The organism is Streptomyces sp. NRRL WC-3626 (assembly GCF_000718785.1).
GTDB lineage: Bacteria > Actinomycetota > Actinomycetes > Streptomycetales > Streptomycetaceae > Streptomyces > Streptomyces edwardsiae.
Map to the genome: position 1 here is coordinate 57,672 of NZ_JOCA01000028.1, position 44,074 is coordinate 101,745.

General features: G+C 71.0%; 34 protein-coding genes (1 of these 34 running past the window's edge). 22 read left to right on the forward strand and 12 right to left on the reverse strand.

The genetic code is table 11. The features are described 5' to 3' along the window. Window positions 1-459: the start of a trypsin-like serine peptidase gene (locus IF28_RS0131875; protein ID WP_030227711.1), read on the reverse strand. Its footprint begins 759 nt before the window's first position; the window shows 459 of its 1,218 coding nt (coding positions 1-459); the start codon lies at window positions 457-459; the stop codon falls past the left edge of the window. A gap of 466 nt (window positions 460-925) precedes the next feature. Between IF28_RS0131875 and IF28_RS0131880 the strand changes: the two genes are divergently transcribed. The 3 genes from IF28_RS0131880 to IF28_RS0131890 all read left to right on the forward strand — a co-directional run bounded on the left by IF28_RS0131880 (window position 926) and on the right by IF28_RS0131890 (window position 5,668). After that, the gene (locus tag IF28_RS0131880) at window positions 926-2,893 is read left to right on the forward strand and encodes an IucA/IucC family siderophore biosynthesis protein (protein WP_037894443.1); all 1,968 of its coding nucleotides are present in this window, start codon (window positions 926-928) and stop codon (window positions 2,891-2,893) included. After that, window positions 2,788-3,459 (forward strand): GNAT family N-acetyltransferase, encoded by a 672-nt coding sequence (locus tag IF28_RS0131885; protein ID WP_037894455.1) that lies wholly within the window; start codon window positions 2,788-2,790, stop codon window positions 3,457-3,459. The genes IF28_RS0131880 and IF28_RS0131885 overlap by 106 nt, the downstream gene beginning before the upstream one ends. Window positions 3,460-3,688: 229 nt before the next feature. After that, window positions 3,689-5,668 (forward strand): ATP-dependent DNA helicase, encoded by a 1,980-nt coding sequence (locus IF28_RS0131890; RefSeq protein WP_030227717.1) that lies wholly within the window; start codon window positions 3,689-3,691, stop codon window positions 5,666-5,668. 507 nt (window positions 5,669-6,175) lie between these two features. Here IF28_RS0131890 and lexA read toward each other — a convergent pair. After that, entirely contained in the window at window positions 6,176-6,955 is a 780-nt protein-coding gene (gene lexA, locus IF28_RS0131895) for a transcriptional repressor LexA (protein WP_030227721.1), read from the reverse strand. 528 nt (window positions 6,956-7,483) lie between these two features. On the opposite strand from lexA, the gene nrdR reads away from it, so the two are divergent. After that, on the forward strand, window positions 7,484-8,032 hold the full coding sequence (gene nrdR / locus IF28_RS0131900; protein ID WP_030227724.1) for a transcriptional regulator NrdR: 549 nt from the start codon (window positions 7,484-7,486) through the stop codon (window positions 8,030-8,032). 171 nt (window positions 8,033-8,203) lie between these two features. After that, window positions 8,204-11,098 (forward strand): vitamin B12-dependent ribonucleotide reductase, encoded by a 2,895-nt coding sequence (locus tag IF28_RS0131905; RefSeq protein ID WP_030227726.1) that lies wholly within the window; start codon window positions 8,204-8,206, stop codon window positions 11,096-11,098. 97 nt (window positions 11,099-11,195) lie between these two features. Here IF28_RS0131905 and IF28_RS0131910 read toward each other — a convergent pair whose 3' ends face one another. Continuing rightward, window positions 11,196-11,729 carry a TerD family protein gene (locus IF28_RS0131910; RefSeq protein WP_030227730.1) on the reverse strand — a complete coding sequence of 178 codons (534 nt, stop codon included), beginning with the start codon at window positions 11,727-11,729 and terminating at the stop codon, window positions 11,196-11,198. 157 nt (window positions 11,730-11,886) lie between these two features. On the opposite strand from IF28_RS0131910, the gene IF28_RS0131915 reads away from it, so the two are divergent. From IF28_RS0131915 to IF28_RS0131925, 3 genes are all read left to right on the forward strand, one after another. Continuing rightward, on the forward strand, window positions 11,887-12,492 hold the full coding sequence (locus IF28_RS0131915; protein ID WP_078621574.1) for a YdbC family protein: 606 nt from the start codon (window positions 11,887-11,889) through the stop codon (window positions 12,490-12,492). Window positions 12,493-12,609: 117 nt separating this feature from the next. Then, window positions 12,610-13,269 carry a histidine phosphatase family protein gene (locus IF28_RS0131920; RefSeq protein ID WP_030227735.1) on the forward strand — a complete coding sequence of 220 codons (660 nt, stop codon included), beginning with the start codon at window positions 12,610-12,612 and terminating at the stop codon, window positions 13,267-13,269. Window positions 13,270-13,299: 30 nt separating this feature from the next. Beyond that, window positions 13,300-14,208: an ADP-ribosylglycohydrolase family protein gene (locus tag IF28_RS0131925; RefSeq protein WP_030227738.1), complete on the forward strand. Its 909-nt coding sequence runs from the start codon at window positions 13,300-13,302 to the stop codon at window positions 14,206-14,208. A 286-nt stretch (window positions 14,209-14,494) separates the two neighbouring features. On the opposite strand, the gene IF28_RS0131930 is transcribed toward IF28_RS0131925, so the two are convergent. Continuing rightward, window positions 14,495-16,042 (reverse strand): MFS transporter, encoded by a 1,548-nt coding sequence (locus tag IF28_RS0131930; protein ID WP_030227741.1) that lies wholly within the window; start codon window positions 16,040-16,042, stop codon window positions 14,495-14,497. A 184-nt stretch (window positions 16,043-16,226) separates the two neighbouring features. Here IF28_RS0131930 and IF28_RS0131935 point away from each other — a divergent pair, with 184 nt between their 5' ends. The 3 genes from IF28_RS0131935 to IF28_RS0131945 all read left to right on the forward strand — a co-directional run bounded on the left by IF28_RS0131935 (window position 16,227) and on the right by IF28_RS0131945 (window position 18,300). Continuing rightward, window positions 16,227-16,850 carry a TetR/AcrR family transcriptional regulator gene (locus tag IF28_RS0131935; RefSeq protein WP_030227744.1) on the forward strand — a complete coding sequence of 208 codons (624 nt, stop codon included), beginning with the start codon at window positions 16,227-16,229 and terminating at the stop codon, window positions 16,848-16,850. An 81-nt stretch (window positions 16,851-16,931) separates the two neighbouring features. Next, window positions 16,932-17,633 carry a ribonuclease HII gene (locus IF28_RS0131940; RefSeq protein WP_030227747.1) on the forward strand — a complete coding sequence of 234 codons (702 nt, stop codon included), beginning with the start codon at window positions 16,932-16,934 and terminating at the stop codon, window positions 17,631-17,633. A gap of 67 nt (window positions 17,634-17,700) precedes the next feature. Next, on the forward strand, window positions 17,701-18,300 hold the full coding sequence (locus IF28_RS0131945; protein WP_030227749.1) for a hypothetical protein: 600 nt from the start codon (window positions 17,701-17,703) through the stop codon (window positions 18,298-18,300). A 196-nt stretch (window positions 18,301-18,496) separates the two neighbouring features. Here IF28_RS0131945 and IF28_RS0131950 read toward each other — a convergent pair whose 3' ends face one another. Both IF28_RS0131950 and IF28_RS0131955 read right to left on the reverse strand, forming a co-directional pair. Continuing rightward, complete coding sequence (locus IF28_RS0131950; RefSeq protein ID WP_030227750.1) at window positions 18,497-19,111, reverse strand: hypothetical protein; 615 nt, start codon at window positions 19,109-19,111, stop codon at window positions 18,497-18,499. Between the two features lie 212 nt (window positions 19,112-19,323). Continuing rightward, complete coding sequence (locus tag IF28_RS0131955) at window positions 19,324-21,489, reverse strand: RecQ family ATP-dependent DNA helicase (protein ID WP_030227751.1); 2,166 nt, start codon at window positions 21,487-21,489, stop codon at window positions 19,324-19,326. 138 nt (window positions 21,490-21,627) lie between these two features. Between IF28_RS0131955 and IF28_RS0131960 the strand changes: the two genes are divergently transcribed. The 6 genes from IF28_RS0131960 to IF28_RS0131985 all read left to right on the forward strand — a co-directional run bounded on the left by IF28_RS0131960 (window position 21,628) and on the right by IF28_RS0131985 (window position 30,430). Continuing rightward, window positions 21,628-23,250: a DUF4192 domain-containing protein gene (locus IF28_RS0131960; RefSeq protein ID WP_051713948.1), complete on the forward strand. Its 1,623-nt coding sequence runs from the start codon at window positions 21,628-21,630 to the stop codon at window positions 23,248-23,250. Window positions 23,251-23,659: 409 nt separating this feature from the next. Next, a complete protein-coding gene (locus IF28_RS0131965) occupies window positions 23,660-24,418 on the forward strand; it encodes an NUDIX hydrolase (protein ID WP_030227753.1) in 759 nt (252 codons plus the stop codon). A 111-nt stretch (window positions 24,419-24,529) separates the two neighbouring features. Then, the gene (locus IF28_RS0131970) at window positions 24,530-26,443 is read left to right on the forward strand and encodes an ATP-binding cassette domain-containing protein (protein ID WP_030227756.1); all 1,914 of its coding nucleotides are present in this window, start codon (window positions 24,530-24,532) and stop codon (window positions 26,441-26,443) included. Window positions 26,444-26,606: 163 nt separating this feature from the next. After that, window positions 26,607-27,494: a FadR/GntR family transcriptional regulator gene (locus IF28_RS0131975; protein WP_030227758.1), complete on the forward strand. Its 888-nt coding sequence runs from the start codon at window positions 26,607-26,609 to the stop codon at window positions 27,492-27,494. A 428-nt stretch (window positions 27,495-27,922) separates the two neighbouring features. Further along, window positions 27,923-29,452, forward strand: coding sequence for an RNA polymerase sigma factor (locus IF28_RS0131980; protein WP_030227761.1), 1,530 nt, complete (start codon window positions 27,923-27,925; stop codon window positions 29,450-29,452). A 144-nt stretch (window positions 29,453-29,596) separates the two neighbouring features. Further along, window positions 29,597-30,430, forward strand: coding sequence for a S1 family peptidase (locus IF28_RS0131985; RefSeq protein WP_030227764.1), 834 nt, complete (start codon window positions 29,597-29,599; stop codon window positions 30,428-30,430). Between the two features lie 165 nt (window positions 30,431-30,595). Here the strand turns inward: IF28_RS0131985 and IF28_RS0131990 are convergent, their stop codons facing one another. Continuing rightward, complete coding sequence (locus tag IF28_RS0131990; RefSeq protein ID WP_030227767.1) at window positions 30,596-30,826, reverse strand: DUF7455 domain-containing protein; 231 nt, start codon at window positions 30,824-30,826, stop codon at window positions 30,596-30,598. A 441-nt stretch (window positions 30,827-31,267) separates the two neighbouring features. Here IF28_RS0131990 and IF28_RS0131995 point away from each other — a divergent pair, with 441 nt between their 5' ends. The 3 genes from IF28_RS0131995 (at window position 31,268) to IF28_RS0132005 (ending at window position 35,526) form a co-directional block, all read left to right on the forward strand. Continuing rightward, entirely contained in the window at window positions 31,268-33,391 is a 2,124-nt protein-coding gene (locus IF28_RS0131995; RefSeq protein ID WP_030227769.1) for a DNA gyrase/topoisomerase IV subunit B, read from the forward strand. 96 nt (window positions 33,392-33,487) lie between these two features. Then, window positions 33,488-33,937 carry a DUF485 domain-containing protein gene (locus tag IF28_RS0132000; RefSeq protein ID WP_030227773.1) on the forward strand — a complete coding sequence of 150 codons (450 nt, stop codon included), beginning with the start codon at window positions 33,488-33,490 and terminating at the stop codon, window positions 33,935-33,937. After that, window positions 33,934-35,526 (forward strand): cation acetate symporter, encoded by a 1,593-nt coding sequence (locus IF28_RS0132005; protein ID WP_030227775.1) that lies wholly within the window; start codon window positions 33,934-33,936, stop codon window positions 35,524-35,526. Before IF28_RS0132000 ends, IF28_RS0132005 begins: the two co-directional genes overlap by 4 nt. A 149-nt stretch (window positions 35,527-35,675) precedes the next feature. Here IF28_RS0132005 and IF28_RS0132010 read toward each other — a convergent pair whose 3' ends face one another. The 3 genes from IF28_RS0132010 to IF28_RS0132020 all read right to left on the reverse strand — a co-directional run bounded on the left by IF28_RS0132010 (window position 35,676) and on the right by IF28_RS0132020 (window position 39,033). Further along, window positions 35,676-36,356, reverse strand: coding sequence for a response regulator (locus tag IF28_RS0132010; protein ID WP_030227778.1), 681 nt, complete (start codon window positions 36,354-36,356; stop codon window positions 35,676-35,678). Continuing rightward, the gene (locus IF28_RS0132015) at window positions 36,353-38,014 is read right to left on the reverse strand and encodes an ATP-binding protein (protein ID WP_030227780.1); all 1,662 of its coding nucleotides are present in this window, start codon (window positions 38,012-38,014) and stop codon (window positions 36,353-36,355) included. The genes IF28_RS0132010 and IF28_RS0132015 overlap by 4 nt, the downstream gene beginning before the upstream one ends. A gap of 80 nt (window positions 38,015-38,094) precedes the next feature. Beyond that, window positions 38,095-39,033 (reverse strand): sucrase ferredoxin, encoded by a 939-nt coding sequence (locus IF28_RS0132020; protein WP_030227783.1) that lies wholly within the window; start codon window positions 39,031-39,033, stop codon window positions 38,095-38,097. Window positions 39,034-39,327: 294 nt separating this feature from the next. Here IF28_RS0132020 and IF28_RS0132025 point away from each other — a divergent pair, with 294 nt between their 5' ends. Further along, entirely contained in the window at window positions 39,328-39,567 is a 240-nt protein-coding gene (locus IF28_RS0132025; protein WP_030227786.1) for a hypothetical protein, read from the forward strand. 1 nt (window position 39,568) lies between these two features. Here the strand turns inward: IF28_RS0132025 and IF28_RS0132030 are convergent, their stop codons facing one another. Beyond that, window positions 39,569-40,126: a DUF6082 family protein gene (locus IF28_RS0132030; protein ID WP_030227789.1), complete on the reverse strand. Its 558-nt coding sequence runs from the start codon at window positions 40,124-40,126 to the stop codon at window positions 39,569-39,571. A gap of 319 nt (window positions 40,127-40,445) precedes the next feature. Here IF28_RS0132030 and IF28_RS0132035 point away from each other — a divergent pair, with 319 nt between their 5' ends. Then, the gene (locus IF28_RS0132035) at window positions 40,446-41,495 is read left to right on the forward strand and encodes a CobW family GTP-binding protein (RefSeq protein WP_106982184.1); all 1,050 of its coding nucleotides are present in this window, start codon (window positions 40,446-40,448) and stop codon (window positions 41,493-41,495) included. On the opposite strand, the gene IF28_RS0132040 is transcribed toward IF28_RS0132035, so the two are convergent. Then, entirely contained in the window at window positions 41,492-43,942 is a 2,451-nt protein-coding gene (locus IF28_RS0132040; protein ID WP_030227795.1) for a DNA gyrase/topoisomerase IV subunit A, read from the reverse strand. The two genes, IF28_RS0132035 and IF28_RS0132040, sit on opposite strands and share 4 nt — an antisense overlap. Window positions 43,943-44,074: the final 132 nt, after the last annotated feature.

The following is a 44,074-nucleotide window of genomic DNA, read 5'->3' on the forward strand; positions in this document are numbered from 1 at the left end:
GTACGAGGCCGGAATCGCCTCGGCCTGCACCGGCTCCGGGGTCGGGTCCGTCACGCCCTGGTCACCGGAGATGTCGCTCTCGTCGACCCCCTGGTCGGGCTCCTCGGCGTCCCGCATGCGGTCCGGGTCCCACAGGCCCTCGATGATCGGGTTGACGTAGTCCTGGGCCTCGCGCAGCCAGTCGTCCTTGCTCCAGTCCTTCCAGGCGCCGTCCTTCCACTTGTCGATGTCGATCCCGTGTTCCTTGAGCTGGTCCTTGATGTCGTCCGGGATCTTGAGCTTGCCGTCGTCGGCCGCGGCGGTCGCCGACCCCTCGCCCCCCGCGTCGGCGTCGCCCGAATCGCAGGCGGTGGCGGTGAGGGCGAGCGCAGAGGCGAGCGCGACAGCGGCCAGAACGGGGGAGGTCCGGCGAGCCCTCCCCCCTCGCCGAGCGGTGAACGACGGACGTATGGATCGCATGATCTGACTCCCCCTGGAATGAACGAACTTGGCGCTTCGGCCGTGTTCCCGCCCGATCCGCACCGGATCCGAGAGGCGCTCCCACGGCCTTCGGGAACGGCATCACACACTATGCGCTCGCCGTGGGGGACGTCCGACGGAACGGCAACGGTTCGGCTACAAGCCGTCTGACCTGGCCGATCGTCCGGAGATCGGCCGATTTGAGGCCGGTGCCCCCGAGTTGCCGGCCCACCCGGCCAGGGATCCCGGGGGCATCCCGTAACCCGGCGGGCGGTCCGGGGTTGGTAGCTGTGAGGGGCCGCCGCCCGCGCGCGGATTCCCCCTTGTCACCACTTCACCTACCGTCACCAGCCGCACCGGACGCCCCGTCTCTCCGATCGCCGTCGAGCCCGGCCGGGCCGGCGGCCGGACACCGTGTCCCCGGACCCTCACCGCACCACCCGGACCGCTCCCCGAGGACCTGCCCTTGCACACCACCCCCACACCGGCCGACCGCACCAACTCCCTGGTTCCCCACCAGGACGGGAAGCCGCCCCTCACCGAGTGGCTCACGAGTACCGGCACCAGCCCTCTGGACCACCCCGACCCCGACACGGCGGCGCAGGCGGCGGGCGTGGAGAACCTCCTGCGCTGCTGGGTGCGCGAGACCGGCGTTCCCGCCCCGGACGGTGACGTGCTGCGTCTCTCCCTCCCGGCCGACGGCATGGCCCTGCTCGTCCCCGTCCTGTACTGGTCCCCGACCGGCCTGCACCGCTTCGGCCTCCCCCGTCTGGCCGACGCCCCGGCTTCCGCGCCACCGGTCGACGCGGTCCTGCTCGCCGCCCTCCTCGGCCGGGAGAACGCCGGAGCCCACAGCCGGGCGAACGCCGCCCTTCTCGGCCGGGAGAACACCGGCAGCCACAGCCGAGGGAACGCCGCTCTCCTCGGCCGGAGCAACACCGGCGGCCACAGCCGGGAGTACGTCAGCAGCCACCAACCGGTAGGTCCGTCGGCCGACGACGGCACCGCCCTCGTCGCGCGCGTCGCCGACTCCGTTCGGCGAGTCGCCGCCTTCCTCAGCGACCGCCGTGAGAACACCGCCGACCACCCCGATCTCTTCCTCGCCGCGGAACAGGCACTCGTCCTCGGGCATCCGCTGCACCCGGACCCGAAGAGCCGTGACGGCCTCTCCGACGCCGAAGCACAGCGGTACTCGCCCGAGTCGCGCGGCTCCTTTCCCCTGCACTGGATCGCCATCGCCCCCTCTCTGCTCGCCACCGGCTCCGCCTGGACCGAACGCGGACGCCCCGTCACCGCGACCCACCTCACCGCACGTCTCGCCGGCACCGGACTGCCGCTGCCCGACGGCTATGCCGTGCTGCCCCTGCACCCCTGGCAATGGCGCCAACTCCACCTCCGCCCCGAACCCCACGCCCTGCTGGGCGCCGGACTGCTCCGCGACCTCGGTGCTCACGGCGCTCCCTGGTTTCCCACCTCCTCCGTACGCACCGTCCACCGCACCGGCGCTCCCGCGATGCTGAAACTGTCACTGGGCCTGCGCATCACCAACTCCCGCCGCGAGAACCTCCGCAAGGAACTCCACCGAGGTGTCGAGGTCCACCGACTCCTGCGCACCGGACTGTCCCAGCAGTGGCGGGCCGCACACCCGGGCTTCGACATCGTCCGCGACCCGGCTTGGATCGCCGTCAACACACCGGACGGTGACCCCGTGCCGGGACTCGACGCCGTGATCCGGCACAACCCCTTCCAGCCGCTCGACGACGTCACCTGCGTCGCCGGTCTCGTCTCGCCGCGCCCCCGACCCGACGGCCGTACGGTGTCCCGGCTGGCCGAGATCGTCGCCCGCCTCGCCGCCCGAACGGGACGACCGTCCGGAGCCGTTGCCGCCGAGTGGTTCCTGCGGTACCTCGAGCACGTGATGCGGCCCGTGCTGTGGCTGGACGGAGAGGCCGGAATCGCCCTCGAGGCACATCAGCAGAACACCCTGCTCCTGCTGGACAGCGACGGTTGGCCTGCGGGCGGCCGCTACCGGGACAACCAGGGCTACTACTTCCGCGAGTCGCGACGCGCGGAACTCGACGCCCGGCTCCCCGGCATCGGCAAGCACAGCGACACCTTCGTCTCCGACGATGTCACCGACGAACGCTTCGCCTACTACCTCGGCATCAACAACGTCTTCGGTCTCGTCGGAGCCCTGGGATCCCAGCGCCTGGCCGACGAACGGCTGCTGCTCGCCGCCCTCCGCAGATTCCTCGCCGGAGTTTCCACCGGGCCCGCCCGCACGCGCAGCACGCTGCCTGCCCGCCTGCTCGACTCACCCGTCCTGCGCTGCAAGGCGAATCTGCTGACCCGCCTGCACGGCCTCGACGAACTCGTCGGCCCGGTCGACACCCAGTCCGTCTATGTCACCATCACCAACCCCCTCCACTCGTGATCTCCGCCCACATCGGCGACTGGGGCCCCGTCTGCACCCCCGCGGGCCGCTTCCGGCTCGCCCCTGTCCGTATCGAACGCGATCTGCCCGTCCTGGCACGGTGGATGAACGACCCCGCTGTCGCCCGGTTCTGGGAACTCGCAGGACCGCCGGCCGTGACGGCCGACCACATCCGGTCCCAACTCGCCGATGCGGGACGCAGCGTCCCGTGCATAGGCGTGCTGGACGGTATGCCGATGAGCTACTGGGAGATCTACCGCGCGGATCTCGACCCCCTGGCCCACCACTATCCGGCCCGACCGCACGACACGGGTCTGCACGTCCTCATCGGTGCCGTCGGCGACCGCGGGCGAGGCCTGGGCAGCATTCTGCTCAGAGCGGTCGCCGACCTCGCCCTGGCCAGAAGGCCCGCCTCACCACGTGTCGTCGCGGAGCCCGACCTTCGCAACATTCCCTCCGTCACCGCCTTCCTCAACGCCGGCTTCTACTTCTCGGCCGAGACCACCATGCCCACCAAACGAGCCGCCCTCATGGTCCGCGACCGGTCCCTGTGTCATCTGATGTAGCGCTCCGTCACTGCTCTTTCACATGTGGTACACCGGCCGCGCCGTCGCGGTTCCCACTCGTGCCGCGGCAATTTCCCGGCCGGCGGCTCCGCACCAGCGGTACGGCCGGGGGGCCGCACCCACCCGTCACCCCTCGCCCCGCCTCGCAGAGGAGCCCCGTCTTGATCGCACCTCCGGCGTTCGCCGTGATCGCACGAATGTCAGTGCCGGGTCGTAGGGTGGTCGCGCTATGACGAAGCCCTCACTCCCCGAACTCCTGCACGCTGCCGTCACCGCCGTCGGCGGTACGGAGCGTCCCGGCCAGGTGACCATGGCCGAAGCCGTCGCCGAGGCGATCGACGACAGCGCCCATCTGCTGGTCCAGGCCGGCACCGGAACCGGAAAGTCACTCGGATATCTGGTGCCCGCTCTCGCGCAGGGGGAGCGGGTCGTCGTGGCGACGGCCACGCTGGCCCTGCAGCGCCAGCTGGTGGAGCGAGACCTGCCGCGCACGGTGGATGCCCTGCATCCCCTGCTGCGCCGCCGCCCGGAGTTCGCGATGCTCAAGGGCCGTTCCAACTACCTGTGTCTGCACCGGCTCCACGAGGGCGTGCCCCAGGACGAGGAGGAAGGCCTCTTCGACCAGTTCGAGGCGGCCGCGCCCACCAGCAAACTGGGCCAGGACCTCCTGCGTCTGCGTGACTGGTCCGACGAGACGGAGACCGGAGACCGCGACGACCTCACGCCGGGCGTGTCCGACCGGGCCTGGTCCCAGGTGTCGGTGTCGTCCCGGGAGTGCCTGGGCGCCACGAAGTGCGCCTACGGCGCCGAGTGCTTCGCCGAGGCGGCCCGCGAGCGCGCCAAGCTGGCCGAGGTGATCGTCACCAATCACGCCCTGCTCGCGATCGACGCCATCGAGGGCGCGCCGGTTCTGCCGCAGCACGAGGTGCTGATCGTCGACGAGGCCCATGAGCTGGTGTCCAGGGTCACTGGAGTCGCCACGGGAGAGCTCACCCCCGGGCAGGTCAACCGGGCCGTGCGGCGCGCGGCGAAGCTGGTCAACGAGAAGGCGGCCGACCAGCTCCAGACCGCAGCCGAAGGGTTCGAGCGGCTGATGGAGCTGGCTCTCCCCGGCCGGCTGGAGGAGATCCCGGAGGATCTCGGATACGCGCTGATGGCGCTGCGCGATGCCTGCCGCACCGTGATCTCCGCGATCGGGAGCACCCGGGACAAGTCCGTCCAGGACGAGGACGCGGTCCGTAAGCAGGCACTGGCCTCGGTGGAGAGCGTCCACGACGTGGCCGAGCGGATCACCCACGGTTCGGAATGGGACGTGGTCTGGTACGAGCGGCATGACCGCTTCGGCGCGTCCCTGCGCGTCGCCCCCATGTCCGTCTCGGGACTGCTGCGGGAGAAGCTCTTCACGGACCGCTCCGTCGTCCTGACCTCCGCGACGCTGAAGCTGGGCGGCGACTTCAACGGGGTGGGTGCGTCCCTGGGGCTCGGCCCCGAGGGCACCGAAGGGGACGACCTTCCGCAGTGGAAGGGTGTCGACGTCGGTTCGCCGTTCGACTACCCCCGGCAGGGCATCCTCTACGTCGCGAAGCATCTGGCGCGCCCGGCCCGTGACGGCGATCGCGGTGACATGCTGGACGAGCTCACGGAACTGATCCAGGCGGCGGGCGGCCGCACGCTGGGGCTGTTCTCCTCGATGCGGGCGGCGCAACTCGCAGCCGAGGAGCTGCGCTCCCGGATTCCGGAGTTCCCCATCCTCCTCCAGGGTGAGGAGACGCTCGGCGAACTGATCAAGAACTTCGCGGCCGACCCGAAGACGTGCCTCTTCGGCACGCTGTCGCTCTGGCAGGGCGTGGACGTACCCGGCCCGAGCTGCCAGCTGGTGGTCATGGACAAGATCCCCTTCCCGCGCCCGGACGACCCCTTGATGAGTGCCCGCCAGAAGGCCGTGGAGGAGGCCGGCGGCAACGGCTTCATGGCGGTCGCCGCCACTCACGCGGCGCTGCTCATGGCACAGGGCGCCGGCCGCCTCGTTCGCGCGTCGGGCGACCGGGGCGTGGTGGCCGTACTGGACCAGCGGCTGGCCACGGCCCGTTACGGCAGCTATCTGAAGGCATCGCTGCCCGACTTCTGGTACACCACGGACCGCAACCAGGTCAGGAAGTCCCTGACGGCGATCGACGCGGCGGCGAAGGCCCAGCAGCCGGCGGAGTGAGCGGAGCACGACTGACGCGGTGCGCCCCTCTGCCGTAGGGCGGGCGTCCGTGGAGAAACACGTCACCGGTACCGATGTCTGTCGCCGGGTGGCCCGTGACCGGGGATCGGAAGCCGGACGGCGGTGCGGTGTCGGTCGTCCGCCCGGTCCGGATGCCCGTGGGGCGGTGGCGTGGATGCCAGGGGGCACGCCGCGATCGCCGGCTGAGTGGTCCCGTAGCCCCGAGGCCCGGATGCCGCGCATGGGGCGCTGGAGTCCGGAAGCGCGTGGTGTCCGGTCGCCTGGACGTGAGGGCGCAAAGACGTCTGTGCTGCCCGCGTCCAGGCGACCGACAGCCCCGGCGTACCGTGCCGGCACGGTACGCACGCCGACCCCGTCGGTACGGGCATCCCCGCGCCGGCGGAACCGGCCCGCGGTTCCGGACAGCACAGGACCCCGGAACCGGCGCAGGGGTCCCGGGGCCCGGTCGAGGGGCGGGGCGGGCGTCGAGGCTGCCCCGCGCCGTGCTCAGACGCGGCGCAGAACGGCCACCACCTTGCCCAGAATGGTCGCGTCGTCGCCCGGGATCGGCTCGTAGGCCGCGTTGTGCGGGAGCAGCCAGACATGGCCGTCCTCGCGCTTGAAGCGCTTGACGGTCGCCTCGCCGTCGAGCATGGCCGCCACGATGTCACCGTTCTCGGCGACCGGCTGGCGGCGGACCGTGACCCAGTCGCCGTCACAGATGGCGGCTTCGATCATGGAGTCACCCACGACCTTCAGGACGAACAGCTCACCGTCACCGACGAGCTGCCGGGGCAGGGGGAAGACGTCCTCGACGGACTCCTCGGCGAGGATGGGCCCACCAGCGGCGATACGGCCGACCAGTGGCACGTACGACGCCGCCGGCTTGCCCGCGGTGTCCGTGGGCTGCACGGACGCCGCCTGGTCGGAGCCACGCACCTCGTACGCGCGCGGGCGGTGCGGGTCGCGGCGCAGGAAGCCCTTGCGCTCCAGGGCCATCAGCTGATGGGCCACGGACGAGGTGCTGGAAAGACCGACCGCCTGGCCGATCTCACGCATCGACGGCGGGTAGCCGCGCCGCTGCACGGAGTCCCTGATGACCTCGATCACGCGGCGTTGGCGGTCGGTGAGCCCCGAGCTGTCGGCCCGGATGCCGGGAGGTCGGCCCGGGAGGGAGCGCTTGTGCCCCTCGGGATTCGTGGCTTCGTTCATCGCATGCACCGGCTCGATCCGGCCCTGGGGGCGGTCCTGGGCAGTGATGGCGGCACTGTCTGCGGTGGTGGTCACGTCGGCCCCTCTCGATGGTCTCCCTGCAGCACAACGGTAGTTGCTTTCGAAAGGTTGCGCCAAACACACGTTCGAGTGAAAAATCGCGAATTGTTGGACGCGATCTTTTATCGAGGTGTATTGGCCGCCACGCTTCCTGCCGGACAAACGGGCCATTGTTGTACTCTTCACCGCCGAGGCGGGGCCTCGCGGTACTGGGCCTCAGTCTGCCATCGGGTGCCCCCTGCCGCGTGAAGCGGGCCCCTCTCTCTTCGGGAGTCGCACGCCCCCTCCCCGCCTCCGGCACGGCGCCTTCGCATCGCGCGGCGCTCCGGTGCGTCGTGCCCACCCCGTCGCGCGCGACACGCGTGCAAGGTGTGGATGTATGAGCCAATCCCCACATCTAGTGGTTGGATCGCTACAGCAGCCCAGAAGTTGTGGTCCCCCGGGTCTCGGAGCCCTCCGCGATCGCCTATGCTGGTGCTGCTTCGTGAGGCCCAAGAGGCCGCGCGAGGCCAATGAGTCTGCTGTGAGGAGGGTTGGGAATTCATGCACTGCCCCTTCTGCAGGCACTCCGACAGCCGTGTCGTCGACAGCCGTACGACCGACGACGGCACGTCGATCCGCAGGCGCCGCCAGTGTCCGGACTGCTCCCGTCGTTTCACGACCGTGGAGACGTGTTCGCTCATGGTGGTCAAGCGGTCCGGAGTCACCGAGCCCTTCAGTCGCACCAAGGTGATCAACGGTGTGCGCAAGGCGTGCCAGGGCCGCCCCGTCACCGAGGACGCCCTCGCCCAGCTCGGGCAGCGCGTCGAGGAGGCGGTGCGGGCCACCGGGAGCGCCGAGCTGACCACCCACGACGTGGGGCTGGCCATTCTCGGCCCGCTGCAGGAGCTCGACCTCGTCGCCTATCTGCGGTTCGCGTCCGTCTACCGGGCGTTCGACTCGCTCGAGGACTTCGAGGCCGCGATCGGGGAACTCCGGCGGGCGGAGCGGCCCGCCGTGGCCGACGACGAGGGCGAGGAAGTCGTCCCGGGGGGCCAGGAAGACGACAGCGGGACCGCCCAGGTCCCCCTGCCCGCTCCCGCCACCGGCTGACGGCGGACCGGCCCCGGCGCGTCACGCGCGGGGACCGGCCAGGCGGCGACGAGCGGCGATGAGAAGACCTGTTGCGGGCGGATCAGTGGTGCCCGCAGCACCAGACAGAACATCGTGCCACGGGAACAATCGGGGCACTTCAGGGCGTTTTTGCCCGTACAGGGAGGCGGCATGACAGAGACGGCGAGCGGTCCGGCACGGAGTTCCCGAGCCAAGAGCAACAAGGCCGGCAAGGGACTGCGTGTGGAGCGCATCCACACCACTCCCGGAGTCCACCCGTACGACGAGGTGGCCTGGGAGCGCCGTGACGTCGTGATGACCAACTGGCGCGACGGCTCGGTCAACTTCGAGCAGCGCGGCGTCGAGTTCCCCGACTTCTGGTCGGTGAACGCGGTCAACATCGTCACCAGCAAGTACTTCCGGGGCGCCGTGGGCACCCCGCAGCGCGAGGTGAGCCTCAGGCAGCTCATCGACCGCATCGTGAAGACGTATCGGAAGGCCGGCGAGGACCACAGGTACTTCGCCTCGCCCGACGACGCCGAGATCTTCGAGCACGAGCTGGCGTACGCCCTCCTGCACCAGATCTTCAGCTTCAACAGCCCCGTGTGGTTCAACGTGGGCACGCCCCAGCCGCAGCAGGTCTCCGCCTGCTTCATCCTGTCCGTCGACGACTCCATGGAGTCGATCCTCGACTGGTACAAGGAAGAGGGCATGATCTTCAAGGGCGGCTCCGGCGCCGGCCTGAACCTCTCCCGGATCCGTTCCTCCAAGGAACTGCTGTCCTCCGGCGGCAACGCCTCCGGCCCGGTCTCCTTCATGCGCGGAGCCGACGCCTCCGCCGGCACCATCAAGTCCGGCGGCGCCACCCGTCGCGCGGCCAAGATGGTCGTCCTCGACGTGGACCACCCGGACATCGAGGACTTCATCGAGACCAAGGTGAAGGAAGAGGAGAAGATCCGCGTCCTGCGCGACGCGGGCTTCGACATGGACCTGGGCGGCGACGACATCGCCTCCGTCCAGTACCAGAACGCCAACAACTCGGTCCGTGTCAACGACGAGTTCATGCAGGCGGTGGAGCAGGGCGGCAAGTTCGGTCTGCGCGCCCGGATGACCGGCGAGGTCATCGAGGAGGTCGACGCCAAGGCGCTCTTCCGCAAGCTCGCCGAGGCGGCCTGGGCCTGCGCCGACCCGGGCATCCAGTACGACGGTGTGATCAACAACTGGCACACCTGCCCGGAGTCCGGCCGGATCACCGCGTCGAACCCGTGCAGCGAGTACATGCACCTGGACAACACGTCCTGCAACCTTGCCTCGCTGAACCTGATGAAGTTCCTCAAGGACGACAGTCAGGGCAACCAGTCCTTCGAAGCCGACCGCTTCCAGAAGGTCGTCGAGCTGGTCATCACCGCGATGGACATCTCGATCTGCTTCGCCGACTTCCCGACTCAGAAGATCGGTGAGAACACCCGCGCCTTCCGCCAGCTCGGCATCGGCTACGCCAACCTGGGCGCCCTGCTGATGGCGACCGGCCACGCGTACGACTCCGAGGGCGGCCGCGCCCTCGCCGGCGCCATCACCTCCCTGATGACGGGTACGGCGTACCGCCGCTCCGCCGAACTCGCCGCGATCGTCGGCCCGTACGACGGCTATGCCCGCAACGCCGACGCCCACAAGCGCGTCATGAAGCAGCATGCCGACGCCAACGCCACCGCCGTGCGCATGGACGACCTGGACTCCCCCGTGTGGGCCGCCGCCACCGAGGCCTGGCAGGACGTGGTCCGCGTCGGCGAGAAGAACGGCTTCCGCAACGCGCAGGCGTCCGTGCTCGCCCCGACCGGCACCATCGGCCTGGCGATGTCCTGCGACACCACCGGTGTCGAGCCCGACCTGGCGCTGGTGAAGTTCAAGAAGCTGGTCGGCGGCGGCTCGATGCAGATCGTCAACGGCACCGTCCCGCAGGCCCTGCGCCGCCTGGGCTACCAGGAGGAGCAGATCGAGGCGATCGTCGCCCACATCGCCGACAACGGCAACGTGATCGACGCCCCCGGTCTCAAGCAGGAGCACTACGAGGTGTTCGACTGCGCCATGGGCGAGCGTGCCATCTCCCCGATGGGCCACGTCCGCATGATGGCCGCGATCCAGCCCTGGATCTCCGGCGCCATCTCCAAGACGGTCAACATGCCGGAGACGGCGACCGTCGAGGAGGTCGAGGAGATCTACTTCGAGGCCTGGAAGCTGGGCGTCAAGGCCCTCGCCATCTACCGCGACAACTGCAAGGTCGGCCAGCCGCTCTCCGCGAAGACCAAGGAGAAGGAGAAGGCCGAGGTCACCGAGAAGGCCGAGGAGACAATCCGGGCCGCGGTCGAGAAGGTGGTCGAGTACCGCCCGGTCCGCAAGCGCCTCCCGAAGGGCCGTCCCGGCATCACCACCTCCTTCACGGTCGGCGGCGCCGAGGGCTACATGACCGCCAATTCCTACCCGGACGACGGTCTCGGCGAGGTCTTCCTGAAGATGTCGAAGCAGGGTTCGACCCTCGCGGGCATGATGGATGCGTTCTCCATCGCCGTGTCGGTGGGCCTCCAGTACGGCGTGCCGCTGGAGACGTACGTCTCGAAGTTCACCAACATGCGCTTCGAGCCGGCCGGTATGACGGACGACCCGGACGTGCGGATGGCGCAGTCGATCGTCGACTACATCTTCCGCCGCCTGGCGCTGGACTTCCTGCCCTTCGAGACGCGCTCCGCGCTCGGCATCCACTCCGCCGAGGAGCGTCAGCGGCACCTGGAGACGGGTTCGTACGAGCCGTCCGACGACGAGCTCGACGTCGAGGGCCTGGCCCAGTCGGCGCCGCGCGCCCAGGAGCTGAAGGCGGTGGCCGCGCCGAAGGCCGAGGCCGAGGCGGTCAAGCCGGCCCCGCAGCAGGTCCACACCAGTGCCGAACTGGTGGAGATGCAGCTGGGCATCCAGGCCGACGCCCCGCTGTGCTTCTCCTGCGGGACGAAGATGCAGCGCGCCGGTTCCTGCTACATCTGCGAGGGCTGCGGCTCGACCAGCGGCTGCAGCTGACGCGGCCGACACCCCCGGGCGGCGCCCGGGGGTGAGGGACGGCCGAGGGCGGTGGTGCCGGAGTCCCGGCGCCACCGCCCTCGGCCGTCCCCCCGGGTCAGGAGCGGCGTGAGGCCCCCATCTCGCGGCTGAACGCCGCCGGGTCGCCCTCGAAGCCCTGCACACCGGCGCGGAACTCCCAGGGGCCCGCCCCGTCCCGGACGAACTCCGCCACCGTTGCCGCGGTGGCCCCGAGGACACCGCCGAAGTCGTCCTCCGCGAGCACCGTGTAGCCCTCGCGGATGCGCAGCCCGGCGTTGCCCACGCCGGAGAACGTCCGCAGTCCCTGGTGCTGCTGTATGACGACGCCGACCACCACGCGCGCGTACCGCTGGGCGAGCCGGTCCAGCTCCAGCGTCATGACCTCGTCGTAGCCGAAGCCCTTGCCGTCCTTGCTGTCCCGGTTGAGCGTGATGGTGCCGTCCGGGGAGCGGCTGTCGAAGTGCACGACGTACGCGGGATCGCCGTGAGGGGCGTCCGCGAGGTAGGGAGCGGCGACGAGATCCAGGTCGGTGGAGGGCTGCCCCGCCGGACTCGGGTCCCACCTCAGCGCGATCTCGACCTTGCGAATGCCCTTGTTGAGGCCGTCCACCAGTCTTCCCCTTCCCCGTGACCGTCCTGCCCGCACACCGCAACTGCCGGGCCTTTCCGGCAGGTTGTCCATCCTGCCACGCGCGTGGCGGCTAACGCCGGTAAGCAGTCACCGCGCGGGTGACCGGCGCCACGCCTTCTGCCCTTACGATGGCGCGGTGCTGGTCAAGTGGATTCGCTGCACCGTGGTGGACCGCCGCGGGTTCGAGCGGGGGCAGCGGAAGTGGGCGGGGCTTCTGGGGGAGCCGGGGTTTCGCGGGCAGGGCGGAGGCTGGAGCCGGGGGCGGCCGGACGTGGCGCACATCTTCTCCTTCTGGGAGAGCCGTGCCTTCTACGACTCGTTCATGGCGCGCTCCCACGACCGGCTCGCCGCGACCCAGTCGGGCACGTTCAAGGACGCACAGGTCAGGCTCTTCGACCACCGTTTCGATGTGAAGACCGGTTTCGAACCGAGGTTCACCGACGCCGACCTGCTCAGGGTGGCGCTGTGCCGCGTGCACGAGGAGCGCTCGGAGCACTTCGTGCTGATGCAGGAGAAGGTCTGGAACCCGGCCATGGCCGGGTCACCCGGCATGATCCGGGGACTGTTCGGTGAGGCACCCGGTCACGAGTTCCTGGTGCTGTCGATGTGGCGGGCGGCCGCCGAACACGGCAAGTACCGCACCGAGCGAGTGGAGCGCCTCGCCCTGAGGGCGCAGACGGAGGCCGACGTCGCCGCCCTCGCGGGGGACATCGTCGAGATGGAATCGGCCTGGACGGTCTGACGTCGGGACGCGGAATGGCGCACTCCGCGTGACCGGAGGTGGGGAACGTGTGTGACCTATGCCGTAAGGGGTCCACACGAGTGCTCGTCCGGCCGTCACTCGATCTAGGGTTTCGGCATGGCACGACCACGGCGCATCGTCCTTGTCCGACACGGCGAATCAACGGGCAATGTTGATGACTCCGTCTATGAGCGCGAACCCGATCACGCCCTGGCATTGACCGAGCGGGGCAGGAAGCAGGCCGAGCAGACGGGAGAGCGGTTGCGGGAACTCTTCGGCCATGAGCGCGTCAGCGTCTACGTCTCCCCGTATCGCCGCACACACCAGACACTGGGCGCCTTCCGGCTCGACCCGGGTCGGATACGCGTACGCGAGGAGCCCCGGCTGCGCGAGCAGGACTGGGGCAACTGGCAGGAACGGGAGGACGTACGCCTGCAGAAGGCCTACCGCGATGCCTACGGGCACTTCTTCTACCGGTTCGCCCAGGGCGAGTCCGGGGCCGACGTCTATGACCGTGTCGGCGGCTTCCTGGAGAGCCTGTTCCGCAGCTTCGAGGAGCCGGACCACCCCCCGAACGTCCTCATCGTCACCCATGGACTGGCCATGCGGCTGTTCTGCATGCGCTGGTTCCACTGGACGGTGGCGGAGTTCGAGTCGCTCTCCAACCCGGGGAACGCCGAGATGCGGATGCTCGTTCTGGGGGAGAACGACAAGTACACCCTCGACCGGCCTTTCGAACGCTGGCGGGATCCGGAGCCGTACGGGATCACCGGATGACGGAGGGGCACCGGATAGAGTGGCAGGGCGATGACCGCTGATTCCTCACCCGCCGGGCGCCTGGAGCGCGCCCTGGCCAGCCTGCGCGGTGTGTCCGTGGGGGACGCGCTCGGGTCCCAGTTCTTCGTACCGGTGAACTATCCCCTGCTCAAGCGGCGCGGACTGCCGCAGGGGCCCTGGCAGTGGACGGACGACACCGAGATGGCGTGCTCCGTCGTCTCCGTCCTCGCCACGCACCACCGGATCGATCAGGACGCCCTCGCGCTGTCCTTCGCCACGCATCACGACTTCGACCGGGGCTACGGGCCCGCGGTCAACCGGCTGCTGAGGCTGGTCCGGGAAGGCGGGGACTGGCGGGAACTCGCCGCCGCGCTCTTCAACGGGCAGGGGTCGTGGGGCAACGGCGCCGCGATGCGGATCGCACCGTTGGGCGCCTGGTACGCGGACGATCCGGAGCAGGCCACCCATCAGGCCGAGATCTCCGCCTATCCCACGCATCAGCACCGTGAGGCCGTGGTCGGCGCCATGGCCGTTGCCGCGGCGGCCGCGCTGGTCGCCGCGCCCGGTGGGCCGCCCCGCGCTGAGGCCCTGCTCGACGGAGTCGTCGCGCTGGTGCCCGCGAGGAGCGCGGTCGGCGCGGGACTGCGCCGGGCCCGGGACATGCTCGACTACGCGGACGCGGGCACCGTCGCGGCCGTCCTCGGCTGCGGACGGCGTACGACGGCACACGACACCGTGCCCTTCGCGCTCTGGTCGGCGGCCCGGGCGCTCGGCGACTACGAGCGGGCGTTCTGGACGACAGCGCAGGTGGGCGGAGACGTCGACACGACCTGTGCCATTGTGGGCGGAGTGGTGGCCGCCGAGAAGGCGGGAGCACCGCCCGCCGAGTGGGCCGACCGGGTCGAGCCCCTGCCGGAGTGGATGCGGGCCACGGCCTGAGAAGCGATTCCACAACTCTCCGTGCATCCCGGGAACTCTCCGTGACCGGCCGTCCGTTGTCCGTACATCCACTGTGTGAGGCACGGGACGCGGGACATGACGCCTGACACGTGTAGGCGGGTCTGTCGTGGCGGAGCGAGTCCGGAAGGGGGTTGTGGCGGTGATCGTGGGGGTGCTGCTCGGGGTGCTGTCCGTCCTGATCGACGCGGTCCGGCCCGGCGTCCGCCGGCCGAGTCCGAAGACGTCGGCCGGCGGGCTGCCGGGCCGGTTCCGTACTGTTCGCCGCTCAGCCCATGCCCGGTCCGGCCGAGCCGGACAGGGCCTCCAGGTCGCTCTTGCGGACCCGGATGACGAACCAGGCGGTGGCCAGGGCGAGTACGGCCATCGCTGCGGCCGGGATGAAGGCCGTGGAGATGCCCTCCGCGAGGACCTCGTGACCCCAGGGCGCGGGCAGCTGGTGCGTCTGGGCGAACTCCGCCTTCTGCTCCGGCGTTCCTTCGGCGAGGAAGCTCGGGACCAGCTTCTCCGCCTCGTCCTTGCTGGCCGTGCCGAACACCGTCGTCAGAAGGGCGAGTCCGACCGACCCACCCACCTGCTGGGTCGCGTTGAGCAGCCCGGACGCGGCGCCGGCCTCGTTCTGGGCCACGCCGGAGACCGCGGTGAGCGTCAGTGTCACGAAGTTCAGACCCATACCGAAGCCGAAGATCAGCATGGGGCCGAGGATGCCGCCGACGTAGGAGCTGTCGGAGCTGATCAGCGTCTGCCAGGCCAGTCCGATCGCGGCGAGCGCCGAACCCACGAGCATGAACGGCTTGGGGCCGAACACGGGAAGGAACCGCTGCGAAAGGCCCGCCCCGAGCGCGATCACGACCGTGACCGGCAGGAAGGCGAGACCGGCCTCGATGGGGCTGTATCCGAGCACGTTCTGCACGAAGAGGACGATGTAGAAGAACATGCCGAACATCGCCGCGGCCAGGCTGAGCATGATCACATACGTGCCCGCCCGGTTGCGGTCGGTGAACATGCGCAGCGGCGTGATCGGCTCCTTGGCCCGGGACTCGATGACCGCGAAGGCCACCAGCAGGACCACGGCGGCCGCGAAGGAGCCGATGGTCACGCTGTCCCGCCAGCCTTCCTCGGCCGCGCGGATGAAGCCGTAGACGAGCGAGGCCATACCGGCCGTCGAGGTCACCGCGCCCGCGATGTCGAAACGGCCGGTGTGCCGCTCGGACTCGTTGATGTACATCGGGGTGAGTACGGCGATCAGCAGGCCGATCGGGACGTTGACGAAGAGCACCCACCGCCAGTCGAGCCACTCGGTGAGCATGCCGCCCGCGAGCAGGCCGATGGCGCCGCCGCCCGCCGAGACCGCGGCGAAGATACCGAAGGCGCGGTTGCGTTCGGGCCCTTCCGGGAACGTGGTGGTGATGAGCGCCAGCGAGGTGGGCGAGGCGATGGCCCCGCCGACGCCTTGCAGGACACGGGCGGCCAGCAGTTGCCACGGTTCCTGGGCGAGCCCGCCGAGCAGCGAGGCGAGGGTGAAGAGCAGGATGCCGGTCATGAAGACCCGGCGGCGGCCGAGGATGTCGCCGGCCCTGCCGCCCAGGAGCAGCAGGCCGCCGAAGGTCAGGGTGTACGCGCTGACCACCCAGGTGAGTTCTGTGGTGCTGAACTCGAGAGCGTTCTGAATATGCGGCAGCGCGATGTTCACAATCGTCGTATCGAGTACCACCATGAGTTGGCAGGCCGCGATGACGGTGAGCGCGAGGCCGGGACGTCCGTCCCGGCGGGCCGCACCTGGCTTCCGGTCTTGAATCAAAGGAGAGGTTGTCACTATGGATCCCCCACGAGTGCGTCAGTGAACGCTCGCGTTCACTGTTGCGTCAACCGTAGGAGTCTCCGACAGTGAACGCAAGCGTTCACTTAAGTCGGTGTCATTGGCGCGTCCCCCTCAGTCGCCGTACGGTACGCATTTCATCCCCGAATGCCCGCTTCCTCTGCTCGTTGGAGAGAGTCAGATGGTTTCTTCGAGCTGGGTGGCCGCCCAGGCTCAGACCGCCGGGTCCCGTCGCCGCGGTGCCGTGCTGGAGCGCGCGATCCTCGACGCCGCCCTGGAGCAGCTCAGCACGGTCGGCTGGAACGGCCTGACCATGGAGGGCGTCGCCGCGGGCGCCCAGACCGGGAAGGCCGCCGTCTACCGGCGCTGGCCGTCCAAGGAGGATCTGGTCGAGGACGCCCTGCGCACCGGACTGCCGCGCTTCGACGAGGTGCCGGATCTGGGGAGCGTGCGTGACGATCTGCTGGACCTGTGCCGGAGGGCCCGTGACGCGATGTTCTCGCGGTCGGGATTCGCCGTCCGGTCGGTTATTTACGAATGTGACTCGGAGCAGGCGGAACGCTTCCACGCCGTCATCTTCGAAGGGGTGATCGAGCCGACCCTCAGGATGCTCTGCAAGGTGATCGAGCGTGGAATCGAACGGGGCGAGGTGCGCGCCGACGCGGCGAACGGGTATGTCTTCGACGCCGTTCCGGCGATGATGATGTACCGCTCGAAGGTGTGCGGCAGTGAATGGCCGGACGTCGATCTGGAGCAGATGATCGACCAGTTGATGGTTCCGCTGCTCCGGCAGGACGGCCCCTGACCGGAGCGCGGCGGAGCCGTCGGCGCCGCCCGGGGGACCGGGTGTCGCCGACCGTGCCGGGCGGCGTACGCTAAGGGCGCCATGCCGTACGAACCACCTACTCACACCGTCGAGCGCTCACTCCGCGCCACGACCGGGGCGAAGATCGTTGCAGGTGTCGACGAGGTGGGGCGCGGCGCTTGGGCCGGCCCTGTCACCGTCTGCGCGGCGGTCACCGGACTGCGCCGGCCCCCGGAAGGTCTCACCGACTCCAAGCTCCTGACCGTCAGGCGGCGCACCGTGCTCGCCGAGACACTGCGGACCTGGGTGACCTCGTACGCCCTGGGGCACGCCTCCCCCGAGGAGATCGACGACCTCGGGATGACGGCAGCCCTGCGGCTGGCGGCGGGGCGGGCGCTGGAAGGACTGCCGGTCCGGCCGGACGCGGTGATCCTCGACGGCAAGCACGACTATCTCGGAACGCCCTGGAGGGTCCGTACGGTCATCAAGGGCGACCAGTCGTGTGTGGCCGTCGCGGCGGCCTCGGTGATCGCCAAGGTCCAGCGCGACAAAATGATGGCCGAACTCGGCCTCGACCATGCAGACTTCGGTTTCGCGGACAACGCCGGGTATCCGTCGCCCGTGCACAGGGCCGCACTGGAGGTTCGGGGACCCACTCCGTACCACCGGTTGTCGTGGGCGTATCTTGATGCGCTGCCCCAGTGGCGGCATCTCAAGAAGGTCCGCAGCTGGACGGAAGGGCGTGTTCCGGAGATCGAGGGCCAGCTCGGCTTCGACTTCTGACGGCCCGCTCGCACTCATGTGCCACCCGGCGGCGCGAGCCGTACCGACGTTTGATAAAAATCAGCTCATGCCTCTCATTCCCGAGGAGCCTCAGATTCACGAGAGTGCCCAGGGTCCCCGCATCGCGCCGACCCCCCGCCCCGTACCCGGTCCCCGCCCCGCGGCTTCGTCGCGTCCCGGCCGTCCGGGCCCGCCACGGCCCGCGCCGCCGGCACAGCGCACGCCACGCGACGCGGCCAAGCCCGTTCCCGCGGGCCCGCCCGCGGCCGACGCGGCCACCCCGCAGCTCCAGTTGGTCCCCGCCCCTGCCGAGGGGGCGCTCGACGCCGCCGAAGAGGCCGTGGACCTGCTGCTGGACTCGGGCCGTTCCCCCGGTGACATGCTGGTGATCACCACCGGTGACCCGCACCCGTGGGCGACCCACGAACTGTCCTTCGGAGAAGCCTCCTACTGGGCCCAACACGACGCCGGCGACGACGTGTTCTACGCCAGTGCCCAGGTCGCCGAGCGCGCCGGCGCGCGGCCCGTCGTCGTGGTCGCCGTCAACGGAGGACCGGAATCCGACGCCGCCTCCGCGCTGTCGGTGGCGCACGCACGGGCCGGCGCCCTGCTGATCGTCTGCGGCGACCCGCAGCGGATCAACTCGGTGCTGGGCGCGGGCGTCTGAGCCGACACCACGGCGTCCGGACGGACACCGACGGGGGACGCGGACGCCGCGGTCGCGGCGTCCGCACGGCCGGGAACACGGCGTACCGGGGCCGCAGGGGCCGATGTCTCGTGCCTCCGCAGCCCTGGTACCGGGCCGGTTCGGGCACCGTGCGGACGCGGCGCCGCCGTGCGGTCCGCCCGGCACCCCGGTGAGGTCAGCGTGCCGCGGCGCGGCGCAGCACCTCCGACGCGGCGCCGCCGGTGCGCGGTATCCGGGGCGGCGCCGAGGACGTGGCGAACGGTTCCGGCGCCGAACCGGTGCTGGGATGGCGGCCGCCCCGCCCCTCGCCGAGGACCTGCCAACCGTCACGCGTCAGCGTGATGTACGCCCCGCAGCGCAGCCCGTGCAGCGTGCAGGCGTCCCGCAGCCCCCACATCCACGCACCGTCCTCCTCCGTCCAGCGCGCGTCGCCGTCGCGGCAGTAGAGCAGCACGGCGGTGCGCACCGGGGTGCGGCGCCGCAGATCGTGCGGGATCACCCGGCGCAACTGGGACAGCAGCACATTGCGGAGCAGCCAGCCGTCCGCGGACGCCGTACGTCGCGTGAACGAGGCGCTCGCCCGCACGCGTTCGTCCGGATCGAGCACGGCGACGACCGCCGTCGCCGGACCGGGATGATGCCGGGCGTGCAGCCCGCTGACGACCTCCCGCGGGCTGCGCAGCAGCGGGATTCCCGCGGCGGACCACTCCGCGGGTTCGAGCACGCGGTTGGCGGAAGTGGCGGACGTCGACAGCGATGCCGCCGAGGACGGAGCGAATCCGAAGGTCACGGTCCTCCCTTCGGCTACGCCCGGACTGCGGGCAGGGTCGGATTCGGGGAGCGCGCACGCAACGGAGCCCTACCTGATCGGCGGGCGAGCCGTGCGGGTGCGGACTTCAATTCTTCCTGTCGAACTTGGATGCGGCAACGAGCAATTGATGCAGCGGCCCGGTATCGGGTGATCCACGGCTAATATCCCCACCCGCTGGGCGGGGCGAACCCTCAGGCCTGTACGGCCAGCACCAGCGGCAGCACACCCTGTGCACCGGCCCCGCGCAGCAGACGCGCCGCCACCGCGAGGGTCCAGCCCGTCTCCGTGTAGTCGTCCACCAGAAGAACCGGGCCCCGTGCCACGGCGAGCGCGGCGGCGAGGTCGGGCGGCACGGTCAGCGCCCCGTCGAGGGCCTTGAGCCGCTGGGCGCTGTTGCTCCGCGAGGCGGAGTGCGCCTCACCCGTGTACGCCAGCGAGCCCAGCAGCGGCAGCCGCCCGATCTCCGCGATGCGCGCCCCGAGCGAGCCGATCAGCCGGGGCCGGCTGCGGGAGGCGAGGGTCACCACCCCGACCGGCCGGGGCTGTGGGTCCGCCGCGCCCGGAGCCCAGCCGCCCGGCCCCTTCGCCCAGCCGGCCAGCACCTCCACCACGGCCCGCGCGACATCGTCCGGCACCGGCCCGTCCGGCGCCTGGGGGGCGAACATCGGACGCAGCCGGTTGCCCCAGCCGATGTCCGACAGCCGCCCCAGCGCCCTGCCCTGAGCGGCCTGTTCCCCGGCCGGAATGCGCCCCTTGAGGTCCATGCCGATCGCCGGGAGCCCGGTCGGCCACATCCGCCGGGGCTCCACCTCGACGCCCGCCCGGACGAGGTCCACCCGGGCCGCCTCCAGCGCGGCCGCCGAGGCCGCGGCGGTGAAACGCGAGCCCGCGCAGTTGTCACAGCGGCCGCAGGGCTTGGCGCCCTCGTCGTCCAGCTGCCGCTGCAGGAACTCCATCCGGCAGTCGCCGGTCGCCGCGTACTCGCGCATCGCCTGCTGTTCGGTCCTGCGCTGGCGTGCCACCCACGCGTAGCGCTCGGCGTCGTACGTCCACGGCTGCCCGGTCGCGATCCAGCCGCCCTTGACCCGCTTCACCGCCCCGTCCACGTCGAGCACCTTGAGCATGGTCTCCAGCCGGGAGCGGCGCAGCTCCACCAGCGGCTCGAGGGCCGGCAGCGACACGGGCCGGCCGGCGCGGGCGAGGACGTCGAGCGTACGGCGCACCAGCTCCTCCGAGGGGAAGGCGAGGGACGCGAAGTACTCCCAGATCGCCTCGTCCTCCTTGCCCGGCAGCAGCAGAACCTCGGCGTGCCGGACACCGCGCCCGGCGCGGCCGACCTGCTGGTAGTAGGAGATGGGGGAGGACGGCGAGCCGAGATGTACCACGAAACCCAGGTCGGGCTTGTCGAAGCCCATACCGAGGGCGGAGGTGGCGACCAGGGCCTTCACCTTGTTGCCGAGCAGGTCCTCCTCGGCCTGCTGCCGGTCGGCGTTCTCCGTCCTGCCTGTGTACGAGGCGACGGTGTGCCCGCGCTGCCGGAGGAAGGCGGTGACCTCCTCGGCGGCGGCCACGGTGAGCGTGTAGATGATCCCGGAGCCCGGGAGTTCGTCCAGGTGGTCGGCGAGCCAGGCCATCCGGTGTGCCGCGTCCGGTAGGCGCAGCACGCTCAGGCTCAGGCTCTCCCGGTCCAGCGGGCCGCGCAGTACCAGCGCGTCCGACGAGCCCCCCGTGCCCAGCTGATCCGCGACGTCGGCGGTGACCCGGGCGTTGGCGGTGGCGGTGGTGGCGAGGACGGGCACGCCCTCCGGCAGGTCGGCGAGCATGGTGCGCAGCCGGCGGTAGTCCGGGCGGAAGTCGTGCCCCCAGTCGGAGATGCAGTGCGCCTCGTCGACCACAAGGAGTCCGGTCGCGGCGGAGAGCCTGGGCAGGACCTGGTCGCGGAAGTCCGGGTTGTTCAGCCGCTCCGGGCTCACCAGCAGCACATCGACGCCGCCCGCGGCGATCTCCTCCTGGGTGGAGTCCCACTCCTCGCTGTTGGAGGAGTTGATGGTCCGGGCGTGGACACCGGCTCTGGCGGCGGCCTCCACCTGGTTGCGCATGAGCGCGAGCAGCGGGGAGACGATCACGGTGGGGCCGCTTCCCCGGGAGCGCAGCAGCGAGGTGGCCACGAAGTAGACCGCGGACTTGCCCCAGCCGGTGCGCTGCACGACCAGGGCCCGGCGCTTGTCGGCGACCAGGGCCTCGATCGCCCGCCACTGGTCCTCACGCAGCCGGGCCTCGCCGGAGGTGTCCCCGACGAGACGGGCGAGAACCGCGTCGGCGGCCGTGCGGAGGTCCGCGTTGCTCGTGTGCTCCATGGGTCCATACAACAGGACGGCGCTGACATGCGGGCGGTGCGGCGGCGGACCCGTGCAGCCGTCCCTCGGTGACATGTCCCTGGTCGGACTTATCCACAGGGCAAAGCGGAAGCCGGCAATCCGCGAGATGGTCTTCGCATGACGAATCACAGCGAATCCACTGGATCCTCAGAGAACGGTGACATCTCGGGCCGTGACGCCGATTCTCGGACACCCGGCGGCGCGGAGGGCCGCGCACCGGATCCGGAGGACCTCACCTGTACCGCGTACGACAGCCATGGCGACGGGCAGCAGGTCACCCTGCGCTCCCCGGCCGAGCTCGCCGACGCCCTGCCCTACCTCCTGGGCTACCGCCCGGAGGACAGCATCGTCCTGGTCGCGCTGCACGACAAGGACGGGCGGGGCCGGTTCGGCGGCCGCGCCCGCCTCGGCATCCCCGACAACCCCGACGATTGGCCTTCCGCCGGCCGGCAGCTGGCACAGGGCCTGGTGAAGGGCAGCGAGCGCCGGGGCGTCAGGCCCGAGCAGATGGTCGTCTTCCTCTGCCGCGAGCCCGGCAGGGGCGAATCCGGCCGGCAGGTCAAGGAACGGCTGGGCCCGCTCGCCCGCATCCTGCGACTGGAGTGCGGCGCCCTGGACATCCCGGTGGTGGAGGCCCTGTGCGTCTCCGGCGGCCGCTTCTGGTCGTACTGCTGCGACGACGAGGGATGCTGTCCGGGCGAGGGGACGCCGATGGGCCTGCCCGGCACGTCGGTGCTGGCCGCCGCCGCCACCTACGCCGGCCTCCAGGTCCGCGGCACCCTGAGCGAACTGCGCGCCCGGCTGCTGCCGTGGGAGTACTCCGCCGCCCGGGAGCAGGAGGCCGCCCTGGACGCCGCCGGCCAGGCACTGATCCCCAGGATTCTCGACGCCGAGGGCCGGGCCGAGGTGGCCGAGGAGACGCTGCGGCTGGCCGAGCGGATCCTGCGCCGGTTCGCCACCGCCCGGCCCGTGTCGGGCGTGCGTCCGGCGGACCTGCGGGACGACGAACTGCTCGGGCACGACGAGGCCGCGAAGCTGATTCTCGGACTGCAGGACCGCACGACCCGCGACCGCGCGGCCGGGTGGATGGAGGACGACGAGGCAGCCCCGGCCCTCCGTCTGTGGCGTGCGCTGTCCCGCCGCTGCGTGGGCGCGTACGGCGAACACGCCGCGGCACCCCTCACCCTCGCCGGGTGGGTCGCCTGGTCCACAGGGGACGAACTGGAGGCCCGGGAGGCCCTCGCCATGGCCCTGGGCGCCGATCCCGACTACCTCTTCGCGCGGCTTCTCCACCAGGCGTGCAACGAGGGACTCGACCCGGAGTCGATCCGTCACTGCCTGCGGTCCGCGCGCGAGGACCGGGGAGAGACGGGCGCGGAGCCGGGGCAGCGGGGCGACCGCGAGCCACCGGCGGCCGAACCCGGGGTCCCGGACCCCGGAGCTCTTCCTCCCCTGCCCCGCCGGCCTCGAACGCGGACGCCCGGCACCGGCGGCGTCCTCCCGCGCCGGAACCGCGCGGAGGGCGGCCGGCCGGGCCGTCGGGTGCCGCACCCCCGTGCCTCGGTGTCGAGCAGGCACCCCGCGGCGGACGGTGGCGCGCGCCCGGGTGGTGCGGGCGAGAAGGGGACGCGTCCCGGCACGGCCGGTCCCGGAACGAGCGGTCCGGGCGCGCGCCGCCGCCGTGGCAGCTCGCAGCCGGGCGCACAGGCCGGCCACCAGCATGGTGACGGGGAGGAGTGAGTGAGTGCCGGCGTCGCGTTCATCGTGTCGGCGCTCGTCCTCGGGGCCCTGGTGGACAGGTGGTGGGATGCGGTCCGCGCCGTGCCGGCCGGGGGACCGGACGCGTTCCGGGGGAGGACGGACAGACGGCGGCTGCCCGGGCGGGCGCCGACGTCGGCGGGGCGACTTGGACCCCGCCCGTGCCGCACCGGGGGAGCCTCCCAGGGTGGCGGAAGCGCGGCTGCCCGCCATGAGGAGCGTCGCGGGCGCGCTCCGGATCCCGCGGGCCCCGGCACAGGCGAACGGAGGTCTGCCGGACGGGACATGGCATCGCGTCCTGCGATACGACCCGCCTGACCGAAGTGGATCAGTTGGCGATACGGTCGGCGAAGGGAGTGTTTATCGTCAGGCAGACGACTATGATCGCCGCATGCCCTACGACCCGTCAGCCTTTCCGCCCTTCGCCGTCACCGTGGACCTGGTCGTACTGACCGTACGCCGCCATGCCCTGTGCGCGCTGGCGGTACGCCGGGGCGAGGCGCCGTTCCAGGGGCGCTGGGCACTGCCCGGAGGCTTTGTACGGGACGACGAGGATCTGGCACAGGCCGCGGCCCGGGAACTGGCAGAGGAGACCGGGCTGCGGGTGCACGACCCCGCCATCCCCGCCCAGGACAACGGCGCTCATCTGGAACAGCTCGCCACGTACGGTGATCCCAAGCGGGACCCGCGGATGCGGGTCGTCAGCGTCGCCCACCTCGCCCTCGCCCCCGACCTGCCCGCGCCCCGGGCGGGGGGCGACGCCAGCAACGCGCGCTGGGCGCATGTCGAGGAACTGCTGCAGCAGGGTGGTTCCGGCAGGGACGGAGAGCCGGAGGCGCCCCTCGCCTTCGACCACGCCCAGATCCTGTCGGACGGAGTGGAGCGCGCCCGCTCCAAGATCGAGTACTCGTCGCTGGCGACGGCGTTCTGCCCGCCCGAGTTCACCGTCGGCGAGCTGCGCCGGGTCTACGAGGCGGTCTGGGGCGTGGCGCTCGACCCGCGCAACTTCCACCGCAAGGTGACGGGCACACCGGGCTTCCTGGTTCCCACCGGTGGCACCACCACACGGCAGGGCGGCCGCCCCGCCCAGCTCTTCCGGGCCGGCGGAGCCACCCTGCTCAACCCCCCGATGCTGCGCCCCGAGGTCTGACGCGGGGCGGCCCGGCCCGGCCAACGGGCCCGGCGGGACGGCGCCCTTCACCTTCACCGACGGGCCGCGCGATGCCCGGAAAACCCCATATGGCACGCTATGTTGCATCGCGTGATCCAGGCCACCGGACTGACCAGCAGCCCCCGCAAAGAGCTTCCGCCCGCCGTCGACGACGTCTCCTTCGAGGCGCACGCGGGCCGCGTCACCGCGCTGCTCGGAGCGCCGGGCGCCGGCAAGACCACGGCGCTCCGGCTCATGCTCGAGCTCCAACGCGGCCGTGGCATCACCTACTTCAGAGGCCGCCCCCTGCACCGCATCCCCCATCCCGCCCACGAAGTCGGCGTACTGCTCGGCGATGTGCCGGGACACCCCGCCCGTACCGTCCGCGGGCACCTCCGCATGCTGTGCGCCGCCGCGGGCGTACCGGTCGGCCGGGCCGACGAAGTACTCGAAGCGGCGGGGCTCGTGAGCCTGCGCGACGAACGCCTCGGCACCCTGTCCCGCGGCATGGACCGCCGCCTCGGACTGGCCTGCGCCCTGCTGCCCGACCCGCACACCCTCGTTCTCGACGAGCCCGCGAAAAGCCTCTCCACCAGCGAGAACCACCGGCTGCACGACATGCTGCGGGCGTACGCGGCCCAGGGCGGCACCGTGCTGTGCACCACGGCCGACCCCAAGGAGGCCGCACGGATCGCGGACCATGTCGTCACCCTGGAGCGGGGGAGACTCGTCGCCGACCAGCCGGTGGCGGACTTCTCGCGCACCCGGCTGCGCCCCCGTGTCGCCGTCCGCAGCCCGCACGCCGCCCGGCTCTCCGCCCTCCTCGCGCAGGAGGCCCGGGCCGCCCGGCGGTCCGTGGAGGTCGTGCACGAGGGAGGCAACCGCCTCTGCGTCTACGGCGGTACCTGCGCGGACATCGGCGAGATCGCCTTCCGGCACGGCATCGTCGTCCACCAACTGGCCGACGAGATCGGCGACATGGGCCCGGGCGCCGGCGCCCCGGAACCGGACGGGACAGCGCCCCGGGCCGGCGTCGGCGCGCGATCGGCCCCGCCGGAAGCCGCCGTGTCACCGCCCGCGGACGACACGCAGGACGATCCGGACCGCCACCCGGCCGCCCCGGCCGGTGAAGCGGCCCCCGGGTCCGCGACGGAACCCCGGCAGACGCCGGACGACGTACCGGCCCGCTCGCGCCGGGCCGCCCGTACGCGCGACGCCGGTGCCGGGCTGCCGCCACCCGTCGCCGTCCGGGCCGCGCCCAGACCTCTCCGCCCCCTGCGCTACGAGATCCGCCGGGCCACGGGTGTCGCCACAGGGTTCCTCGTCGGAGCGGCCGTGCTCGCGGTGTCCGGGCTCACCGCCGTACTGCTGGCACGGGCCGGGCACACCCCGCAGCCGCGCCTGCTGGCGGCCTGGCCGCGGGAGTTGCCACTGCCGCCCGCGGCGCTCGGCGCGGGACTGCTCGGCGCGCTGGCCTTCGGTGACGAGTTCCGCCATCCCGCGCTGGCGGCCGACCGCGGCACCGTGCCCCGGCGGCTGGGGCTGCTGGCCGCCAAACTCCTCGTGGCCTCAGGCACCGCGCTGGTGCTGGCCGTGCTCACCGTCGGCTGCGACGCCGAACTGCTCTATCTCGTATACGGACGGGAGCTCGTGGAGGTTCCCGCCGACTGGCTGCCGCTGAGCGCGGGTTGGCTCGGCCTCGTGACGGGGTGCGCCTGCGCCGGCGTGCTGGCCGCGGGCGTGTTCCGGTCCACCACCGCCGGTCTTGCCGTCGTCGTCGCCGTACCCCTGCTCGTGGTGCCGCTGGTGCACAAGGCGATGGACGGGTCGTCGGTGCGTTCCCCGGCCCCGCTGTCGTCGCGGCTGCGGGACGGTCTGCCGCTGCGGTGGCCCTTCGGGGGCGAGCGGCAGCTGGACGCCGTACTGCGCATGGTCGCCCAACCCGTCGGCGGAGCCCTGACGTTGTCGCTGGCGGCACTGCTGTGCGCGTATCTGTTCACCGGCCTGCGAAGCAGGGTCCGATGACGACCGTCCGTGAACACCAGAGCCCTCCGCTGGCCGCAACTCCCCGCAAAAAGTCCGCATCTTTCCGATAAGGCGTCAATTGCGACGGGGTGAGCGATCACCCTTTCGTGTGCTTTTCACCAAAGACCTCAAGGGAGTTGGAAGCGAAGCCGACAAAAGATGCGTGAGTACCCTTGCGCACACCATGATGACCGCCGCCCGCTCCGCAGACTCCGGCCTCGCGAGCCCGGGCGAACTCGACCGCTACCCCTACGCCGAAGCGCCCGGCGTCGACCGCGTCGGGGCTCCCGCGTGGGACGGCGCGGATCCGGAGCTGGGCCGTGTGGGCCGGCGGTCCGCGGGCAGCCGCGGACGCGGACTGCACGGCCAACTCGTCCAGCAGTTGGGTCAGATGATCGTCTCCGGGGACCTCGGCGCCGACCGCCCGCTGGTGCCGGAGGAGATCGGCCAGCGCTTCGAGGTCTCCCGCACCGTAGTCCGCGAGTCGCTCCGCGTCCTGGAGGCCAAGGGACTGGTCAGCGCCCGTCCGAACGTCGGCACGCGCGTGCGCCCGGTCAGCGACTGGAACCTGCTCGACCCGGACATCATCGAGTGGCGGGCCTTCGGGCCGCAGCGGGACGACCAGCGCCGTGAGCTGAGCGAGCTGCGCTGGACGATCGAGCCGCTCGCCGCGCGCCTGGCGGCCGGCCACGGACGGGAGGACGTCCAGCAGCGGCTGGCCGACATGGTGGAGATCATGGGGCACGCCATGGGGCAGGGTGACGCCCTCACGTTCGCCCGCGCCGACTCCGAGTTCCACTCCCTGCTCATCCAGGTCGCCAGCAACCGGATGCTGGAGCACCTCTCCGGGATCGTGTCCGCCGCGCTGCAGGTCTCGGGCGGGCCGGTCACGGGCTGTGAGCGGCCGAACGAGGCCTCCCTGGTGCAGCACGGCCGGATCGTCGACGCCCTCGCCGGCGGTGACGGCGCGGCGGCCGAATCGGCCATGCGTCAACTTCTGACGGTCCACCCAGAGGTGGAACGCGTGGTGCCCGCCCCGCGCGAGCACTGACCGCGTTCCGCGGACGGCGAGGTCCGGCGTGCCATCCCCCTCCTGTGGCAGCGCCTCACCGCTGAGCCGTCCCCCGTCGGACCCCGTGGGATCGTCGACGATCCCACGGGGTCCGACGGCCGGAGGGGCGTGGCAGACTCGAAGAGGAGACCTCCATGCCCCTGAGTGACCGCTTTCGTTATTGTTTGACCGATTCTGTGCGCTTACGGGGTGTGACTCGGGCCACGCGGAATGGGCGTAACGCTCCTTGAGGGAACGCGATGACCTAAGAGGTGACAGCCGCGGAGGGAATACGGACGCCGTTCAAGGCGCTGTGCAACTTCCCCGGCCCCCGCCCGCGCCGTCGGCCCATCCCCAAGCCGGCGGTCGGCTCCTGTCCACTGTGGACGGGGCCGGAAGCCGTTTTCCAACGTTCCGAGAGGTTGTTCGTGTCGGCCAGCACATCCCGTACGCTCCCGCCGGAGATCGCCGAGTCCGTCTCTGTCATGGCGCTCATTGAGCGGGGAAAGGCTGAGGGGCAGATCGCCGGCGATGACGTGCGTCGGGCCTTCGAAGCTGACCAGATTCCGGCCACTCAGTGGAAGAACGTACTGCGCAGCCTCAACCAGATCCTCGAGGAAGAGGGTGTGACGCTGATGGTCAGTGCCGCAGAGCCCAAGCGCACCCGCAAGAGCGTCGCAGCGAAGAGCCCCGCCAAGCGCACCGCCACCAAGACGGTCGCGGCCAAGACGGCGACCGCCCGGAAGGCGACCGCCACCGCGACTCCGGCGGCCCCGTCCGCCGACCCCGCCGTCGAGGAGGAGGCACCCGCCAAGAAGGCGGCTGCCAAGAAGACGACCGCCAAGAAGGCCACGGCCAAGAAGGCCACGGCCAAGAAGACGCCCGCCAAGAAGACCGCGGCCAAGAAGGACGACGCCGAGCTGGCCGACGAAGAGGTCGTCGAGGACACCAAGGCCACGGAGGAGCCCGAGGGCGCCGAGAGCGCCGGCTTCGTGCTCTCCGACGAGGACGAGGACGACGCGCCGGCCCAGCAGGTCGCCGCCGCCGGTGCCACCGCCGACCCGGTCAAGGACTACCTCAAGCAGATCGGCAAGGTTCCCCTGCTCAACGCCGAGCAGGAGGTCGAGCTCGCCAAGCGCATCGAGGCCGGTCTGTTCGCCGAGGACAAGCTGGCCAACGCCGACAAGCTGGCGCCGAAGCTCAAGCGCGAGCTGGAGATCATCGCCGAGGACGGGCGCCGCGCCAAGAACCACCTGCTCGAGGCCAACCTCCGTCTGGTGGTCTCCCTGGCCAAGCGCTACACCGGCCGCGGCATGCTCTTCCTGGACCTCATCCAGGAGGGCAACCTCGGTCTGATCCGCGCGGTCGAGAAGTTCGACTACACCAAGGGCTACAAGTTCTCCACGTACGCCACCTGGTGGATCCGTCAGGCGATCACCCGCGCGATGGCCGACCAGGCCCGCACCATCCGTATCCCGGTGCACATGGTCGAGGTCATCAACAAGCTCGCCCGCGTGCAGCGCCAGATGCTCCAGGACCTGGGCCGCGAGCCCACCCCGGAGGAGCTGGCCAAGGAACTCGACATGACCCCGGAGAAGGTCATCGAGGTCCAGAAGTACGGCCGCGAGCCCATCTCCCTGCACACCCCGCTGGGCGAGGACGGCGACAGCGAGTTCGGTGACCTCATCGAGGACTCCGAGGCGGTCGTCCCGGCCGACGCGGTCAGCTTCACGCTGCTGCAGGAGCAGCTGCACTCCGTGCTCGACACCCTGTCCGAGCGCGAGGCCGGTGTGGTCTCCATGCGCTTCGGTCTCACCGACGGTCAGCCGAAGACCCTCGACGAGATCGGCAAGGTGTACGGCGTCACGCGCGAGCGCATCCGCCAGATCGAGTCCAAGACCATGTCGAAGCTGCGCCACCCGTCGCGCTCCCAGGTGCTGCGCGACTACCTCGACTAGGCAGGACCGCCACGACGGGCAGTCGTGCGCCAGGCCCGGTTCCCGCTCGCGGGGGCCGGGCCTTCGCGCTGCCGCGCGGGTGCGGGCCCGGGAGAGGTCCCTCACTGTGGGTGCCTAAGGATCACCCCAGTGTGAGGAGCGCGCATGCGACGTCGTCTTGCCCGGGCCCTGGCCCGGCCGCTGGCCCTCGCGGCCGCCGCGACCGTCATACCGCTGGCCTCGGCCCTTCCCGCGACCGCCGACAGCATCGTCGTCGGCGGCTTCCCCGTGGACGTCTCGGAGGGGCCGTGGACCGTGGCGCTGTCCAGCCGTGACCGGTTCGGAGGTACCCGGGCGGGACAGTTCTGCGGGGGTGTGGCGGTCGGCCGGACCACCGTGCTGACCGCGGCCCACTGCATGGACGAGGAGGTGCTGGGGGCGGCTCCGGACCGGGTGGGCGACCTCAGGGTGATCGCGGGGCGCACGGAACTGCTCTCGGAGCGCGGTCGGGAGATCGCCGTACGCGACACCTGGGTGAACCCGCGCTACGACGGTGTCACCAACTCCGGCGACTTCGCCGTGCTCAGCCTGGCCGAGCCACTGCCCTCGAGCTCCGTCATAGCCATGGCCGGGACCGGTGATCCCGCCTACCGCGCGGGCACCCCCGCCACCGTCTACGGATGGGGGGACACCACAGGGTCGGGTTCCTACGCCGGGAGCCTGCACGCTGCGCGTGTGCGGGTGCAGCCCGACGCGCTGTGCGAGAAGGCGTATCCGGGCGGTTCCGAGGGCACCTACCGCGCCAGGACGATGCTGTGCGCGGGAGAGGTGGAAGGCGGCCGGGACGCCTGTCAGGGGGACAGTGGCGGGCCGCTGGTGGCCCAGGGGCGGCTGATAGGGCTCGTCTCCTGGGGGGCGGGGTGCGGCTGGGCCGGCAGCCCCGGGGTGTACACACGTGTCTCGGACATCCTGCGGACCCTCGGGTGGCCGCAGGGCTGAGAGCGGACGAGGAGGGCGCCCACGAGCCGCTCGGCGGCCGCTGGCGCCCGCGGGCATGAGACGGGCGGCCGCCTCCCCGAGGGAGGCAGCCGCCCGCTCACCGGCCTGTGCCGGGCTGCTCGTCGTCGGACGCGAGGTGTCGGCGCTCTGTCGGCGCTCTTCGGGTCAGCGCTCCTCGTCGGGAGCGGGTGCCGCGGGGGCGGTGAGCCGCTCCGTCTCGTCCTGTATCTCAGCGGCGATCTTCTTGAGTTCCGGCTCGAACTTGCGGCCGTGGTGGGCGCAGAAGAGCAGTTCTCCGCCGCTCAGCAGGACGACGCGCAGGTATGCCTGGGCGCCGCAGCGGTCGCAGCGATCGGCGGCCGTCAGCGGGCTCGCGGGGGTCAGAACAGTAGTCACGTCGCCTCTTCTCTAGCTCGACGAGCTGTCGTACCAGGGTCAACATCCAACCAGCCCCAAAACGTTCCCGCTCGTGGCTTCTCCTCGAAAAAATCTTTCCGAGGCGGTCGGCTGCTGCCGGTTGGCGGCGAATGTGCCGTAGTGCGTGTCTGATGTGTCGTACGGATTCGCGTTCGTATCGGTGGTCGGCCCTCCCGGCTGGCTTGCCGGTTGTTCATGAGGACGTGCCCGGAGCCTAAATGGTTCATGCCTGGAAGGGAACGTGATGTGTGCTTCACTCCATCGAGGGATCGAACACGCATGCGACCCTGGACTAGGGTGGGCTGAAGCGAGGGTGGCGTGACAACGGCTCTACCAGGCCTCGGTACCCTCTCACCGGTGACTGAAGCCGCGCCCTTACCCAAGAGGGCCGCATCTGAAATTCAGCGAGGAGCGAACCGCGTGACCGCCGAGACGTCCGTGCCGTCCACAGCGCTGCTGGCAGGAGCAGACCGGGACGGTTCCAACTACACCGCGCGGCACCTGCTCGTCCTCGAGGGGCTCGAGGCCGTGCGGAAGCGCCCCGGTATGTACATCGGGTCCACCGACAGCCGTGGCCTGATGCACTGCCTCTGGGAGATCATCGACAACTCCGTGGACGAGGCCCTCGGAGGCTACTGCGACCACATCGACGTGGTGCTCCACGACGACGGCTCGGTGGAGGTCAGGGACAACGGCCGGGGCATCCCGGTCGACGTCGAGCCCAAGACCGGCCTCTCCGGGGTCGAGGTCGTCATGACCAAGCTGCACGCCGGCGGCAAGTTCGGAGGCGGCTCCTACGCCGCCTCCGGCGGTCTCCACGGCGTCGGCGCCTCCGTCGTCAACGCGCTGTCCGCGCGGCTGGACGTCGAGGTGGACCGGGGCGGGCACACCCACGCGATCAGCTTCCGGCGCGGGGTTCCCGGAGCCTTCGCCACCGGGAGCCCGGACGCGAAGTTCGAGGCCGGAAGCGGACTGCGCAGGGCCAAGAAGATCCCGAAGACCCGCAGCGGCACACGCGTGCGCTACTGGGCCGACCGCCAGATCTTCCTCAAGGACGCCAAGCTCGCCCTGGACACGCTGCACCAGCGCGCCCGGCAGACCGCGTTCCTGGTCCCCGGCCTGACCATCGTCGTGCGCGACGAGTACGGGCTCGGCGAGGGCGGCAGCAAGGGCGAGGAGTCCTTCCGCTTCGACGGCGGCATCAGCGAGTTCTGCGAGTTCCTCGCCGCGGACCGCCCCGTCTGCGACACGCTCCGTTTCACCGGACAGGGCACCTTCAAGGAGACCGTCCCCGTCCTCGACGAGCACGGCCAGATGACGCCCACCGAGGTCACCCGCGAGCTCGGCGTCGACGTGGCCATGCGCTGGGGGACGGGCTACGACACCATGCTCCGCTCCTTCGTCAACATCATCGCCACCCCCAAGGGCGGCACCCACGTCGCCGGTTTCGAGCAGGCCGTCGCCAAAACGATGAACGAGGTGCTGCGCACCAAGAAGATGCTGCGCGTGGCCGAGGACGACATCGTCAAGGACGACGCCCTCGAAGGCCTCACCGCGGTGGTCACGGTCCGGCTGGCCGAGCCGCAGTTCGAGGGCCAGACCAAGGAGGTCCTCGGCACCTCGGCGGCCCGCCGCATCGTGAACACCGTGATCTCCAAGGAGCTCAAGGCGTTCCTGACCTCCACCAAGCGGGACGACGCCCAGCAGGCCCGCGTGGTCATGGAGAAGGCCGTCGCCGCGGCCCGGACCCGTATCGCGGCCCGTCAGCACAAGGACGCGCAGCGCCGCAAGACGGCCCTGGAGTCCTCCTCGCTGCCGGCCAAGCTCGCCGACTGCCGCAGCGACGACGTGGACCGCAGCGAACTGTTCATCGTCGAGGGCGACTCCGCGCTCGGCACGGCCAAGCTCGCCCGGAACTCCGAGTTCCAGGCGCTGCTGCCGATCCGCGGCAAGATCCTCAACGTCCAGAAGTCGTCCGTGACGGACATGCTGAAGAACGCCGAGTGCGGCGCGATCATCCAGGTCATAGGGGCCGGCTCGGGCCGGACCTTCGACATCGACACGGCCCGCTACGGCAAGATCATCATGATGACCGACGCCGATGTCGACGGCTCTCACATCCGCACCCTGCTGCTCACCCTGTTCCACCGCTACATGCGGCCCATGGTCGAGGCCGGCCGGGTGTTCGCCGCGGTGCCGCCGCTGCACCGCATCGAGCTGATCCAGCCCAAGAAGGGCCAGGACAAGTACGTCTACACGTACTCGGACCGGGAACTGCGGGACAAGCTCATGGAGTTCCAGAGCAAGAACGTCCGCTACAAGGACTCGATCCAGCGCTACAAGGGCCTCGGCGAGATGGACGCCGACCAGCTGGCCGAGACCACCATGGACCCGCGCCATCGCACCCTGCGGCGGATCAACCTCACCGATCTGGAGGCCGCGGAGCAGGTCTTCGACCTGCTGATGGGCAACGACGTCGCCCCGCGCAAGGAGTTCATCTCCAGCTCCGCGGCGACGCTGGACCGCTCACGCATCGACGCATAGCGCCCGCGCGGGGCGCATGCGGGGCGAATCACCTGATGGGGTGAAGAGGAACGGGAAGAAGAGTCAGGGATCTTCCCGTTCTGTCCATCCTTGGGTATGCAGCAAAGCAACTCGGGGGACGTGAGGTACGACGATCCCTGGTACGACGCCCTGGCCTCGGGCTGGGGCGAATCGTCCGGCCCTGCGGAGACGACCTCACCGGCCCCGCGCGCGGATGCCGCCGACGTCTACCTCGAAGTACAGCGCAGCGCGGCCTTCCAGGAGGTGCGCAGCCGGTACCGGCGGTTCGTGGTACCCGCGGTCATCGCCTTCCTCACCTGGTACGTGGCGTACGTCGTGACCGCCACGACCGCGCCGGGGCTGATGGCCCGGCCCGTCGCGGGCGCCGTGAACCTGGGCCTGCTCGCCGGACTGGGCCAGTTCCTGACCACGTTCCTGCTCACCTGGGCCTACGTCCGCCATGCGCGGCTGCGCCGGGACCGGGCGGCGCTGGAACTGCGCTGGGACGCCCAGGAGCTCGCGCGCGGGAGAGGCGGCGCGGCATGACGGGAGATCACCAGACGGCGGCACTGCTGCTGTTCGCCGCGTTCGTCGCGGTGACCCTCGGCATCACGACCTGGGTGAGCCGCCACCGGCAGGGTTCGGCCGAGGAGTTCTACGCGGGCGGCCGGCTCTTCTCCCCGATGGAAAATGGTTTTGCCATCGCGGGCGACTACATGTCGGCCGCCTCCTTCCTCGGCATCTCCGGACTCATCGCCCTCGTCGGCTACGACGGGATGCTCTACTCGGTCGGCTTCCTGGTGGCCTGGCTGGTGGTCCTGTTCCTGGTCGCGGAACTGGTGCGCAACTGCGGCCGGTTCACCCTCGCCGACGTGGTCGCGGCGCGCATGCGGGAGCGGCCGGTGCGCATCGCCGCGGGAACTTCCTCGGTCACCGTGTCCGTTCTGTATCTGGTGGCGCAGATGGTGGGTGCGGGCAGCCTGGTCGCGCTGCTGCTCGGCGGTACGGGAGAGGCGACCCGGGCCTGGACCGTCGTCGGTGTCGGTGTACTCATGGTGATCTACGTGTCGTTGGGTGGGATGCGGGCCACCACCTGGATCCAGATCGTCAAGGCGGTCCTGCTGCTCGGCGGCACCGTCGTGCTGACCGTCCTCGTCCTGCTGCGCTTCCACGGCGACTTCAACCGGCTGCTCCTCACCGCGGCCGAACGCAGCGGCCACGGCGACGCGTTCCTCGCCCCCGGTCTCGCCTACGGCGGCGACTGGACCGCCCGGTTCGACTTCATCAGCCTCGGTCTCGCGCTGGTGCTCGGCACGGCGGGACTGCCGCACATCCTGTCCCGCTTCTACACCGTCCCCACCGCGCGGGCGGCACGGCGGTCGGTGGTCTGGGCGATCGGACTCATCGGCGGCTTCTACCTGATGACGATCGTGCTCGGCTTCGGCGCCGCCGCCCTCATCGGACCGGACACCGTACGCGCGTCGAACGCGTCCGGGAACACGGCGGTTCCGCTGCTCGCCCTCGACCTGGGCGGCGGTGTCGGCTCCACGGGCGGCACGATCCTGTTCGCGGTCGTCGCCGCCGTGGCCTTCGCGACGATCCTCGCCGTGGTCGCGGGGATCACACTCGCCTCCTCGGCCTCCGTCGCACACGACCTGTACGCCTCCCTGCGGCGCCGGAGCGGGAAGCCGCGCAGCGAGGTGGCCGTGGCCCGCGTCGCCTCGGTCGGCGTCGGACTGGTCGCGATCGCCCTCGGTCTGCTCGCCCGCGACCTCAACGTGGCGTTCCTGGTGGGCCTCGCCTTCGCCGTGGCCGCGTCCGCGAACCTGCCCGTGCTGCTGTACTCGCTGTTCTGGCGCGGCTTCACCACACGCGGCGCCGTATGGTCCGTCTACGGGGGCCTGGTCCCCGCCGTGCTGCTGGTGCTGCTCTCCCCGGTGGTCTCGGGCAGTCCCGCCTCCCTCTTCCCGGGCGTCGACTTCCAGCTCTTCCCGCTGCAGAACCCCGGTCTGGTCTCCATCCCGCTGGGCTTCCTCGCCGGCTGGCTGGGCACGGTCACCTCACCCGAGCTCCCCGACGAGGCCAAGCACGCGGAGACCGAGGTGCGCTCACTGACCGGCGCGGGCGCGGTGTAGAGCGCCCAGGGGGGCCGGCGCATGCCCGCGGCGTCGCGCGCTCATGCGTCGGACACCCCCCTGGCGGGCCGCACGACGGAGACGGACGGCGCCGCCATCCGTAAAGGGGGAGGGGCACGGTTCCTTCCCCCGCCCCCATGGGCCGTGCCTCAGGCGCGGGTCGCCCACACGTACCGGTGTTCCGGGCGGCCCGCGTCGCCGTACTTCAGGGTCAGCGTGGCCCGTCCCGTGCGTTCCAGCAGCTTCAGATAGCGCTGGGCGGTCTGCCGGCTCACCCCCGTGCGTTCGGCGATCTCCTGGGCGGACAACGGGCCGTCGGCGTTCATCAGCGCCCGCCGTACGAGTTCGGCGGTGGTGGGGGAGTGCCCCTTGGGCAGCTGGGGATCGGAGGGCGCCGACAGCGCGCCGAAGATACGGTCCACCTCCGCCTGTTCCGCCTCACCGCCGCCGTCGAGGGTGCGGCGAAGCTCCGCGTACGCCTCCAGCTTGGCGCGCAGCCCGGCGAAGGCGAACGGTTTGACCAGGTACTGCAGGGCGCCGTGCCGCATCGCCGCCTGCACCGTGGACACGTCCCGCGCCGCCGTCACCATGATCACATCGGTCTGGAGGCCGCGCCGGCGCATCTCCCGCACCACCGCGAGCCCCGTCTCGTCGGGCAGATAGTGGTCCATGAGGACGAGATCCGGCCGGGGCGCCGCCTCCAGCCGGGCGAGCGCCTCCGCCGCGCTGTGCGCCTCGCCGGTGACGACGAACCCGGGCACCTTCGCGACGTACGCCGCGTTGACCCGCGCGACCCGCACGTCATCGTCCACGACCAGGACCTCGATCACCGCGACTCCTCCTCGGCCCGCGCACCGGTGAGCGCGGGCTCCGCGCCCGCCTCCGTCAGGGCGTCGGGCAGGACGACGGTGAACTCAGCGCCCCCGCCCGGCGCCTCGCCCACCTCCGCGCTCCCGCCCTGCCGCTCGGCGAGCCTGCGCACCAGCGGCAGCCCGATGCCGCGCTCGCGGTGGGCCGGCGGCTCCTTGGTGGACCAGCCCTCGGTGAAGACCGACTCGCGGTGCTCCGGCGGAATGCCGGGCCCGGTGTCGCGCACCACGAGCACCGCCGTACGCCCCTCGGTACGCACTTCGACCTCCACGCGCGCGTGCGGCGCACCGGCGACGGCGTCCAGCGCGTTGTCCACCAGATTGCCCACGACGGTGACCAGCCCCCGGGGGTCGATCAGCCGGTCCGGCAGCCGGGTGCCGTCCGACACCCACAGCGCCACTCCGCGCTCGGCCGCGACCGTCGCCTTGCCCACCAGCAGCGCCGCGAGCAGCGGATCCCGGATCTTCTCGGTCACCTGCTCCGACGTGGCCCGGTGATCACCGACGACCTCGCCGACGAACTCCACCGCGTCGTCGTACATCTCGAGCTCCAGCAGTCCCAGCAGGGTGTGCATACGGTTCGCGTGCTCGTGGTCCTGGGCGCGGAGCGCGTCGATCAGCCCGCGCGTGGAGTCCAGTTCCCGGCCGAGCCGGTCCAGCTCCGTGCGGTCGCGCAGGGTGGCCACGGCGCCGCCGTCGTCCGTCGGCATCCGGTTGGCGACCAGGACCCGCCGGCCGCGGACGGTGAGCAGATCGGTGCCGGTCACCCGCCCGGCCAGTACGTCGGCTGTGCGCCCCGCGCCGAGCGCGGCGTCGGGGGAGCGGCCGACGGCCTCCTCACCGATCCCCAGCAGCCGCTGCGCCTCGTCGTTCAGCAGCCGGACACGGCCGTCGCGGTCCAGGGCGACGACGCCCTCCCGGATCCCGTGCAGCATCGCCTCCCGCTCCGCGAGCAGTGCCGCGATGTCCGAGAAGGCCAGGTCACGGGTCTGTCGCTGCACGCGCCGGGAGATCAGCCAGGCCGCGATCGCGCCCACGGCCAGGGCGCCGCCGGCGTACGCGAACAGTCCCGGGATGGCGTGGATCAGCCGGGCCCGGACGCTGTCGTAGGCGATGCCGACCGAGACCGCGCCGATGATCTCGCCGTCCTCGTTCCGCAGCGGCACCTTGCCCCGCGCGGAGCGCCCGAGGGTGCCGTCGTCGATCTCCATGACGTCCTGCCCGGCCAGTGCCTCACCGGGGTCGGTCGACACCAGTCCGCCGATCCGCTCCGGATCGGTGTGCGACCAGCGCACGCCCCGCAGGTCCAGCACCACGATGTACTCGGCGCCGGTGGCCTTCCGGATCCGTTCCGCCTCCCGCTGCACCGGGCCGTCCGGCGCCGGTGCGGTGCCCTCCAGGTCCTGTGCCATCTGCGGCTGCTGGGCGGTGGTCTGCGCGATCGCGAGCGCGCGGCGCATCGCCTGGTCGTCCAGCTGGTCGCCGAGCGGCGCGAGGAACAGCCCGGTGGCCAGTACGGCGACGCCCGCGGCGATCGACAACTGCATCAGCAGGACCTGCGAGAACACCCGCCGGGGCAGGCCGAGGCGCAGGCGGCGCGCGGGGGGAGTGGAGCTCATACCCCTGACCGTACGCGGCGTGGCGCGGGGTGCCGCGGGGGTGTGGCGGGGATCTCCCGGCCCCTGCCCGACGGGTCCGGTCAGCCGGCCAGCGCCGTCATCGTCACCTCGCGCACGCCCACGACGTCCATCCGCGCGGGCGAACCGAGCACCGAACCGCAGCTCTCCGGACGGGGCGGCAGTGAGGCGCCCTGGGCGACCTCCACCAGCCACCGGCGCCCGTCCGCGTGGGCGACGGTCACCTCCCAGCGGGGCGCCGTGCCGTCCGTCCGTACGACGCTCAGGGCCTCCGCGGCGTACTCGCCCACCGCGCGGCGCACCGCCAGCTCGGCCGCCTGACCGGGCCGCTCCCAGGCGGAACCGCCCCGGCATCCCTCGACGACGACGCGGCCCTCCTGGGCGCTGTGCAGCACCTGCTTGACGGCATGCGCCTCGGCCCGCCCGTACGCGTATCCGTACGGCAGGCACAGGACGGTGGGGGAGAAGCGGTGGCCGCCCAGGTGGGTGACCTCCCAGACGCCCTCGACCCCGGAGGCGGCGAGCTCGGCCGCCAGGGGACGTCCGAGGAGGGCACAGCAGCGGTCGCGTTTGCCGTTGGTGCAGACGAGGGCGAGCGGATCGCCCTCGTGGGGCCGGCCGCCGAGCGCGGTCGCGAAGGACTCCGGTTCGCCGCTGCCGAGGGCGGCGAAGTCCAGGCCGAGGAGGTGTTCCGGGTCGGTGGTGGTGGCGGCGTACAGCCACACGTTTCCCGGCACGGTGTGGGCCACGTACACCCGGCGCGTGGCGGGCATCCGGCGGTCGGCGTGCCGCCCGGGCCGTCTTATGAGCGCGATCCGCACCCCGGTGCCCTGCGCGGCGGCTTCCAGCGCCCGACCCAGGGCGGGGTCGAGATGGCTGGAGGTGAGCGCCTTGGCACCCCAGGGGCCGGGCTGCTCGAGCAGCAGCCAGGTCCTCGCGGTGGCCGCGGTTCCGGCGATGGGCTCGTCGAGCTCGCGGGAGACGATTGAGCACGTACTCACAGAGGTGAGCCTAACCTGAGTTGCACACGCGTGGCATGTCGGCCCACCCGTACCGCGAGGGCCGGCCGGCAGGGTGACAATTGCCGTGAACCGGGCTGATCATCGATTCTTCGCTTACGCGCTCACTCTTGCGGATGATTCCTCGGAGCGGGGGTGCCCTCATGTCGCCGAGTGATAGGAATGCGGCACGCGTTGCGTGCGTCGCGGTGTGTGCTGGACCTGCGAAGATGCGATCGCGCATCGCGCGGCAGCGGGCGCAGGCGCTCGTGCCTTGAGAGCAGAGGAAATTCAACAGTGAGTCAGATCATCCGCCGTCTCGGTGTCGCTCCGCGCCATCGGGGCAGTTCCACCGGTGCGACGTGCCCCGACGTCTTTGAGCTGGCAGACGGCAACTTCGCCGTCATCGGTACGGATGTCACCGACTCGCTCGATTCCCAACTGCCCGAGGACGCCGCCCGCGCCGACTACGAGCGCATCGTCGTGATCACCAGGGAGACCCTGATCAAGGCGAAAGCGGATATCCCGGACGCGTAGCTCACGAGTCGAGCGGCGGCTCCCCGACCACCCACCACTCGTCGGTGTCGGCTTCGTCGAGCTGCAGCAGCAGGTCGTCGATCAGTTGGCCGAGTTCCGCCTCGACGGTTCCCGTCAGGCTCGCGCGCTGGTGCCCGGTCGCGTACCAGTAGTCCCTCACGACCGGGTTCTGAAACATGCCGCGCGCGTGCTTGAAGAACTCGTCCCTGCTCATGTTGCCGATGCGGTAGTAGCAGAGCAGGTTCGTGTACAGGGCGTTGGCGAACAGATACTGGCGGCGCTTCTGCGCGGTGAGGGGAACCTCGTAGAGGTCCAGAACCTCGGCCAGTTCCGGGTCGTCGATCGCCTTGCTCAGCAGTTCCCAGTGCTGGCGCTGCTGCATGGCCAGATTGGCCTGCCGCTGTGTCACCGCACGCTTCTCCAGGTGATCCAGGCGCTCGCTGAACGTGGCCAGGGCCTGTCGCTGCGCCGCCATGGCGGCACACGCGCCCGCCGCCATACCCAGGCAGACCGCGACCGCGGAGCCGAGCCCCCGTATCCCACTGTTCTGTGTGGCCATGTCAAATACCCCCGATCAGGCCGCCGTCCGCCGGTCGTCGGGGTGCGGGTCGACTGTAGGGAACCGGCGAGCGGTGGGCGGCGCTTGCCGCCTTCCAGGGTGCCGAGCGGCTCTGATCGGCGGGAAGGCGGAGAGGAGGCGCACGGAGGGAAGCGAGGGTCGCACAAACCGGCGCCTTGCCCAACGTCTGCCCCGTGGACGCTGCTAACAATCGTTCACTTCGCCGCCGTTCTCATGGCTCGTATCCTGGTGCGTCAGTCGTTGTCCGCGCGTACGCGCGGACGTGAGCCGGGGTACGCCCAGGGGTGAGAGGGGTCGTGTGGTGGCGCGGAGCGGCGGGCGGCGGATTCCGGTCGTGATACTGGCCGGGTTCCTCGGATCGGGGAAGACCACCCTGCTCAACCACCTTCTCCACCGCAGCGGCGGCAGCCGCATCGGCGCGGTCGTCAACGACTTCGGGGCCATCGAGATCGACGCGATGGCCGTCGCCGGGGCGCTCGGGGACTCGACCGTGTCCTTGGGCAACGGGTGTCTCTGCTGTGCCGTCGACGGCAGTGAACTCGACGTGTACCTGGAGCGGCTCGCCCGCCCCTCCGCCGGCATCGACGTCATCGTCATCGAGGCCAGCGGCCTCGCCGAACCGCAGGAACTCGTGCGGATGGTGCTCGCCAGTGAGCACCCGGACATCGTGTACGGCGGACTCGTCGAGGTCGTGGACGCCGCCGAGTTCGACGCCACCCGGGCCCGCCACCCCGAGATCGACCGGCATCTCGGTCTCGCGGATCTCGTGGTCGTCAACAAGGTGGACCGGGTCACGGACGCCCCGCGCGTGCTGACGCTGGTCCGCTCGCTCGTCGACCGGGCGGCCGTCGTCCCCGCCACGCACGGCCGGGTCGACCCCGAGTTCCTCTTCGACTGCAGGCCGAGCCGGGAGCGCGTCGGGCAGCTGTCGTTCGACGATCTGCATCACCACGAGAACGACCACACCGGGCATCTGCACGCCGCCTACGACAGCCTCTCCTTCGTCTCAGGGCGCCCGCTGGACCCGCGGCGGCTGATGCGGTTCCTGGACAGCCGGCCCGAGGGGCTCTACCGGATCAAGGGGTACGTCGACTTCGGCCCGTACGACGTGCGCAACCGGTACGCCGTCCATGCCGTGGGACGGTTCCTGCGGTTCTGTATCGAACCCTGGCCGGCCGGTGAGGAGCGGCTCACGCAGCTCGTGCTCATCGGGGCCGGCATCGACGCGGGGGCGCTGCGCGAGGAGCTGGAGGCGTGCGGGAGCGACGACGCCCCACACACCGACGAGCACGGCATGTGGGGCGTACTGCGCTATGTGCGGGATCCGGCGGAGGACCCGGCGGCCTAGACCGGTCCGGCCACCACCCACACCGTCTTCGGCAGGGACACGCCCGAGCCGTCGCGGCGCGGGTCGGGCTCCGGGAGGCCCACCGCCGTGCCGTTCTTCTGCGCGGCACGGGCCGGGACCGGGCCCGTCCAGGCGAAGGCCAGACAGTCCTCGCCCTTCAGGAACCGCTGGCAGCGCACGCCGCCGGTGGCCCGGCCCTTGCGCGGATACTGGTCGAACGGGGTCAGCTTGGCCGTCGTCTGCACCGAGTCGTCCAGCGTGCCGCGCGAGCCCGCGACCGTGAACACCACCGCGTCCGCGGCCGGATCGACCGCGGTGAACGAGATGACCTTCGCTCCGTCGGTCAGCTTGATGCCCGTCATACCGCCCGCCGGACGGCCCTGTGGGCGGACCTGCGCGGCCGGATAGCGCAGCAGCTGTGCGTCGTCGCTGATGAAGACGAGGTCCTCCTCGCCCGTGCGCAGCTCGATCGCCCCGATGATCCGGTCGCCCTCCTTGAGCGTGATGACCTCCAGCTCCTCCTTGCTGGAGGGGTAGTCGGGCACCACCCGCTTGACGACACCCTGTTCCGTGCCGAGCGCCAGGCCGGGGGACGACTCGTCGAGCGTGGTCAGGCACACCACCTGTTCGTCGTCCTCCAGGGACACGAACTCGGCCAGCGGCGCCCCGCCCGACAAGTTCGGCGTCGGCATCGCCTCCGGCAGCTGCGGCAGGTCCACGACGTTCAGCCGGAGCAGACGGCCGGCCGAGGTGACGACGCCGACCTCGCCACGGGCCGTCGCCGGCACGGCGGAGACGATGACGTCGTGCTTGACCCGCTTGCCGTCGTCGGCGAGCGGCCCGTTGTCCGCCGTACGGGCCAGCAGACCCGTGGACGACAGCAGCACGCGGCACGGGTCGTCCGCCACCTGCAGCGGTACGACGGCGGCCGGGGCACCGCCCGACTCCAGCAGCAGCGTACGGCGGTCGTTGCCGAACTTCTTGGCCACGGCGGCCAGTTCCGTGGAGACCAGCTTGCGCAGCTCGGCGTCCGAGTCGAGGATCCGGGTCAGCTCCTCGATCTCCGTGTTCAGCCGGTCCTTCTCGGACTCCAGCTCGATACGGTCGTACTTGGTGAGGCGGCGCAGGGGCGTGTCCAGGATGTACTGGGTCTGGATGTCGCTCAGCGAGAACCGCTCGATCAGGCGCTCCTTCGCCTGCGCGGAGTTCTCGCTGGAGCGGATCAGGCGGATGACCTCGTCGATGTCCACCAGGGCCGTGAGCAGGCCCTCGACCAGGTGGAGGCGGTCGCGCCGCTTGCTGCGGCGGAACTCCGAACGGCGTCGTACGACGTTGAAGCGGTGGTCGAGGTAGACCTCGAGGAGTTCCTTGAGGCCCAGGGTGAGCGGCTGGCCGTCCACCAGCGCCACGTTGTTGATGCCGAAGGACTCCTCCATCGGCGTCAGCTTGTACAGCTGCTCGAGGACCGCTTCCGGCACGAAGCCGTTCTTGATCTCGATGACCAGCCGCAGACCGTGCTCGCGGTCGGTGAGGTCCTTGACGTCGGCGATGCCCTGGAGCCTCTTCGAGCCGACCAGATCCTTGATCTTGCCGATGACCTTCTCCGGGCCGACCGTGAACGGCAGCTCGGTGACGACGAGACCCTTGCGACGGGCCGTCACCTCCTCCACGGTGACCGTCGCGCGGATCTTGAACGTGCCGCGGCCCGTCTCGTACGCGTCCCGCACGCCGGACAGGCCGACGATCCGGCCGCCGGTGGGCAGGTCGGGGCCCGGGACGTGCTTCATCAGGGCTTCGAGGTCGGCGTTCGGATACCGGATCAGATGACGGGCGGCCGCGACGACCTCGCGCAGGTTGTGCGGCGGCATGTTGGTGGCCATGCCGACGGCGATGCCCGACGCGCCGTTCACCAGGAGGTTCGGGAACGCGGCGGGCAGCGCGACCGGTTCCTGCTCCTGACCGTCGTAGTTGGGCGCGAAGTCGACCGTGTCCTCGTCGATGGACTCGGTCATCAGGCTGGTGGCCTCGGCCATCCGGCACTCGGTGTACCGCATGGCGGCGGGCGGGTCGTCGTTGCCCAGCGAGCCGAAGTTGCCGTGGCCGTCGACGAGGGGGACGCGCATCGAGAAGGGCTGGGCCATGCGGACCAGGGCGTCGTAGATCGACGCGTCGCCGTGGGGGTGCAGCTTGCCCATGACCTCGCCGACGACGCGGGCGCACTTCACGTAGCCGCGCTCGGGTCGCAGGCCCATCTCGTTCATCTGGTAGACGATGCGGCGGTGCACCGGCTTGAGGCCGTCGCGCGCGTCCGGCAGGGCGCGGGAGTAGATGACCGAGTACGCGTACTCGAGGAAGGAGCCCTGCATCTCGTCGACGACGTCGATGTCGAGGATCTTCTCCTCGTACGAGTCGTCGGGCGGCGGGGTCTTCGTGCTGCGGCGGGCCATCGCTGCCGGCTCCTTGCTGAAGCGTGTGGACGGGATCTGACGCGGACCATTGTGGACTGTCGCACTGACAGGTGGGACCAGGACCTGGTTGTGGGGGTGCTGGGGTGGGAAGGGTACGGGGCGTTTTTCGGG

Excerpts from the sequence above, each read along its gene's own strand:
- IF28_RS0132040 (WP_030227795.1), bottom strand. The coding sequence starts at position 43,942 with ATGGCCCGCCGCAGCACGAAGACCCCGCCGCCCGACGACTCGTACGAG.
- IF28_RS0131925 (WP_030227738.1), top strand. The coding sequence starts at position 13,300 with ATGACCGCTGATTCCTCACCCGCCGGGCGCCTGGAGCGCGCCCTGGCC.
- IF28_RS0132015 (WP_030227780.1), bottom strand. The coding sequence starts at position 38,014 with ATGAGCTCCACTCCCCCCGCGCGCCGCCTGCGCCTCGGCCTGCCCCGG.
- IF28_RS0131905 (WP_030227726.1), top strand. The coding sequence starts at position 8,204 with ATGACAGAGACGGCGAGCGGTCCGGCACGGAGTTCCCGAGCCAAGAGC.
- IF28_RS0132005 (WP_030227775.1), top strand. The coding sequence starts at position 33,934 with ATGACGGGAGATCACCAGACGGCGGCACTGCTGCTGTTCGCCGCGTTC.
- IF28_RS0131985 (WP_030227764.1), top strand. The coding sequence starts at position 29,597 with ATGCGACGTCGTCTTGCCCGGGCCCTGGCCCGGCCGCTGGCCCTCGCG.
- IF28_RS0131935 (WP_030227744.1), top strand. The coding sequence starts at position 16,227 with ATGGTTTCTTCGAGCTGGGTGGCCGCCCAGGCTCAGACCGCCGGGTCC.
- IF28_RS0131965 (WP_030227753.1), top strand. The coding sequence starts at position 23,660 with ATGCCCTACGACCCGTCAGCCTTTCCGCCCTTCGCCGTCACCGTGGAC.
- IF28_RS0131945 (WP_030227749.1), top strand. The coding sequence starts at position 17,701 with ATGCCTCTCATTCCCGAGGAGCCTCAGATTCACGAGAGTGCCCAGGGT.
- IF28_RS0132030 (WP_030227789.1), bottom strand. The coding sequence starts at position 40,126 with ATGGCCACACAGAACAGTGGGATACGGGGGCTCGGCTCCGCGGTCGCG.
- IF28_RS0131955 (WP_030227751.1), bottom strand. The coding sequence starts at position 21,489 with ATGGAGCACACGAGCAACGCGGACCTCCGCACGGCCGCCGACGCGGTT.
- IF28_RS0131920 (WP_030227735.1), top strand. The coding sequence starts at position 12,610 with ATGGCACGACCACGGCGCATCGTCCTTGTCCGACACGGCGAATCAACG.
- IF28_RS0131890 (WP_030227717.1), top strand. The coding sequence starts at position 3,689 with ATGACGAAGCCCTCACTCCCCGAACTCCTGCACGCTGCCGTCACCGCC.
- IF28_RS0132000 (WP_030227773.1), top strand. The coding sequence starts at position 33,488 with ATGCAGCAAAGCAACTCGGGGGACGTGAGGTACGACGATCCCTGGTAC.
- IF28_RS0131940 (WP_030227747.1), top strand. The coding sequence starts at position 16,932 with ATGCCGTACGAACCACCTACTCACACCGTCGAGCGCTCACTCCGCGCC.
- nrdR (WP_030227724.1), top strand. The coding sequence starts at position 7,484 with ATGCACTGCCCCTTCTGCAGGCACTCCGACAGCCGTGTCGTCGACAGC.
- IF28_RS0131960 (WP_051713948.1), top strand. The coding sequence starts at position 21,628 with ATGACGAATCACAGCGAATCCACTGGATCCTCAGAGAACGGTGACATC.